This is a genomic window from Bordetella sp. BOR01, from assembly GCF_019218885.1.
GTDB lineage: Bacteria > Pseudomonadota > Gammaproteobacteria > Burkholderiales > Burkholderiaceae_B > Bordetella_A.
Map to the genome: position 1 here is coordinate 959,757 of NZ_JAHUWT010000001.1, position 55,907 is coordinate 1,015,663.

Annotated in this window: 54 protein-coding genes, 1 other RNA gene and 1 pseudogene (2 of these 56 cut by a window edge); 46 read left to right on the forward strand and 10 right to left on the reverse strand. The window is 63.8% G+C overall.

Features of this window, described 5'->3' with window-relative positions; genetic code table 11:
- The 7 genes from KW845_RS04570 to KW845_RS04600 form a co-directional block, all read left to right on the forward strand.
- Positions 1-102, forward strand: partial view of an MmgE/PrpD family protein gene (locus KW845_RS04570; RefSeq protein WP_218367970.1) — the end only. 1,272 nt of this gene lie to the left of the window's left edge; only the last 102 of its 1,374 coding nucleotides appear in the window; its start codon lies beyond the left edge, outside the window; it ends in the stop codon at positions 100-102.
- Positions 99-1,151, forward strand: coding sequence for a D-2-hydroxyacid dehydrogenase family protein (locus KW845_RS04575; protein ID WP_370628174.1), 1,053 nt, complete (start codon positions 99-101; stop codon positions 1,149-1,151). Before KW845_RS04570 ends, KW845_RS04575 begins: the two co-directional genes overlap by 4 nt.
- 62 nt (positions 1,152-1,213) lie before the next feature.
- Positions 1,214-2,200 (forward strand): tripartite tricarboxylate transporter substrate binding protein, encoded by a 987-nt coding sequence (locus tag KW845_RS04580; protein WP_218367971.1) that lies wholly within the window; start codon positions 1,214-1,216, stop codon positions 2,198-2,200.
- Positions 2,201-2,232: 32 nt separating this feature from the next.
- Positions 2,233-3,222 carry a tripartite tricarboxylate transporter substrate binding protein gene (locus tag KW845_RS04585; protein WP_218367972.1) on the forward strand — a complete coding sequence of 330 codons (990 nt, stop codon included), beginning with the start codon at positions 2,233-2,235 and terminating at the stop codon, positions 3,220-3,222.
- A gap of 197 nt (positions 3,223-3,419) precedes the next feature.
- Positions 3,420-5,135, forward strand: coding sequence for a gamma-glutamyltransferase family protein (locus KW845_RS04590; RefSeq protein WP_218367973.1), 1,716 nt, complete (start codon positions 3,420-3,422; stop codon positions 5,133-5,135).
- Between the two features lie 14 nt (positions 5,136-5,149).
- The gene (locus KW845_RS04595) at positions 5,150-5,479 is read left to right on the forward strand and encodes a chorismate mutase (RefSeq protein ID WP_218367974.1); all 330 of its coding nucleotides are present in this window, start codon (positions 5,150-5,152) and stop codon (positions 5,477-5,479) included.
- A 24-nt stretch (positions 5,480-5,503) separates the two neighbouring features.
- Positions 5,504-6,481: a tripartite tricarboxylate transporter substrate binding protein gene (locus KW845_RS04600; protein ID WP_255592377.1), complete on the forward strand. Its 978-nt coding sequence runs from the start codon at positions 5,504-5,506 to the stop codon at positions 6,479-6,481.
- Between the two features lie 47 nt (positions 6,482-6,528).
- Here KW845_RS04600 and KW845_RS04605 read toward each other — a convergent pair whose 3' ends face one another.
- Both KW845_RS04605 and KW845_RS04610 read right to left on the reverse strand, forming a co-directional pair.
- Complete coding sequence (locus KW845_RS04605; RefSeq protein WP_218367976.1) at positions 6,529-7,146, reverse strand: TetR/AcrR family transcriptional regulator; 618 nt, start codon at positions 7,144-7,146, stop codon at positions 6,529-6,531.
- Between the two features lie 10 nt (positions 7,147-7,156).
- The gene (locus tag KW845_RS04610; protein ID WP_218367977.1) at positions 7,157-8,206 is read right to left on the reverse strand and encodes a Glu/Leu/Phe/Val dehydrogenase; all 1,050 of its coding nucleotides are present in this window, start codon (positions 8,204-8,206) and stop codon (positions 7,157-7,159) included.
- Positions 8,207-8,411: 205 nt separating this feature from the next.
- On the opposite strand from KW845_RS04610, the gene KW845_RS04615 reads away from it, so the two are divergent.
- Genes KW845_RS04615 through purU form a run of 5 tightly spaced genes read left to right on the forward strand, consistent with a single transcriptional unit; the run spans position 8,412 to position 14,252 of the window.
- Positions 8,412-9,668, forward strand: a complete 1,257-nt coding sequence (locus tag KW845_RS04615; protein WP_218367978.1) for a sarcosine oxidase subunit beta family protein — start codon at positions 8,412-8,414, stop codon at positions 9,666-9,668.
- Between the two features lie 8 nt (positions 9,669-9,676).
- Positions 9,677-9,946, forward strand: a complete 270-nt coding sequence (locus tag KW845_RS04620; protein WP_255592470.1) for a sarcosine oxidase subunit delta — start codon at positions 9,677-9,679, stop codon at positions 9,944-9,946.
- Positions 9,939-12,866: a 2Fe-2S iron-sulfur cluster-binding protein gene (locus tag KW845_RS04625; RefSeq protein ID WP_218367980.1), complete on the forward strand. Its 2,928-nt coding sequence runs from the start codon at positions 9,939-9,941 to the stop codon at positions 12,864-12,866. The genes KW845_RS04620 and KW845_RS04625 overlap by 8 nt, the downstream gene beginning before the upstream one ends.
- Positions 12,856-13,395: a hypothetical protein gene (locus KW845_RS04630; RefSeq protein WP_218367981.1), complete on the forward strand. Its 540-nt coding sequence runs from the start codon at positions 12,856-12,858 to the stop codon at positions 13,393-13,395. The genes KW845_RS04625 and KW845_RS04630 overlap by 11 nt, the downstream gene beginning before the upstream one ends.
- A complete protein-coding gene (gene purU / locus KW845_RS04635; RefSeq protein WP_218367982.1) occupies positions 13,392-14,252 on the forward strand; it encodes a formyltetrahydrofolate deformylase in 861 nt (286 codons plus the stop codon). Before KW845_RS04630 ends, purU begins: the two co-directional genes overlap by 4 nt.
- 50 nt (positions 14,253-14,302) lie before the next feature.
- Here purU and KW845_RS04640 read toward each other — a convergent pair whose 3' ends face one another.
- Complete coding sequence (locus tag KW845_RS04640; protein WP_370628175.1) at positions 14,303-14,509, reverse strand: PQQ-binding-like beta-propeller repeat protein; 207 nt, start codon at positions 14,507-14,509, stop codon at positions 14,303-14,305.
- On the opposite strand from KW845_RS04640, the pseudogene KW845_RS04645 reads away from it, so the two are divergent.
- Positions 14,509-15,611, forward strand: a pseudogene (locus KW845_RS04645) (IS3 family transposase); the annotation flags it as partial. The gene KW845_RS04640 and the pseudogene KW845_RS04645 sit on opposite strands and share 1 nt — an antisense overlap.
- 429 nt (positions 15,612-16,040) lie before the next feature.
- The gene (locus tag KW845_RS04650) at positions 16,041-16,268 is read left to right on the forward strand and encodes a hypothetical protein (protein WP_218367983.1); all 228 of its coding nucleotides are present in this window, start codon (positions 16,041-16,043) and stop codon (positions 16,266-16,268) included.
- Positions 16,269-16,952: 684 nt separating this feature from the next.
- On the opposite strand, the gene ssrA is transcribed toward KW845_RS04650, so the two are convergent.
- From ssrA to ompA, 5 genes are all read right to left on the reverse strand, one after another.
- Positions 16,953-17,340: a transfer-messenger RNA gene (ssrA, locus tag KW845_RS04655) on the reverse strand.
- A 45-nt stretch (positions 17,341-17,385) separates the two neighbouring features.
- Positions 17,386-18,564 (reverse strand): MFS transporter, encoded by a 1,179-nt coding sequence (locus KW845_RS04660; protein ID WP_218367984.1) that lies wholly within the window; start codon positions 18,562-18,564, stop codon positions 17,386-17,388.
- A gap of 264 nt (positions 18,565-18,828) precedes the next feature.
- On the reverse strand, positions 18,829-19,503 hold the full coding sequence (locus tag KW845_RS04665; protein WP_218367985.1) for an HAD-IA family hydrolase: 675 nt from the start codon (positions 19,501-19,503) through the stop codon (positions 18,829-18,831).
- Positions 19,500-20,228, reverse strand: coding sequence for a bifunctional 2-polyprenyl-6-hydroxyphenol methylase/3-demethylubiquinol 3-O-methyltransferase UbiG (gene ubiG, locus KW845_RS04670; protein ID WP_218367986.1), 729 nt, complete (start codon positions 20,226-20,228; stop codon positions 19,500-19,502). Before ubiG ends, KW845_RS04665 begins: the two co-directional genes overlap by 4 nt.
- 83 nt (positions 20,229-20,311) lie before the next feature.
- A complete protein-coding gene (gene ompA, locus KW845_RS04675) occupies positions 20,312-20,893 on the reverse strand; it encodes an outer membrane protein OmpA (protein ID WP_218367987.1) in 582 nt (193 codons plus the stop codon).
- Between the two features lie 378 nt (positions 20,894-21,271).
- On the opposite strand from ompA, the gene gyrA reads away from it, so the two are divergent.
- The 15 genes from gyrA (at position 21,272) to cysM (ending at position 37,759) form a co-directional block, all read left to right on the forward strand.
- Positions 21,272-23,929, forward strand: a complete 2,658-nt coding sequence (gene gyrA, locus KW845_RS04680; RefSeq protein WP_218367988.1) for a DNA gyrase subunit A — start codon at positions 21,272-21,274, stop codon at positions 23,927-23,929.
- Positions 23,929-25,059 carry a 3-phosphoserine/phosphohydroxythreonine transaminase gene (serC, locus tag KW845_RS04685; RefSeq protein ID WP_218367989.1) on the forward strand — a complete coding sequence of 377 codons (1,131 nt, stop codon included), beginning with the start codon at positions 23,929-23,931 and terminating at the stop codon, positions 25,057-25,059. Before gyrA ends, serC begins: the two co-directional genes overlap by 1 nt.
- A complete protein-coding gene (pheA, locus tag KW845_RS04690; RefSeq protein ID WP_218367990.1) occupies positions 25,052-26,137 on the forward strand; it encodes a prephenate dehydratase in 1,086 nt (361 codons plus the stop codon). Before serC ends, pheA begins: the two co-directional genes overlap by 8 nt.
- 24 nt (positions 26,138-26,161) lie before the next feature.
- A complete protein-coding gene (gene hisC / locus KW845_RS04695; protein ID WP_218367991.1) occupies positions 26,162-27,283 on the forward strand; it encodes a histidinol-phosphate transaminase in 1,122 nt (373 codons plus the stop codon).
- Positions 27,283-28,185, forward strand: a complete 903-nt coding sequence (locus KW845_RS04700) for a prephenate dehydrogenase/arogenate dehydrogenase family protein (RefSeq protein WP_218368623.1) — start codon at positions 27,283-27,285, stop codon at positions 28,183-28,185. The genes hisC and KW845_RS04700 overlap by 1 nt, the downstream gene beginning before the upstream one ends.
- A gap of 8 nt (positions 28,186-28,193) precedes the next feature.
- Positions 28,194-29,546, forward strand: coding sequence for a 3-phosphoshikimate 1-carboxyvinyltransferase (gene aroA, locus KW845_RS04705; protein WP_218367992.1), 1,353 nt, complete (start codon positions 28,194-28,196; stop codon positions 29,544-29,546).
- On the forward strand, positions 29,536-30,237 hold the full coding sequence (gene cmk / locus KW845_RS04710; protein ID WP_218367993.1) for a (d)CMP kinase: 702 nt from the start codon (positions 29,536-29,538) through the stop codon (positions 30,235-30,237). The genes aroA and cmk overlap by 11 nt, the downstream gene beginning before the upstream one ends.
- A gap of 117 nt (positions 30,238-30,354) precedes the next feature.
- The gene (gene rpsA / locus KW845_RS04715) at positions 30,355-32,067 is read left to right on the forward strand and encodes a 30S ribosomal protein S1 (RefSeq protein WP_218367994.1); all 1,713 of its coding nucleotides are present in this window, start codon (positions 30,355-30,357) and stop codon (positions 32,065-32,067) included.
- A gap of 2 nt (positions 32,068-32,069) precedes the next feature.
- Entirely contained in the window at positions 32,070-32,426 is a 357-nt protein-coding gene (locus KW845_RS04720) for an integration host factor subunit beta (protein WP_218367995.1), read from the forward strand.
- A 214-nt stretch (positions 32,427-32,640) separates the two neighbouring features.
- Complete coding sequence (locus KW845_RS04725; RefSeq protein WP_218367996.1) at positions 32,641-32,955, forward strand: lipopolysaccharide assembly LapA domain-containing protein; 315 nt, start codon at positions 32,641-32,643, stop codon at positions 32,953-32,955.
- A 45-nt stretch (positions 32,956-33,000) separates the two neighbouring features.
- Positions 33,001-34,224, forward strand: a complete 1,224-nt coding sequence (gene lapB, locus KW845_RS04730; protein WP_218367997.1) for a lipopolysaccharide assembly protein LapB — start codon at positions 33,001-33,003, stop codon at positions 34,222-34,224.
- A complete protein-coding gene (gene rfaE1, locus KW845_RS04735; RefSeq protein ID WP_218367998.1) occupies positions 34,221-35,162 on the forward strand; it encodes a D-glycero-beta-D-manno-heptose-7-phosphate kinase in 942 nt (313 codons plus the stop codon). Before lapB ends, rfaE1 begins: the two co-directional genes overlap by 4 nt.
- Positions 35,159-36,151, forward strand: coding sequence for an ADP-glyceromanno-heptose 6-epimerase (gene rfaD / locus KW845_RS04740; protein ID WP_218367999.1), 993 nt, complete (start codon positions 35,159-35,161; stop codon positions 36,149-36,151). The genes rfaE1 and rfaD overlap by 4 nt, the downstream gene beginning before the upstream one ends.
- Before the next feature lie 131 nt (positions 36,152-36,282).
- Positions 36,283-36,762 (forward strand): DUF655 domain-containing protein, encoded by a 480-nt coding sequence (locus KW845_RS04745; RefSeq protein ID WP_218368000.1) that lies wholly within the window; start codon positions 36,283-36,285, stop codon positions 36,760-36,762.
- A gap of 76 nt (positions 36,763-36,838) precedes the next feature.
- Positions 36,839-37,759 (forward strand): cysteine synthase CysM, encoded by a 921-nt coding sequence (gene cysM, locus KW845_RS04750; RefSeq protein ID WP_218368001.1) that lies wholly within the window; start codon positions 36,839-36,841, stop codon positions 37,757-37,759.
- 18 nt (positions 37,760-37,777) lie between these two features.
- On the opposite strand, the gene mltB is transcribed toward cysM, so the two are convergent.
- Entirely contained in the window at positions 37,778-38,914 is a 1,137-nt protein-coding gene (mltB, locus tag KW845_RS04755) for a lytic murein transglycosylase B (RefSeq protein ID WP_218368002.1), read from the reverse strand.
- 10 nt (positions 38,915-38,924) lie between these two features.
- On the opposite strand from mltB, the gene KW845_RS04760 reads away from it, so the two are divergent.
- From KW845_RS04760 to KW845_RS04825, 15 genes are all read left to right on the forward strand, one after another.
- Positions 38,925-39,848: a histone deacetylase family protein gene (locus tag KW845_RS04760; RefSeq protein WP_218368624.1), complete on the forward strand. Its 924-nt coding sequence runs from the start codon at positions 38,925-38,927 to the stop codon at positions 39,846-39,848.
- Positions 39,849-39,916: 68 nt separating this feature from the next.
- The gene (locus KW845_RS04765; protein ID WP_218368003.1) at positions 39,917-40,666 is read left to right on the forward strand and encodes an electron transfer flavoprotein subunit beta/FixA family protein; all 750 of its coding nucleotides are present in this window, start codon (positions 39,917-39,919) and stop codon (positions 40,664-40,666) included.
- A 1-nt stretch (position 40,667) separates the two neighbouring features.
- On the forward strand, positions 40,668-41,597 hold the full coding sequence (locus KW845_RS04770; RefSeq protein WP_218368004.1) for an electron transfer flavoprotein subunit alpha/FixB family protein: 930 nt from the start codon (positions 40,668-40,670) through the stop codon (positions 41,595-41,597).
- Between the two features lie 152 nt (positions 41,598-41,749).
- Positions 41,750-41,881: a tripartite tricarboxylate transporter substrate-binding protein gene (locus KW845_RS29430; protein ID WP_255592378.1), complete on the forward strand. Its 132-nt coding sequence runs from the start codon at positions 41,750-41,752 to the stop codon at positions 41,879-41,881.
- A gap of 80 nt (positions 41,882-41,961) precedes the next feature.
- A complete protein-coding gene (locus tag KW845_RS04775) occupies positions 41,962-43,788 on the forward strand; it encodes an acyl-CoA dehydrogenase (protein ID WP_218368005.1) in 1,827 nt (608 codons plus the stop codon).
- 148 nt (positions 43,789-43,936) lie between these two features.
- Positions 43,937-44,578: a peroxiredoxin gene (locus KW845_RS04780; RefSeq protein ID WP_218368006.1), complete on the forward strand. Its 642-nt coding sequence runs from the start codon at positions 43,937-43,939 to the stop codon at positions 44,576-44,578.
- Between the two features lie 197 nt (positions 44,579-44,775).
- A complete protein-coding gene (locus tag KW845_RS04785) occupies positions 44,776-45,801 on the forward strand; it encodes a sulfate ABC transporter substrate-binding protein (RefSeq protein WP_218368007.1) in 1,026 nt (341 codons plus the stop codon).
- Positions 45,802-45,823: 22 nt separating this feature from the next.
- Positions 45,824-46,708 (forward strand): sulfate ABC transporter permease subunit CysT, encoded by an 885-nt coding sequence (gene cysT, locus KW845_RS04790; RefSeq protein WP_218368008.1) that lies wholly within the window; start codon positions 45,824-45,826, stop codon positions 46,706-46,708.
- The gene (gene cysW / locus KW845_RS04795) at positions 46,705-47,616 is read left to right on the forward strand and encodes a sulfate ABC transporter permease subunit CysW (RefSeq protein ID WP_218368009.1); all 912 of its coding nucleotides are present in this window, start codon (positions 46,705-46,707) and stop codon (positions 47,614-47,616) included. Before cysT ends, cysW begins: the two co-directional genes overlap by 4 nt.
- A 13-nt stretch (positions 47,617-47,629) precedes the next feature.
- A complete protein-coding gene (locus tag KW845_RS04800; protein ID WP_218368010.1) occupies positions 47,630-48,694 on the forward strand; it encodes a sulfate/molybdate ABC transporter ATP-binding protein in 1,065 nt (354 codons plus the stop codon).
- Entirely contained in the window at positions 48,691-49,443 is a 753-nt protein-coding gene (locus KW845_RS04805; protein WP_218368011.1) for a phosphoadenylyl-sulfate reductase, read from the forward strand. Before KW845_RS04800 ends, KW845_RS04805 begins: the two co-directional genes overlap by 4 nt.
- 9 nt (positions 49,444-49,452) lie before the next feature.
- Entirely contained in the window at positions 49,453-50,361 is a 909-nt protein-coding gene (gene cysD / locus KW845_RS04810) for a sulfate adenylyltransferase subunit CysD (RefSeq protein WP_218368012.1), read from the forward strand.
- A 23-nt stretch (positions 50,362-50,384) separates the two neighbouring features.
- Entirely contained in the window at positions 50,385-51,683 is a 1,299-nt protein-coding gene (locus KW845_RS04815; protein WP_218368013.1) for a sulfate adenylyltransferase subunit 1, read from the forward strand.
- A gap of 199 nt (positions 51,684-51,882) precedes the next feature.
- On the forward strand, positions 51,883-53,151 hold the full coding sequence (locus KW845_RS04820) for a PA0069 family radical SAM protein (RefSeq protein WP_218368014.1): 1,269 nt from the start codon (positions 51,883-51,885) through the stop codon (positions 53,149-53,151).
- A 13-nt stretch (positions 53,152-53,164) separates the two neighbouring features.
- Complete coding sequence (locus KW845_RS04825) at positions 53,165-53,563, forward strand: hypothetical protein (RefSeq protein WP_218368666.1); 399 nt, start codon at positions 53,165-53,167, stop codon at positions 53,561-53,563.
- Positions 53,564-53,610: 47 nt separating this feature from the next.
- Here KW845_RS04825 and KW845_RS04830 read toward each other — a convergent pair whose 3' ends face one another.
- Positions 53,611-54,483 (reverse strand): DMT family transporter, encoded by an 873-nt coding sequence (locus tag KW845_RS04830; protein WP_218368015.1) that lies wholly within the window; start codon positions 54,481-54,483, stop codon positions 53,611-53,613.
- 541 nt (positions 54,484-55,024) lie between these two features.
- Here KW845_RS04830 and rplS point away from each other — a divergent pair.
- Positions 55,025-55,405, forward strand: coding sequence for a 50S ribosomal protein L19 (gene rplS, locus KW845_RS04835; protein ID WP_218368016.1), 381 nt, complete (start codon positions 55,025-55,027; stop codon positions 55,403-55,405).
- Positions 55,406-55,510: 105 nt separating this feature from the next.
- Positions 55,511-55,907, forward strand: partial view of a CoA pyrophosphatase gene (locus KW845_RS04840; protein ID WP_218368017.1) — the 5' portion only. It continues 341 nt past the right edge of the window; the window shows 397 of its 738 coding nt (coding positions 1-397); it begins with the start codon at positions 55,511-55,513; its stop codon lies beyond the right edge, outside the window.

Consider the following 55,907-nt stretch of genomic DNA (forward strand, 5'->3'; position numbering starts at 1 on the left):
CGGGCCCAGGCACTGCATGCGCTGCTGTGGAACTGCGCCGACTTGGCCGACGCGGATGCACTGATGCGCGCCACGCGGCGGCGCTCTTCTGGAGAAGCATGATGACGAGTGATCCCGGCGCTGCCGCGCAGGCGGCCTGCAAGACAAGTGAGAGCGACATGCGCGTGGCGATCCTGGATGACTATCAGAACCTGGCCATGCAACTGGCCGATTGGAGCGCCGTGGCGGCGCGCTGCGAGGTGACGGTGTTCGAGCGCCATTTGGCGGAAGACGAGGCGGCGCGCGAGCTGGCCGACTACGACATCCTGTGCCTGACGCGCGAGCGCATGGCGATGCCCGGCTCGTTGCTCGGGCGCCTGCCGCGGCTCAAACTCATCGCCATCACCGGCCCGCACAATCGCACGCTGGATTTCGTGGCGGCCGACCGTCTGGGCATCACGGTGTCGTGCACGCCGCGTTCGGCCGCGGGCCAATACGCCACTCCCGAGCTCGCGTGGGGACTGATCCTGGCGCTGGCCCGCCATATCCCGGCCGAGGTGGCCGGCATGAAAGCGGGCGGCTGGCAGCGCACGGTCGGCGTCGCATTGGCCTCGCGCACGCTGGGCGTGGTCGGCCTGGGGCGCCTGGGCAGCCGCATGGCGCCCATCGCCCGCGCCTTCGGCATGGACGTCATCGCTTGGAGCCAGAACCTGACCGACGAGGCGGCGCGCGCCGCGGGGGCCGTGCGCGTCGACAAGGATGAGCTGTTTGCGCGCAGCGACGTCGTCAGCCTGCACCTGGTGCTGAGCGAGCGTACCCGCCACGTGGTCGGGCGGCGCGAGTTGGAGCTGATGAAGCCAACCGCGTACCTGGTCAATACCGCGCGCGGCCTGCTGGTCGAGCGAGAGGCGCTGATCGAGGCTTTGCGCAGCCGCCGCATCGCCGGCGCCGCGCTGGACACCTTCGATTGCGAACCGCTGCCGGACGACGATCCGCTGCGTGGCCTGGACAACGCCATTCTTACGCCGCATCTCGGCTATACGGTGCGCGAACTGCTTGGCCCCTTCTATGCCTGGACGGTCGAGAACGTACTGGCCTTCCTGGATGATTCGCCCATGCGCGTGCTGACAGCGCAGGCTTCGCGGTTGGACGGTGGCCACGCGACGGTCTAGCCGGCGTCTGCTCATTTGCCGGGTCGTGCCGGTAACCCATTCCAATAATTTCGGAGACATCGATGGACAGACGATCCTTTCTTTTCACTGCCTGCGGCGGCGCGCTTGCGGGGACGGCCCTGCCGTCCGCCACCTGGGCACAGGGCGGCGCGGGCTTTCCCGATCATGCGTTGCGTCTGATCGTGCCGCTGGCACCGGGCGGGGGCACCGATGCCGTGTCGCGCCTGATCGCGTCTGAAATGGGCAAGTCGCTCGGCCAGTCTGTGGTGGTGGAAAACCTGAGTGGTGGCAGCGGTACCATCGGCATGATGGCCGTAGTGCGTGCGGCGCCCGATGGTTACACGCTGCTGACCGGCACGCCGTCCCTGTCGATCGATCCCTCGCTGCGCGACGACATGCGCTTCGACCCGTTGAAGGATCTGCAGCCGGTCTGCCTGTTCAGCCGAGTGCCGTATGTGCTGGTCTCGTCGACCACGTTCAGGCCCAAGACCATGGCCGAGCTGCTGGCCGCGGCCAAGGCCTCGCCCGGCGCCATCACCTTCGGCTCGCCTGGCATCGGCAGCGGTGGCCACTTGGCTGGCGAGCTCTTCCAGTTGTTGACCGGCATCAAGCTGACCCACATTCCCTACAAGGGATCGGGCCCGGCCATGAACGATCTGCGCGGCGGCCGCATCGACCTGCTGTTCGGCACTACGCCGGCCGTGGTGCAGTTCGTCAAGGCTGGCACGCTGCATCCGCTGGGGGTGTCCAGCACCACGCGCGTCGCCAGCCTGCCCGACGTGCCCACCATTGCCGAAAGCACTGCGACCGGCTACGAAAGTTATTCCTGGTACGGCCTGTGGGCTCCCGGCGCGACACCCGCGCCGGTGGTGCAGAAGCTGAACGCGGCGGTGCGCACTGCCTTGGCCCAGGCCAACGTGAAGCGCGGCATCGAGACCGACGGCGGCAAGCCCGAGCCCACCACGCCAGAACAGACCGGTGCGTTCCTCGCCAAGGAAATCGCCAAATGGCGCGACGTGATCACCAAGGCCGGCCTCAAACCCGAATAAGCGTGTTTTTGAAGGAGGTGCACACAATGGACATGCAACGACGACGTTTCGGCCAGGCCGCGATGGCGCTGGCCTCGATGGCGGCGGCCCCACGTCTGCTGGCCGCCGAGGATCCCGCCACCGGCTTTCCCGATCGGCCCATCCGCCTGATGATTCCCTTCGAGCCTGGTGGCGGCACCGACATCGTGGGCCGCGCCATCGCGCAGAAAACCGCCGAGGCGCTGGAGCACCCCATCGTGGTCGAGAATCGCAGCGGGGCCAACGGCACTATCGGCGCCGCAGCCGTGGCGCGTGCGGCGCCCGACGGCTACAACTGGTGCATGTTCACTGCCAGTCATTCGGTCAACGTGACCCTGCAGGGCAAAAAGCAGTCGTATGACCTGTTGCGTGATTTCGATCCCCTGATCCAATTGGCAGTTCAGCCCTATATCCTGGTGGTGCGGCCCGGCCTGCCCGTGCATACGGTGGGCGAGCTGATCGCGATGGCCAAGGCCAAGCCAGACGCCTTGACATTCGGCTCGTCGGGGGTAGGCGGGCTGCTGCATCTGTCGGCCGAACTGCTGTCCGCGATGGCCGGCATCAAGATGATCCATGTACCGTATAAGGGCGGCGCGCAGGCGATGATGGACGTCATGGCGGGCAATGTGGACATGATGTTCACCAGCCTGAACCAGTCCAAGAGCTATATTGCATCCGGCCAGCTCAGGCTGCTGGCTGTCACGTCGCCAGCGCGCTCGCCTGCCTTGCCCAATACGCCTTCCCTGGACGAAGCCGGCGTGCGAGGCTACGAAGTGCAGTCCTGGTACGGTTTCGCCGTGCCGGCCGGCACACCAGCGCCGATCGTCGCAAAGGCCAACCACGTGGTCAACCGCGTGCTCGAACTGCCGGATATCCAGCGCAGCATGGCGGCGGACGGTTCCACGCCGGTGGGCGGTACACCCGCGGCATTCGGCCGGTTTTTGTCCAACGAGGTCGTCAAGTGGCGCGATCTGATCGACAAGGTGGGAATTCCCGTCGGCTGAGTGGCGGGGAACGCCGGGGCTTGTGCCTGTGAAGTGGCAAAACCAAAAGATACACTATTGTACTTGTATCAATAAACGCAAGCGCTGATGCGCGCCTCGATATAAACCCCTAATAACCACCTATTGTAATTTCTGGCCGTGGCGAGAATAATTAAGCACGGAAATACAATAGTGTATCTTTTGAGGGGTGTCGCATAATGGCTGCCGATAGTGTTGGCAACGCGCTTACTCAGCGAGTTGTCTCGAGTTCTGGTGGCGGGCTGACCCGTCCATTGATCAGCGGTACTCGCCATGCGGTGTCCGCGGGCCATCCGCTTGCCTCGCAAGCCGCCTTTCGAATTCTGGAAGCCGGAGGCAATGCGGTTGATGCGGGGGCCGCCGCCGGCATGGTGCTGGCCGTGGTGCAAAGCGACGTCGTCAACTTCGCTGGAGTTGCGCCAATGCTCGTTTACAGCGCAAAGACTGGGTCTGTGCACGAGATCGCCGGACTGGGCTATTGGCCACGCGCTATTCCCCCGGATTACTTCACGAAACATCACAATGGCGAAGTCCCGCACGGCCTATTGCGCACTGTGATTCCAGCAGCACCCGATGCCTGGATCACCGCGCTGTCCGAGTTCGGCACCATGACGTTTTCCGAAGTTTCGGAAGAAGCTATCCGCATCGCTCGCGAGGGCTTTGTAATGTACCCCATGATGTCGAACATCATTTCGGCGTTTGCAGCGGAATACGCACGCTGGCCCTCCAACACAGAGATTTACCTTCCCAACGGCCATCCCCCCAAGCCAGGGGATTTATTTGTACAGAGGGATTTGGCAAAGACCATTCAATACATGGTCGACGAGGAAAAGGCAGCAGGCGGCACCCGTATCCAAGGGCTGCAAGCCGCGCGCGACGCCTTCTATAAAGGCGACATTGCGAAGGCAATCCTCAAGTACCACCGCGAAAACGGCGGATTGCTCACTGCGGCGGATCTGGAAGGCTATCGCACGCCGATTGGCGATCCAGTCTGCGCTGCGTTTGAGGGGCACAAACTTTACACCCCGCAGCCCTGGTGCCAGGGGCCAGCCCTGATCGAGATATTGAGAATTGCCCAGGAGCTGCAGTTAAGCGCTCATCCTCACAATTCCGTTGCATATGTCCATTGTCTGATCGAGGCCATAAAGGCGGCATTCGATGACCGCCATCGGTACTTTGGCGACCCTTCTCATGTGCAAGTGCCGCTGTCCGAACTGCTGTCGACCACCCATGCGCGCAAACGCGCCGATGCGATCGACACGACGCGTGCGACTGCGCCGAAATACGCCGCGGGAGCAGATTCTGTGGCACTGGATACGTCCTACGTATGCGTGGTCGACCGCCACGGAAACTCGATTTCCGCCACTCCCAGCGATGTCTCCATGGATACTCCCGTGATTCCGGGTACCGGTATTTGTCCCTCTTCTCGGGGCTCTCAATCCTGGGCCGATCCGACCCATGTCTCTGGTGTTGCACCCGGGAAGCGGCCACGATTGACGCCCAGTCCAGCCTTGGCCATTTTCGACGATGGCCGTGTCATGCCTTTCGGTACGCCAGGCGGGGATGTGCAGCTTCAGGCGATGGCCCAGGTTTTCCTGAACATCACGGCTTTTGGCATGAATCCGCAAGAAGCAGTGGATGCGCCGCGATTTGCAACGTACGACTTTCCCGATTCGTTCGAGCCGCATGCGAGCCTGCCAGGCCGGCTGACCGCAGAGTCGGATATCGGTGAAGAAACCACCAGTGCCCTCAAATCGATGGGGCACGACGCAGTGCCTTGGCCCGTACACACATGGCGGGCAGGCGCCGTCTGCCTGATTCAGCACGATCCTCGGCGCGGGGTTTGCCTTGCGGCCGCCGACCCCAGGCGTCCCAGCTATGCAATGGCCAGATAAGGGGTAGGGTTGCCATGTCGAAAACCGACCGTTCGTCAAACGGACGCACGCTAGAGGATGTGCGTCGCGACGTTGCCAGGATAGATCGAAAAATCGTGGCGGCGCTGGCGGCGCGTGAGCAATTGGCGGTCGAGGCCGTCCAGTTCAAATGCTCGGTAGCCGATATCAGTGATCCCGCTCTGCAAAAGAACCTGCTGGCTCGGATAGATGGCTGGGCGATCAGGGCGGGGCTTTCAACAGCGCTTGCGCGCGGCGTTTACACCGCTATCCTCGCTTTTGGCATTCCCAGGCAGTTGGAAGTTTTCGCCGCACGCCACGTGAGGCCGGGCCGCACGTGCGATTAGCCATATAACCCTCGTGGAGCGTCCATGATATCAAGAAGAACCGCCTTAAGAGCGTTAGTCGCTACTTCGGTTACGCCTGCCGGGTTTGCCGTTCTCGGAGCGGAGAAGTTTCCGTCGCGTCCAGTGCGCATAGTCGTACCGTACGCAGTCGGAACCGCGACAGACAGCACGGCGAGGCTACTTGCGGACGGTCTCGCGAAAGTTTGGGGTGTGCCAGTAGCTGTTGAAAATATTGCGGCGGCAAGCGGTATCGTCGGGTCTTCCGCGGTTGCTAAGCTTCCGGGCGATGGCTATACGATCATCATGGTGGCGGCCAACCATGTGATCAATCCGCACCTTTATCGGGACCTGCCTTTCGACCCTATACGGGATTTCACGCCGATTTGTATGGTTGCCCAGACCCAGGTTGTCGTGGTTGTCAACGCTAGTTCGGACCTACGTGATTTAAAAGGGCTGATTGCAGAATCCAGCCGAAATCCGGGGCGCCTGAACTACGGCTCGGCCGGCAATGGAAGTGTGGGTCATTTGGTGATGGAGCAAATCAAGCAAGCTAGCAAGGTGTCCATTACACACATTCCCTATCGTGGACAAAATCAGGCGCTGACCGATTTGGCGGGCGGCCAGGTAGATGTCGCGCTTCCCGCGCTCGCAGCCGCCGAGCCCTTTCTGCGCAGCGGTCGGCTGCGTGCGATAGCGGTGACCGGTTCGCAACGCTCCCCGCTCTTTCCCGATATCCCGACGATCGAAGAGCAGATCGGCAGGCCGGTAGAGGGGCTCGCCTGGTGGGGATTATTGGGCCCCAGGGGGATGCCGGCAGATATCGTCGAAATCATTGGATCTGCGGTGCGCGAGCAATTGCGTGCTCCCGCGATGTTGGATCAGATGCGGACGCTTAGCGCCGAAGTAGTCGCAAGTTCGGCACAGGAGATGGAACAAATGATGCGTACAGACCTGGCCAGGGTGGGGCAGGTAGTTGCGGCTGCCCACCTGAAGATTGATTAGCCCGACGCTGCGCACGCCCTGCACGCTGGAGCGTCGCTGATGGTGCTTCAGCTTTTCTTCTGTTTGCTGTTGACGGGATGATTCGCCATTGCTGCTTGCATGTGCTCCGATCCAAGGAAAATTCGCATGTACTCCGGCATGAGCTTTTTCCTTTCTGATACAGACTGCTTTACTCCCATCGAGTAATAGCCAATTTGATGGTAGTAATACACCTTGGCACGCACGGTGGCCTCATCTCGCGTAAATCCGATCGCGACGAACAGCCGCTCGAGCAAATCGAGCCGCTTGCTGTCGACCCGCTCGACCGCCCAGGCGGCGCGCTTGTCGTGGCGCGCCCAGTCACGAACAGCCAAGTCGAACCTGGGATCGAATCCGTCCTCTGTGATCAGGCGGTCGCTCAGGCGTTCCAGCATCCGTGCCGCCTCGACCGCCGACTTGGGCATTGGCCATTCCAGCACAAAAAGGTTCTCGTTTTCCCATTTCACCAAGAGCTGATCGAGCAGTTCGCTGCGGTCCAGGAAATGCTTGTAAAAGCCGCCGCGCGTGACACCCAGGCGTTGTGCAAGTCGATCGACCTTGACGCCATGGATACCTTCTTCGATTAATGCCTTCTGGGCGGTTTCCACCCAAGTGGCCGGCGGGGTTTTGGGTACAAGATTAGCCATACCCCTGATCTTAGCATTGGCGTAAGAGGTCCTCGGCCCAGCGCTGCGCGACGCGAAAAGGCGCCTCGTCATTGGAGCGGTCCAGCAGTTCGGCGACGCGTTGGCGGATGCGGCTGATCTCAAGCTCAACCCGCTCGTCGTCGCTCCTGCCTAGGTATTCGTGAGCGGCGCTGATGATCCCGCCCGCATTGATGAGGAAGTCCGGCAGATACAGAATGCCCCTTGCCTGCAGCGCGTCTCCAACGGCGGCTGCGAACAATTGATTGTTGGATGCGCCGGCCACGATGGCAGCCTTGATCTCTGGCACCGTGGAGGAGTTCAGGACGCCGCCTAATGCGCAAGGTGCAAGCACGTCGCAAGGGGCCGCGAGAATATGGTCCACGCCTACAGGCTCCGCCGAATACGTTGACCTGGCATATTGCACGCGGGCTTGATCGAGGTCGGACACCACGAGCCGCGCACCCGCCGCATATAGATGCTTGCACAATGACATGCCGACGGCCCCCAACCCTTGCACCGCCACTGTTACTTTGTCTAGAGGCCGCTTCAGGACCCTGTATACCGCTTCGTCAATGGCAAGAAAGACGCCAAAAGCAGTCCTTGGCGAGGGATCGCCACCAAAAGCGTTATCACGCGGGATACCGCTGACGAATCTGGTTTGCTGCTGGACCGCCCGCATGTCCGCGATGGTGCTGCCGACGTCTTCGGCGGTGATGTAGTGCCCCGCCAACGTATCGACGCGAGTGCCGAACGCCTGAAAAAGACGCTGTCGGTCAAATGGCCCGGATGGTTTCAGGATAACCGCCTTGCCTCCGCCGAACGGAAGGCCTGCCAGGGCGTTCTTCAAACTCATGCCATGCGAAAGTCGCAGGGCGTCGCGCAGCGCCTCGCTCTCATTGCTGTAGCTCCATACACGGCATCCTCCAAACGCCGGCCCTCGCAGGGTGTTATGAATCGCGATTATTGCGGTGAGGCCAGAGCGTTCGTCGCAGAACATTGAAACCTGCTCGTGCGGCCGTTCACCAGGAAGGGATAGCAAGGTGCTGTCATTGGGGTGCATGAGAGTAGCCTTTTTGCGGGCTGGTTGGAGGCCGGCAGATCGATGCAGGTTCAACCCGAAAAGAAACATTATTGTCTCTTTTGATATTATTCTCCACGGCTGGGCTGGATGCAAGAGTTTATAAGCAGTAATCTAAATAAAATGGCTTGTTGAGAGCGCCAAAATTTCTTTGACAGTACTGTATCTTTTAGGTAGAGTTTCTGGCATGCAATCGAGAACTCGCTATTCCGCATGGAGCCTGCTGGCCGCTGGAGCCGATCAGCGGGACTGGGCGCCCGCCTGGACAGATGCGAGGCCCAAGAAGCGCTATGACGTCGTCATCATCGGGGGGGGCGGGCAGGGGCTGGCGACTGCCTATTACTTGGCCAAAAACCATGGCATCACGAACGTGGCGGTCATCGAAAAGGGATGGATCGGAGGAGGAAACACCGGCCGCAATACCACGATCATCCGATCCAACTACCTCTATCCCGAAAGCGCACGCCTTTATGATTTTTCGGTGCGCCTGTACGAGGGGCTGTCGCGTGAACTGAATTTCAACATCATGTTCAGCCAGCGAGGCATGATCACGCTCGCGCATTCGCGCCATGATCTCGATCTGCAAGCCCGCTGGGCGAACGCGATGCAATCTAATGGTGTCGATGCCGAACCGCTTGGCGCCGAACAGGTTCGTGAACTCGAGCCCCGTCTGAATTTCACCGCAAACGCGAGGTTCCCCATTCTAGGAGGGCTGATCCAGAGGCGCGCCGGACCGGCAAGGCATGATGCGGTGGCTTGGGGCTATGCGCGAGGAGCAAGCGCGTTGGGCGTGGACATCATTCAGAACTGTGCGGTCACTGGGTTTGATATACATGACGGAGCCGTGAAGGCAGTCCATACGCAGCAAGGCAAGATACTTGCAGGCAAGGTTGCGCTATGCGTAGCAGGACATAGCAGTCAATTCGCCGCTTGGGCAGGTTTCCGCTTGCCGGTCATCAGCTACGCATTGCAGGCCATGGTGACCGAGCCAGTCAAGCCAGTACTCGAGCGTGTCACGCTTTCGCCGGCGCTCGGAGCATATTGGAGCCAGAGCGACAAAGGCGAAGTCGTAATGGGGGGTGGCCTTGATCACTTCCCGTCCTACGCGCAACGGGGTAGTTTCGCCGTCACTCAGCAAGTCGTCGCAGCCACTGCGGAGATGTTTCCTTCACTTGGGCGCTTGCGGCTGCTGCGTCAGTGGGCCGGAATCGTAGACATCGTCCAGGACTCAAGTCCGATCATCGGGCCGTCACCCGTACGCGGGCTCTACCTGAATTGCGGTTGGGGTACTGGCGGCTTCAAAGGCATTCCCGTCGGCGGCTGGACATTGGCACACGAAATCGCGACTGGTCGCACGCACGAGCTTGCGGAACCTTTTCAACTCGGTCGATTCACCAGCGGTCGTCTCATAGACGAAGCTGCAGCAGCCGGCATTGCCCACTGACCAAGATGATGCTTTTGACCTGCCCCTGGTGCGGACCACGTTCGGAGAACGAATTCCATTTCGGCGGGCCAGCGCACCTGGAACGCCCCTCTATGGACTGTTCCGACGCTGAATGGGCCAGTTACCTTTTTATGCGTGACAACCCTCTGGGCGAGCATAGAGAGCGCTGGCGGCACACTTACGGTTGCGGGCAGTGGTTTAACGTGCTGCGCAATACCGTCACACATGAGGTGACTGAGGTCTATCGCATGGGTGAGACAGGAGGCCGGAATGCCTAGCAAGCGCTTGGTACAACCGTGGGGCAGTCGAATAGAGCGTGCACAGGCGCTGCAGTTTTCGTTTAATGGCCGTCCCATCGATGCGTACGCAGGCGACACAGTGGCGTCCGCGTTGCTGGCCAACGGTGTGAAGCTCGTTGGCCGCAGCTACAAACTGCATCGGCCGCGCGGTATTTTCTCCTGCGGTCCGGAAGAGCCAACCGGCATTGCGGATGTGGGCTCTGGCAGCGTACGCACGCCCAACACGCGCCTGACAGAAGTGCAGGCCCGGAACGGACTTGAAGTGAGCAGCGGAAATTGCTGGCCGAGCCTCAGGCACGACATATTGGCAGGCCTTGGGCTTTTTTCGTCCTACATGCCTGCAGGCTTCTACTACAAGACTTTTACGTGGCCTCGCTGGGAATGGTTCGAGCCGGCCATCAGGAGGTTGGCCGCAGCGAGCCGTGCAAGCGATTTGGCGGACCCCGATTCATATGGCGAAGTATCGACAACCGCCGACGTGCTCGTTATTGGAGGCGGACTTGCGGGCGTGCGCGCGGCGCTATCGGCGGCACAGTCCGGCAAGGACGTGTTGATGATCGATGGGGATGTCGAACCAGGCGGAAGCCTGACCTCGCATGGACAAGGATTGGCCTCGATGACAAGTATCCAGTCCATGCTCGCCGCTTTCAAGCAGGCGGGCGGGCGCTTGTCTGTCCGCACCACGGCGCTAGGGGCCTACGATCAGCGCTTGATTACCGCAGTGCAGACAGGCGGCCCCGGTTCCACCACGCGAGAGCGCCTGATCAAGATACGCGCGGATCAAGTAATTATTGCGACAGGTGCGTTCGACCGCCCCATGCTGTTTCCGGACAACGACCGACCGGGCGTGATGCTGGCCGGAGCGGTCGAACGTTATGCCTCGCTATATGGCGTTGCCTGCGGCGAAAGAGTCGTGATTGCGGCGGCCTGCGACGCCGCTTATGGTGTCGCGTCCACGCTCGCCCTGACGGGCATAGAAGTTGTGGCGATTGTCGACTGTCGAGAAGAACAGCTTATCGGTGCTGAAAACATGCCGGAGCACGCCGCATGGTATCCAAATAGCACTATTGTCGCCGTGCACGGCAGCGCCGATGGTGTCACTGGAGTCACCATTGCCGATATGCCGCGCGGCCAGTTGAAAAAAATACCGTGCGACAACATTGCAAGCGCCGGTGGCGCCACTCCAAACGTAAGTTTGTATACCCAGTTCGGGGGAACGTTGAGGTGGCTGGAAGAGAGTTCGATGTTTGTGCCTGACAGGCGCCTGGCCTGCGTCGCGACAGTGGGCGCTTGCGCAGGAATCTTCGATGTCGACCAAATCTTGACACATGCCGATGCGATGGGCCGATTCGGAGTGTCCGGCGCTCCTGAGCCCATCGCTGGCGGTACCGGATTCGTACCGGCTGACAACCGACCCTCGAAGGCGGCACTTGCAATGTATGGTCGTCGTCCCGGCAAGCAGTTTGTCGACTTGCAGAACGACGTGGACGCCCGCGATATTCAGATCGCTGCGCTGGAAAATTACCGTTCTGTCGAGCATCTCAAGCGCTACACGACAACCGGCATGGCTACCGATCAGGGCAAAACAAGCAATGTCAACGCTATCGTTTTGATGGGGCAGGCCACTGGAAGGCTGCCTCAGCAAGTAGGCACCACCAGGTTTCGTGCGCCTTACCGGCCGGTGACTTTGAATACTATTTCTGCTGGCCGAAGCGGGATGCGCCTGCGGCCCTTGCGGCTCTTGCAAGCACGCGACTTCCATGCCGAGCGGGGCGCATTGTTCGAGGAATTCAGCGCGTGGGAACGTCCTGCTGCTTATCTTCAGGCAGGAGAAGACTTGCACGCTGCCGCGCTGCGGGAAGCGGCCCATGTGCGCCGCGGTGTCGCACTATTCGACGGATCGCCCCTGGGCAAGATCGAAATTTACGGCCCGGACGCGGCGGATTTCCTGGATCTGATGTTCGTCGGTCAGATGTCTACGATGCCTTTAGGGGTTGCCAGGTACGGAGTGCGGTTGAATGAAAACGGCGTAATCGTTGACGATGGCATCGTTTCCAGGTTGGGGCGTGACCACTTTTGGGTCAATACCACCTCAGGTGGCGCGGAACAGGCCGCCCTGGTATTCGAAGAATGGCTGCAATGCGAGTATCCCCATTTACAGGTCCTTATTTGTCCTGTTACCGCGCAGTGGGGCAACGTGACGGTCTCGGGGCCAATGGCATGGAAACTATTGAATAGCATTGGCTTCGACGATGCCTTCGCGCCCGAGCATATGCAGCACATGACCATGATGGAAGGATCGTTGCGAGGTACACGCGTGCGGGTGTTGCGTGCGAGCTTCAGCGGCGAGCTAGGTTACGAAATCAATCTTCCCGCTTCTGAGACAAGCAATTTGTTTAGCGAGCTGTGGCAATCCGGACGGGCGTTGCAGGTTGGCATGTACGGTGTCGAGGCGCTCATGATTCTTCGAACCGAAAAAGGCTTTATCCATGTGGGCGCCGATACTGACGGCACTTCGCTGCCGCAGGATGTGGGATTGTGGCGCGGTATGACCAAGAAAAAGGCAAATTTCGTTGGCCGCCGTTCATTGCTCAGGCCCGCTGGACTGGATACGTCACGACTGAGGTTGGTGGGGATCAAGCCTGGCGACCGCGCAACTGCGGTAGCCGTCGGTTCCATCCTCAAGACTCTCGGGCGTGGTGATTTGCCTCAAGGGCACGTCACCAGCAGCTACTTCAGTCCGGCCTTGGGCGAACCGATCGCGCTTGCCTTGCTGGCTGGCGGTGCCGATAGGCTCGGTGAACGGTTGCAAGCATGGTCGTTCGGGAGATGTGTCGAAGTGGAGGTGGTTGAAACGCCTTTTTATGATGCAAAGGGGGAGCGGATTCATGGCCGGTAAGAATATCGCTGAACCCTGTGTTCAGTGGCAAGTTCTGCAAGGAATGTCTATTGCGTCCGTGCGTCGTATGGCTGGCGATCGAGACGTGCTTGAAATCTTGAAAAATCTCGGTATGCGGTGGCCCGAAAGCACGGGAAATGCGCGGGGAGACGATCCGGTCGTGTTATGGAAACGTCCCTCTGAAGCGCTTGTCGTCAGCAAACAAGCCGGACGAACTGGCGAGTTGGTGGCGCTGCTCGAGGCTGGGCGAAGCCCGAGCGGCATTGCGCTCGATGTATCGGAGCAAATCACCGTGCTGGAAGTTCGGGGGCCGGCGTTAAATGAATGGCTGGCCCAGGTTGTCGATACATATTCCTTGCCGCAGCGGGGCGGCGTAACCAATGCTCGTCTAGCTGAAATTCATGTGCTCATCTTCAGGCCCGAAGACGAACGAGTCTGGATTCTCGTAGAGAGAACACTCGTTTCTTATCTCGATGCGTGGTTGTGCCACACGCGAGACGTTGCATTCAGCGTAGGTGTCGTGCAATGAAGTCGTTCGTTCTGACAATCTGCTGCCGGGACACGACCGGAATCGTGGCGGCAGTTGCTTCGACTTTAGCGGCTGCAGAGGCGTTTATTATCGAATCGTCCCATTACGGAGATGCAACGAGCGAGATGTTTTTCATGCGTACCGTTTTCCGGCCGACGGGCACCCGTGTGACATCGCGATCGGAGTTTCTGGATGTGCTATTGCCCGTCTCCCACCGATTTGGAATGGCGCTCCAATTACACGAGTCTGACCGCAAAATGAAGGTCGTGCTTGCCGTGTCACGCTTGGGCCATTGTCTGAATCACTTGCTGCACAGATGGCATGCTGGAGAGCTTGGCGTGGATTTGGTGGGCGTGGTGTCCAATCACGACGATATGCGTCGCCTGGTGGACTGGTTTGGGATCCCTTTTCACCATCTTCCGATGAACGAGAGCAAGCAAGAGCAGGAAGACCGTTTTTGGGATGTAGTGCAAGAAGCCGATGCGGAACTAACTGTGCTGGCGCGCTATATGCAAGTCCTGTCCGATCGGATGTGCCAGCGGCTGGAAGGCAGATGCATCAATATCCACCATTCCTTTCTGCCGAGTTTTAAAGGGGCCCGGCCATACCATCAGGCGCACGAGCGTGGCGTGAAGGTGGTCGGTGCCACTGCGCACTACGTTACGCCGGAGCTGGATGAAGGTCCGATCATCGAGCAGGATGTTGTACGGGTGGGCCATGGATTATCCACGGAGGCGCTTGTCCGTATCGGCAAGGATGTCGAGAACGTGGTGCTTGCTCGCGCCGTGCAGTGGCACGCCGAACACCGCGTCTTGCTCAATGGTCATCGTACGATTGTTTTCCAGCAGGGCGCGTAGAAGGTGGCCGGCAAACTCGTTGATCGCTATAGCCGCCGCCGCGCTAACCTTCAATCCGGCAGCGCATAGGCCACCAGATAGTCTCCCATCTTGGTGCCAAACAAGCCATGGCCGCCGGCGGGCAGGCGCCCTTCCCACAACAGCCTGCCGTTGCTCGCGTCGAACGCGCGCAGGTAGTTGTCCTGCGTGGTCGCTACGAACATCAGGTTGCCGGCGGTCGAGATGGGGCCGCCCAGGCCCGGCACGCCGATCTTCAATGGCGGTAGCTGGAAGTACGGAAGAACAGATCATCGGAGTGCTCAAGTAGGCCGAGGCAGGAGCCAAGCCAGCCGAGTTGTGCCGCAAGCACGGGATCTCCGAGGCGACGTACTACAACGGGAAGGCGAAGTACGGTGGCATGACGGTGTCCGAAACCCAGCGCCTGAAGGAACTGGAGCAGGAGAACAACCGGCTCAAGAAACTACTGGCCGAGTCAGTGCTGGATAGCGCCGCGCTGAAGGACCTGCTGGGCCGAAAGTGGTGAGCCCACAGGCCAGGCGTGAAGCGGTCAGGATTTTGATGGCCGAGCGCAAACTGGGTGTGACCAGAGCCTGTGGGCTGGTAGGAATCTCGCGGTCGCTGTTTGCCTACGAAAGCAAACGAGTGAGCGATATCGCGCTGACCGAACGCATGAAGGAAGTGGCGGTGGCCAAGCGGCGCTATGGCTACCGCCGCATCCATGTGCTGCTGCGCCGGGAAGGTTGGCGGGCAAACCATAAGCGGGTCTGGCGACTGTACAGCCAGGCCGGACTGAGTGTGCGCAAACGCAAGCGTAAGCGCATTGCCGCTGTCGAGCGGGTGGTGCGTCCTCAACCGACAGGACCGAATCAGAGCTGGTCGATGCACTTCGTCGCCGACGGCCTGGCCTATGGTCGCCGCTTCCGGTGCCTGAATGTCGTGGACCATTACACGCGGGAATGCCTGGTCATCGAGGTTGATACGTCATTGCCTGGACTGCGCGTGGCCCATGGCTTGGAAAGGATCGCCATGATGCGTGGGCTTCCCCGATCCAGCACCGTGGACAACGGGCCGGAGTTCGCAGGCAAGGCATTGGATGCCTGGGCTTACCAGGCGGGCGTGACGCTGTCGTTCATCCGGCCGGGCAAGCCCGTGGAGAATGCCTATATCGAAAGCTTTAACGGCAAGTTCCGGGATGAATGCCTAAACGAACACTGGTTCCTGTCATTGCGGCCGGCTAAATCGTTGATGGAAGCATGGCGCGTCGAGTACAACACCGAACGGCCCCACAGCTCTCTCACATCGTCCGCTCGGTCGAGAAGGTCAGCAGCTCGACATCCAGCAGATCCGGGATGGGCGGGGGTAAGGCCGCTCCCTCGTTCCGGCGCACGACCTGGAAGTACCGGACGTAGCGGCGCATATTCTCTCGGTAGAGGGAATACATCGATATCGGTCCTGGGATCGAGACCCGGTCGCAATCTTCAAGCTGGCGCCCGTATCGGTGAGTGCGTTGTATGGTGCAGTCTGGCATGGCGGCAACGTGAAAGCGGCATGCACTTATTGGTCACCGTGGCCAGGGCGCCGCCTCTGGAATCGGCGGTGCAGACGCGCCGGCACACCGGGTCGGGCTTCAGTGTCTGGGGACATAACCTGGTCTTCGCCGAAGCGTACGCGGTCGCCAACCTGAAAGCGGCTGGCCGTGACAAGCTGCTCGACAATGATCCCTTCGTAGTAGCCGCCGGCCTGGGCTGGCGCTGAGACGATACGCGCGGGAATCCATCGCTCGGTGGAATGCGCAACCAGACGCACGACTTGGCCAGCGGCCAGCGTGACCGCACCGGGCATGCGATGGGTATCGTGGTGTCCGACGGTGACGCGGAACTCGTTCGGCCCGTGCATCACAAAGGCACCGCGAATATCGACCTCCGCGGCCAGGATGTCTGCCATGGCTTGGGTAAGTTCAGCGGCGGCGCAGCCTTGCAGCTGGGCTGCTGCCGCTGTCTCGGCACCATCGATTAGGACTGCGCGCGCTGCTGCGCGGGCAGGCGAGGGGATGTCCAACAGGCGGGCGAGAAGGTCGAACTGGTAGTCGGTCATGCTGGTGGAGTGGTTGCAAAATACTGTATGGACATACAGTATATACGTGCTTAGAATTGCCTCTAGACGCGGCCAGAACGGTTACATAGTGCGGCTGGCTGCAGTGTCGAATGGGTGGCAAAGATGAGCGATTCCGGGGCGGATTGGCGGTGGGGTGACGATTACTACTGGGCTGGCGCGCCCGGCTGGACGATCTGCCGGGTGTGGGTTGACGGCGCCTACCGCCACGAGCTTTGGCACACTCGGAATGGTGTGGGTCGCCTAGTCGGGTATCGGGCTTCTTTTCAGGGCGCTGTGGCGCTATTTGAACAGCAGAGGAAGGGGGATGCATATTTGGGCTCCGGCTCGGCCGGATAGGGCACCAGGAGATCCCCTGCACACTTCGGCCACATGTCCCACTTAGGCAGCAGGGGCACGTCGCGGGCCTGGAAGTACTTCTCCAGTTGCTCGCGCTTTTTGATGCCACTGGTAGTGGCTGCACATCGGTCGCCTCTCGGTGTGGATCCGGTGTGAATTCTGTGTGAAACAGTGGACAGCCTAAGACAGGAAAGGGCGGAAAGGTCTCCCTTGCCGCCCCTGTCTGCTACTGTCTAATGCTTGCTAATTTGGTGGAGCCGGGGGGAATTGAACCCCCGTCCGCAAGCCCTCTACAACCAGTTCTACATGCGTAGTCGGCCTATTTGGATTTAACCCTGGACTTAGCCAACCGACAGGCCGGACCAAGGCGATTCACGTAATTTAAGCCTGAACCGTGTGACCCCAGTGCAGACCGATTCCTTGTGAATGTCGCTGCTGCGGTTCGGGGTTGCCCCCTAGGAAGTTGCCTTCCTCCGCCTGACCCAAGGACAGATCAGTGCAGCGGCTCACCGCTTAAGCGGCGAGAGCGAAACGCTCGTCGTTGGCGTTTGTAGTGTTTCCAGTGGTTTAACGAGCGAACTGGTGCTCGGCATGCCCTGAGTTGCTTCGCGACCCACGTCGAATCCGGATCGGCCCCAAGTGTTTGTATTGTACTCTGAATGGCTCCTGGCCGTTGGCGCAGTCAGGCGTTGGCGCAAGGTTGTTGCGGCACCGCCCGCGCCGATGGCCGGGCTGCGGCCAGCAGGGCGCCCAAGCCGATTGCGGCCAGCACAATACCGGCCGCCGCCAAGCCCAGCGTCGCCAGGCCATGGTGGTCGATGACATAGCCGCCCACGATCGCGCCGATGCCGATACCTGTGTTGGCGCCGGATATATTCAGCGAGGCTGCGAAGGCAGGTGCTTCGGGGGCGGATTTCATCACGCGCACGTGGCATACGATGAAGAGCGCCGCCTGGGCGATGCCCCAGATGCCCAGCGCCACGGCCAATAGTCCGGGGCTGCGCATTACCGGCCCCAATACCGCCAGGCCTGCGGCCATCAGCGCCGAGAACAGCAGCGTCGCGCCCAGCGCGCTACGGTCGGCGAGCCGGCCGCCGGCCCAGTTGCCAAGCAGGCCGATGGCACCAAATGCCATCATCGACCAGCCAACCAATTGGCCATTGAACCCGGCAAGCCGTTCCAGCATGTCTGCCAGGTAGGTGTAGGCGGTGAACATGCCGGTGAAGACCAATAGCGACAACAGCACATGGCCAACTACCCGGGGATTGCGCAGAATGCGCAGTTGGGTAGTCAGCTTGACGTTCTGTGCGTGGCGCGGCGGGCGCGGGAAAAAGGCCCACAGCAGCAGCGCCTTGGCAAAGGCCACGCCCGCCAGGATGCCGAAGGCGGTGCGCCAGCCAAAGGCATCCGAGATCAGCACGCCGATGGGGATACCGAACACGGTGGCCGCCACGATGCCGAAGGCCACCATCGAAATGGCCCGGCCGGCGCGTGCCGGCCCGGCGAGCTCGACGGCCGTGGCACTGGCCAATGACCAGAACACCGGCAGGGCCAGGGCGGGCACGAAGCGTGCCAGCGCCATGATGCCGATGTTGGGTGCCAGTGCCGCTGCCGCGTTCGAGACGCCAAACAGCACCAGTACGCTGATGAACAGCCGCTTGCGGTCCACATTGGTCATCAGGGCGGTCAGAAGCGGCCCCGTAACGGCTACCGTAAATGCGAACAGTGTGACCAGCAAGCCTGCCTGGGACACCGACACGTGCAGGTCGCGCGCCAGTGGGGGCAGCAGGCCGACGATCAGGAACTCTGTCGTCAGAATGGTGAAGCCGGCCGTGGAAAGCAGCAAAATGGGTAATAACATGGGATTCCTGGTGCGCGGCGCAATGGCGCCGCGCGCAATGAGCGGGCAGGGAACAGGTTGGGATGCGGCCGGGCACGGCGGGCGAGGCGCCGGGGGCCGGACCACGCCAAGAGAGGGCGGCGGGCCGGACGGCAAGAGCAGTACATCAGGGCGCTACTGTACTGAAGCCTATCCGCGGGATAAAGAGGGGATATTCGGCATGACTGTTTGTGCCGGCAGAATAATGGCCCCGGCCGGCGATACGCCCGCCCTAGGCCTGGCCGATCAGCGGCTGTCGCGCGGCAGCAAGGGCGCGATCGCGTCCCAGAGCTCGTCGGGCGTACGGGCGCACGCCTCGGCTGCCCAGGTGGTGATGTTCTCGTCTTGCCCCAGGTAGCCATAGGCCGCGGCCACCGCGGGCATGCCGGCAGCGTGGGCCGCCTGGATATCGCGCAGGTCGTCGCCCACATACACGCAGCGGCTGGTGTCGTAGCCGGCTTCGCGGGCGGCATGCAATAGCGGCGCGGGGTGTGGCTTGGCATGCTCGGTAGTGTCGCCGCACACCAATACCGCGCTGTGGCGGGTCAGGTCCAGGAATTCCACGATGGGCAGGGTCAGGTGAGTGACCTTGTTGGTGACGATGCCCCAGGCCAGCCCGCGGGCGCGTATACCGTCAAGCAGGGCGGCGATGCCGGGAAACAATCGGCTATGCACCGTGGAGCCCGCCGCATAGTCTTCCAGGAATTGCAGCCGGGCGGGCTCGTAGTCGGGGTTGTCGGGCAGCAGGCCCAGCGCGATGCGCAGCAGGCCGCGCGCACCTTGCGACGCCACCGGGCGCAGGGTTTCATAAGGCAGGGGTTCCATGCCGCGCCGCGTGCGCTGGCGGTTTGCCGCCGCCGCCAGGTCAGGGGCGGTATCGGCCAGGGTGCCGTCGAAGTCGAACAGGATCAGCGCGCTCATTTGCGGGTGGCCATCAGGTAGTTCACCGAGGTATCGTCAGACAGGCTGTAGGCCTGGGTAATCGGGTTGTATTCCATGCCGCGCATGCCACTGGGCTGCAGGCCGGCCTGGCGGGCAGCCGCGGCCAGTTCGCTGGGCTTGATGAACTGGTCGTGGCTGTGGGTGCCGCGTGGCAGCAGCCGCAGTACGTATTCGGCACCGATGATGGCGTACAGGAATGACTTGGCGTTCCGGTTCAGGGTCGAGAAAAAGACCCAGCCGCCCGGTTTGGCCAGGGCCGCGCAGGCCCGCACGATCGAGCCCGGGTCGGGCACGTGCTCGAGCATTTCCATGCAGGTCACGATGTCGTAGCGTTCGGGCTGCTCGACGGCCAGTTCTTCCACGGGCACGGCACGGTATTCCACTTGCACGCCCGATTCCAGGCCATGCAGGCGGGCTATTTTCAGCGATCGTTCGGCCAGGTCGATGCCAGTGACGCGGGCGCCGGCCACGGCCATGCTTTCGGACAGGATGCCGCCGCCGCAGCCGACATCCAGTACTGCCTTGCCCGCCAGGCTGCCGGCATATTCCTGGATCCAGCCCAGGCGCAGCGGGTTGATGGCATGCAGCGGCTTGAATTCGCTTTCGGGATCCCACCAGCGAGCGGCCAGGGCGGCGAACTTGTCCAGTTCGGCCTGGTCGGCGTTGACGCCGGGGCGGGCGGATGTGGATGTCTGGGTTGTCATGGGCAGCAGGGCGCGGCTGCGCCGGGATGAAAAAAAGGGCCTCGCAATGCGAGGCCCTTCATTGTAGCGGCTAGCGCGTCGAATTAACGGCGGCTACCCACGACTTCGATTTCAACGCGGCGGTTCTGGGCACGGCCTTCACGCGTCTTGTTGGAAGCGACGGGCTGCAGTTCGCCCTTGCCTTCCGTGTAGATGCGGTTGGGGTCGACACCCTTGCTGACCAAGTAGGCTTTGACCGAAGCAGCACGGCGCTCGGACAGGCCTTGGTTGTACTCTTCGGTACCGATCGAGTCGGTGTGGCCGACGGCGATGATGGTTTCGAGGTCGATGCCCTGGGCTTGCTGGGCAACTTGATCCAGCAATTGACGGCCTTCCGGCTTCAGGGTCGACTTGTCGAAGTCGAAGAACGTGTCGGCGTTGAAGACAACCTTGGTTGCCATCGGCGTCGGCTTGGCAGGTGCCTGCGCAACCGGCACACCGTCGCAGCCGGGGATACCGGTCGCCGGGGTCCAGAAGGCATCGCGCCAGCACAGTTCATTCGTGCCGTTCATCCACACGTCGCCGAACGGATTACGCCAGTTGTCCACGGTTTGCGCGGAAGCTGCACCGGAAGCCGTAACGGCGGCGAAGGCGAGCGCCAGAGCGAATTTGGAGGGTTTGTTCATGTTTCTCCTCGTTGAGCTTGAAGCTGGATAAGTGACTCGCAGCGAACCCCCGCCGCATATCAGGAAAACGGGGCCAGTATAGCAACGCCCAGAAAAGGTTCAAAGGATCGCTACTGGGTCTCCTGCGTGCTGGAAACAATCTTAAGGCATTTGATGACCTTTGGCTTCCCTCGAAAGGCGCATTGATGCTGGATATGATCTTTTCTTCTCTGTGCGCGGCAGGGATGTTGGTTTTTGGCAACAGGGCGGCAATCGCGCCATCTGGTCGGCCCCCGCGAGCCCCGAGGATCCTGCGCAGGGAACCATCTGACAATCGGGTGATAGAATTTCCTGTTTACCCAGCCCGGGTTTCTCTTACTCGAGTCAGTCGCTATATATATGGATTCCTTCGCTAAGGAGACGCTTCCGGTATCGCTGGAAGAAGAGATGCGCCGCAGTTACCTGGATTACGCGATGAGCGTGATCGTGGGCCGGGCGCTGCCAGATGTGCGCGACGGCCTCAAGCCGGTGCACCGACGCGTGCTCTACGCGATGCACGAGCTCAACAACGACTGGAACCGCGCTTACAAGAAGTCGGCGCGTATCGTTGGTGACGTCATCGGTAAGTACCATCCGCACGGCGACCAGTCGGTGTACGACACTATCGTGCGCATGGCGCAAGATTTCTCCATGCGCTACATGCTGGTCGACGGCCAGGGCAACTTCGGCTCCGTCGACGGCGACAGCGCCGCCGCCATGCGTTATACCGAAGTGCGCCTGGCCAAAATCGCCCACGAACTGCTGGCCGACATCGACCAGGAAACCGTCGATTTCGGGCCCAACTACGACGGCAGCGAACAAGAACCGCTGCTGTTGCCCTCGCGCCTGCCCAACCTGCTGGTCAACGGCAGCTCGGGTATTGCGGTGGGCATGGCCACCAATATTCCGCCGCACAACCTGCAGGAAGTGATCGACGGCTGCCTGTACTGCCTGCGCAATCCCGGATGTTCCATCGATGAACTGATCGAGATCATTCCGGCGCCTGATTTCCCCACCGGCGGCATCATCTATGGCATGTCCGGCGTGCGCGAAGGCTACCGCACGGGCCGTGGCCGCGTCGTCATGCGTGCCAAGACGCACTTCGAAGACATGGAAAAGGGCAACCGGCAGGCCATCGTGGTCGATGCCATTCCCTACCAGGTCAACAAGAAGACCCTGCAAGAGCGCATCGCCGAGCTGGTCAACGAGAAGAAGATCGAAGGCATCTCCGATATTCGCGACGAGTCCGACAAAGACGGCATGCGGCTGGTCATCGAGCTCAAGCGCGGCGAAGTGCCCGAGGTCATTCTCAACAATCTGTACAAGAATACCCAGCTGCAAGACACCTTCGGGATGAACCTGGTGGCGCTGGTCGATGGGCAGCCGCGCCTGCTGAACCTGAAGCAGTTGATCAGCTACTTCCTGCAGCATCGCCGCGAAGTGGTGACGCGCCGTACCGTGTTCCAGTTGCGCAAGGCGCGCGAGCGCGGCCATGTGCTCGAAGGCCTGGCGGTGGCGCTGGCGAACATCGACGATTTCATCACCATCATCAAGGCCGCGCCTACCCCGCCGGTGGCGCGCCAGGAACTGATGTCGCGCGCGTGGGATTCTTCGCTGGTGCGCGAGATGCTGTCGCGCGCCGATGGCGACACGCCGGGCGGGCGCGCGGCGTTCCGCCCCGACGACCTGCACGAAAGCTTCGGCCTGCAAGGCGACGGTATGTATCGCCTGAGCGATACGCAGGCGCAAGAAATCCTGAATATGCGCCTGCAGCGCCTGACCGGGCTCGAGCAGGACAAGATCGTTGGCGAATACAAAGACGTGATGGCCACGATTGCCGACCTGCTCGATATCCTGGCCAAGCCCGAGCGCATCACCACCATCATCAGCGACGAGCTGCAGGCCATCAAGGCCGAGTTCTCGACCGGCGCCAAGGACATGCGCCGTTCGGATATCGAGCTCAATGCCACCGAGCTCGACACCGAAGACCTGATCACGCCGACCGACATGGTGGTCACGCTGTCGCATACCGGATACATCAAGAGCCAGCCGCTGTCCGAGTACCGTTCGCAGAAACGCGGCGGGCGCGGCAAGCAGGCCACGGCCATGAAGGAAAACGACTGGATCGACCAGCTCTTCATCGCCAATACGCACAACTATCTGTTGTGCTTTTCCGATCGCGGCCGGGTGTACTGGCTGAAGGTCTGGGAAGTGCCGCAAGGTACGCGCGGGTCGCGCGGCAGGCCTATCGTCAATATGTTCCCGCTGGCCGACGGCGAGAAAATCACGGTGGTGTTGCCGGTCAAGGAATTCAGCGAAGACACTTTCGTCTTCATGGCCACGTCGCGCGGTACGGTCAAGAAAACCCCGTTGTCGGATTTCTCGAATCCGCGCAAGGCCGGCATCATTGCCGTGGGGCTCGACGACGGCGACTATCTCATCGGTGCCGATCTTACCGACGGCAAGCACGACGTCATGCTGTTCTCCGACGCCGGCAAGGCGGTGCGCTTCGACGAGAACGATGTGCGTCCCATGGGCCGCAACGCCCGCGGCGTGCGTGGCATGACGCTCGAAGACACCCAGAGCGTCATCGCGCTGCTGGTGGCCGGCGACGAATCGCAGAGTGTGCTGACCGCCACCGAAAATGGCTATGGCAAGCGTACGTCCATCGCCGAATACACTCGCCATGGCCGCGGCACCAAGGGCATGATCGCCATCCAGACCTCGTCGCGCAACGGCAAGGTGGTGGGGGCCGTGCTGGTGATGCCGTCCGATGAAATCATGCTCATCACCACCGGCGGCGTGCTGGTGCGCACCCGTGTCAGCGAAATCCGCGAAATGGGCCGTGCCACGCAGGGCGTCACGCTGATCAGCGTCGATGACGGCAGCAGCCTGTCGGGCGTGCGCCGCGTGGTGGAAAGCGATGCCGATGTCGATGACGAAGAATCCGAAGCCACGGATGCCGAAGGCGGCGAGTCCGGCGCTTCGTCTGAACCGACCGAACCTACGGAGCAATAATGGCCCGTCCCTGGAACTTCTCGGCAGGCCCGTCGGCCTTGCCTGAAGCGGTGTTGCAGCAGGCTGCCGACGAAATGCTGGACTGGAACGGCAGCGGCATGTCCGTGATGGAAATGAGCCATCGCGGCAAGCATTTCGTGCAGATCTGCGACCAGGCCGAAGCCGACCTGCGCGACCTGCTGGGCGTGCCGGCCGACTACGCGGTGATGTTCATGCAGGGGGGCGGGCTGGGCGAAAACGCCATTGTGCCCATGAACCTGATCGGCCGGCGCGGCAATCCGGCGGCCGATTTCGTGCTGACCGGCCACTGGTCCACGCGCTCGCACAAAGAAGCCGGCCGCTACGGCCATGCGCATGTCGCCGCCAGCAGCGGCGCGTCCGCGGACATCGATGGCTGCGAGCAGGCCCCCTGGACGTGGGTACCGCCGGCCGATACGTGGCAAGTCCGCCCCGAGGCGGCCTACCTGCATTTCTGCAGCAACGAAACCATCCATGGCGTCGAGTTCACCGACTGGCCCGATCTGGCTGCGCTGGGCGCGCCCGATGTGCCGCTGGTGGTCGATGCCTCGTCGCATTTTCTGTCGCGTCCCATGGATGTCACGCGCACCGGCCTGCTGTTTGCCGGCGCCCAGAAAAATGCCGGCCCCGCCGGTGTCACCATGGTGGTGGCCCGGCGCGATCTCATCGGCAAGGCCTTGCCGATCTGCCCATCGGCTTTCGACTATACCAACGTGGCAGCCGAGCATTCGCGCTACAACACGCCGCCGGCGTTTGCCATCTACGTCGCCGGGCTGGTGTTCAAGTGGGTCAAGGCACAGGGTGGCGTCGCCGGCATGGAGGCCGCCAACCGTGCCAAGGCTGACCTGCTGTACGGCTACCTGGATGGCACCGGTTTCTATCGCAACCCGGTGCATGCGCCGGTGCGCTCGCGCATGAACGTCCCGTTCGTGTTGCGCGACGAGTCGCTCAATGACGCGTTTCTGCAGGGCGCCGAGGCGGCCGGGCTGATGCAGCTCAAGGGTCATAAAAGCGTAGGAGGCATGCGTGCCTCGATCTACAACGCCATGCCGCTCGATGGCGTGCGGGCGCTGGTCGACTATCTGCAAGACTTCGAGCGTCGCTATGGCTGATTCCCTGCAAGACAAGCTCAAGCCCCTGCGCGAGCGCATCGACGCTCTCGACGCGCAGATTCTTGACCTGCTGTCGCAGCGTGCCCGTGCCGCGCTCGAGGTGGGCGAGGTCAAGCACGCCGCCGCCGCCGACGGTCCGGTGCTGCGGCCCGAACGCGAGGCCGAAGTAATCCGGCGCCTGCAGCAAATGAACCCCGGGCCTTTTCCCCGCGATGCGGTGGCATCGGTCTGGACTGAAATCATCTCGGCGTGCCGCGGCCTCGAGCGTGGCATGACCGTGGCCTACCTGGGGCCGCGCGGCTCGTTTTCCGAGCAGGCGGCGCTCGAGCATTTTGGCCATGCCGTGCAGCCGTTGCCTTGTTCGTCTTTCGATGAAGTGTTCCGTGCGGTCGAGGGCGGGCAGGCTGAAGTCGGCATGGTGCCGGTGGAAAATTCCACCGAAGGCGCGGTCAACCGCAACCTCGACCTGCTGCTCAATACGCCGCTGAAGATACTGGGCGAACGTTCGCTCGATATCCGCCATTGCCTGATGACGCAGTCGGGCTCGATGGATGGCGTCACCACTGTCGCTGCGCATCCGCAGGCGCTGGCCCAATGCCAAGCCTGGCTGAACCGTCATTATCCCGGCCTGGACCGGGTGGCCGAAGCCAGCAATTCCGAGGCTGCCCGCGTGGCCGCCGGCAATCCGGCCATTGCCGCCATTGCCGGCGAAAGTGCGGCGCCCGCCTGGAACCTGCAAATCGTGGCCGCGGGTATTCAAGACGACCCCAACAACCGGACGCGCTTCCTGGCGGTAGGCGACATCCAGCCGCTGTCCAGCGGCAAGGACAAGACCAGCCTGATCCTGGCCGTGCCCAACCGCGCCGGCGCGGTCTACGACATGCTGGCGCCCCTGGCGGCCAACGGTGTGTCCATGACCCGCTTCGAATCGCGGCCCGCCCGCACCGGCCAGTGGGAATACTATTTTTACGTCGATGTGCTGGGGCACCGCGACGATCCCCAGGTGGCTCGCGCGTTGGCCGACCTGCAGGCGCAAGTTGCTTTCATCAAGGTGCTGGGTTCGTACCCGGCGCAGTAACCTTCCTCGCGTACCCGCACCGCCATGACTACCGCTATCAAGCCGTTGACTGCCCCCGCCCACGTCAGTGCCATTGCGCCTTACCAGGCCGGCAAGCCCATCGATGAACTGGCCCGCGAATTCGGCCTGGACCCGGCCGGCATCGTCAAGCTGGCTTCCAACGAAAACCCGCTGGGCATGCCCGAGTCGGCGGCTCGCGCGCTGGCGGCCGCCGCCGGTACGCTGGCCCGCTACCCGGATCCCAACGGCTTCGACCTGAAGGCCGCGCTGGCCGAACGCTATGGCGTGCCCATGGGTTGGATCACGCTGGGCAACGGTTCGAACGACATTCTTGAAATCGCCGCGCTGGCGCTGCTCGAGCCGGGCGCTTCGGCCGTCTATGCGCAGCATTCGTTCGCGGTCTACCGCCTGGCCACCCAGGCGCGCGGTGCGCGCCACATCCAGGTGCCGGCGCGCGACCATGGCCATGACCTGGACGCCATGTTCGAGGCCATCGAGGACGATACCCGGCTGCTGTTCATTGCCAACCCCAACAATCCCACGGGCACCTTCGTGCCGGGCGCCGAAGTGGCGGCTTTCCTTGAGCGCGTGCACGCCGCGCACGGCGACCGCGTCACGGTAGTGCTGGACGAGGCCTACAACGAATACCTGGATCCGGAGCTGCGCTTCGACAGCGTGGCGCTGGTGCGGCAGTACCCCAATCTGATCGTGTCGCGCACGTTCTCAAAAGCCTACGGGCTGGCTGGTCTGCGCGTGGGCTATGCCGTCGCGCAACCGGCCCTGACCGATCTGCTCAACCGCGTGCGCCAGCCGTTCAACGTGAACACGCTGGCCCAGGCCGCCGCCATTGCGGCACTGGGCGATGCCGACTACCTGGCGCGCTCGTACGAACTGAACAAGGCGGGCAAGCGGCAATTGTGCGAGGCATTCGACAGCCTGTCGCGGCGCTATGTGCCCAGCTACGGCAATTTCGTGCTGGTGCATGTGGGCGATGCGCCGCGCGTCAATGTCGAATTGCTCAAGCGCGGGGTCATCGTCCGGCCGGTGGCCGGCGACGGCCTGCCCGAATGGCTGCGCGTCACCATCGGCCTGCCTGAAGAAAACCAGCGGTTCATCGCCGCGCTCACTGAAGTCCTGGCCGTATGATGCCGGCGTCCACCGACAGTGCGACGCAGGGGGCCGATGGCCCCCTGATTCCTGTCCTGGCGGTGGTCGGGGTTGGCTTGATCGGCGGTTCGGCTGCGCTGGCGCTGCGCCAGGCCGGCCAGGTAGGACGCGTGCTGGGGGTGGGCCGCAACCCGCAATCGCTGGCGCGGGCCCAGGAACTGCACCTGATCGATGCCGCGGCCACGCCCCAAGAGGCCGCGGCCCAGGCCGACGTCATCTTGCTGGCCACGCCGGTGGGCGGCCTGGGGGCGGTGCTGGCACAACTGCGCCCGCATCTGCGCGCCGACACGCTGCTGACCGATGCCGGCAGCACCAAGGCCGAAGTCGTGGCGGCAGCGCGGTCCGCCCTGGGTGAGCGCGTCGGCCAATTCGTGCCCGGCCATCCGATCGCCGGCGGCGAGCGCAGCGGCCCCGAGGCAGCCGACGCCACGTTATACCGCCACCGCACCGTGATTCTTACTCCGCTGCCCGAGAATACGCCCGCCGGGGTCGCCCGCGTGCGCAGTCTGTGGCAGGCTTGCGGTGCCCGCGTCATCGATATGGACGCCGGCGCGCACGACCGCATGCTGGCCTCGGTCAGCCATATGCCGCACTTGCTTGCTGCGGCGTACATGGCCCAGGTGGCCGCCGCCGACGATGCGACAGGGCGGCTGGCCCTGGCAGGCTCGGGGTTCCGGGATTTCACCCGCATCGCGGCCGGATCGCCCGAAATGTGGCGCGATATTTTCCTGTCCAATCGCGCGGCGCTGGGTGCAGAATTGGTGGCCGTGCGGGCCGTACTGGACCAGATCGAACGCGCCATGGCCGACGGCGATGGCGATGCGCTCGAGCTGTTGCTGGCCCGCGCCGCCCAGGCGCGCCGCAACTGGCGCAAGGAGTAGTTTTTGCCATGACGGGACAGCCTTTTCTTGATCTGCCTCGCGCCCGGCTGGCGCGCGGCCAGGTCGCCCTGCCGGGCTCGAAGAGCATTTCCAACCGTGTGCTGTTGCTGGCTGCGCTGGCGGCGGGGCGCACCGAGATATCGGGCCTGCTCGATTCGGACGATACCCGCGTGATGCTGGCTGCGCTGCGCCAGTTGGGCGTCGAGCTGGCCGAGGCCGGCGCGGGCCGCGTAGCCGTTACCGGCGCCGGCCGCTTCCCCGTGAAGCAGGCCGATTTGTTCCTGGGCAACGCTGGCACGGCGTTCCGGCCGCTGACCGCGGCACTGGCCCTGATGGGCGGGCAATACCGGCTGGCGGGCGTGCCGCGCATGCATGAGCGGCCTATCGGCGATCTGGTCGACGCGCTGCGGCAGTGGGGCGCCCGGATCGACTACCAGGGCCAGGATGGCTATCCGCCGCTGGCCATCGGCGCGGGCCGCATCCAGGCCGGCTCGCCGGTGCGCGTGCAGGGCGCCGTGTCCAGCCAGTTCCTGACTGCGCTGTTGCTGGCCGCGCCGGTGCTGGCCCAGGCCAGCGACCGGCCCGTGGTCATCGAGGTAGCGGGCGAGCTGATTTCCAAACCGTATATCGAGATCACCCTCAACCTGATGGCGCGCTATGGCGTGCAGGTGCGGCGCGACGGCTGGCGCAGTTTCACGATCGAGGGCGGGGCCGCCTATCGCAGCCCCGGCGCCATTGCGGTTGAAGGCGATGCCTCGTCGGCCTCGTATTTCCTGGCACTGGGTGCCATAGGCGGCGGCCCCGTGCGGGTCAGCGGCGTAAACGCCAGCAGCATCCAGGGCGACGTGGCGTTTGCCCATACCCTGGCCGACATGGGCGTGCAGATCGACTACGGTCCCGACTGGATCGAGGCACGCGGCGTGAGGGTCGACCAAGGCGGTCGCCTGAAGGCATTCGATACCGATTTCAACCTGATTCCCGACGCCGCCATGACGGCGGCCGCGCTGGCGCTGTACGCCGATGGGCCTTGCCGCCTGCGCAACATCGGTAGCTGGCGCGTCAAGGAAACCGACCGCATCCACGCCATGCACACCGAATTGGCCAAGCTGGGCGCAGGTATCGAGTCCGGCCCAGACTGGCTGCGCATCACGCCGCCGGCGCAAGATGGCTGGCGCGACGCCCATATCGGCACCTGGGACGACCACCGCATGGCCATGTGTTTCTCGCTGGCCGCCTTCGGGCCGGCCGCCGTGCGTATCCTGGATCCGGGCTGTGTAAGCAAGACGTTCCCCGATTATTTCGACGTCTACGCCGGGCTGGTGTCTGGCCAGACCCTTGCCACCGATCTCCATGACGACTGATTCCGCCCCGTCGCCCGCTTCTCCTGTACCGGTCATTGCCATCGACGGGCCCACGGCCTCGGGCAAGGGTACGGTGGCTCATCGGGTGGCCAAGTCGCTGGGCTGGGCCGTGCTCGATAGCGGGGCGCTGTACCGGCTGACCGCGCTGGCGGCGCTCAACCGCAGCCTGGCCGCCGAAGACGAGGCCGGCGTGGCCCGCGTGGCCTGCCACCTGGATGTCCGTTTCGAGGGCCGCCATATCTATCTGGAAGGTGCCGAGGTGGGCGAGGCCATCCGCCAGGAGCGGGTCGGCAATTTCGCCTCGCGCATTGCCGCCTATCCCGCCCTGCGGCAGGCGCTGCTCGAGCGCCAGCGGGCGTTTCGGGTACCACCGGGGCTGGTGGCCGACGGCCGCGACATGGGCACGGTGGTGTTTCCGGACGCCGCCGTGAAGGTCTTCCTGGTGGCCGATGTCGAAGCCCGTGCCGAAAGGCGCTGTAAGCAGTTGATCGAAAAGGGAATTTCTGCTAATCTATCCGACCTTTTGCGCGATATGCGCGAACGCGATGCGCGCGATACCCAGCGCAGCGCGGCGCCTCTCGTGCCAGCGGCCGATGCGCACGTGCTCGATTCGTCTTACCTGACCATCGAGCAAACGGTGCAGGCAGTACTCGACTTCTGGAAAGTTTCCGTCCCTGGCGGCGGTTCGTAGTTTCCGGGCAAGTGCCCGGGGCTGGCGAGCCCTGGCAGGTTCACCCACTCCACTGTCGCGGGCAATCCGCTTCGGTGTGTTTTTAACGGCCATTGCGGCCCAATGGATTTCAACCCCATGTCTTCCGTTTCCACTCCCGCCACCGGCGGCGAAAGCTTCGCCGACCTCTTCGCAGAAAGCCTCAAAAGCCAGGACATGAAGTCCGGCGAAGTCATCAGCGCCGAAGTCGTGCGCGTCGACCACAATTTCGTCGTCGTCAACGCCGGCCTGAAGTCCGAGGCTCTGATTCCCCTGGAAGAATTCCTGAACGACCAGGGCGAACTCGAAGTGCAACCTGGCGATTTCGTCTCGGTGGCCATCGATTCCCTGGAAAACGGCTACGGCGACACCATCCTGTCGCGCGACCGCGCCAAGCGCCTGTCGGCCTGGCTGCAGCTCGAAAAAGCCCTTGAAAACGGCGAACTGGTTACCGGCACCATCACTGGCAAGGTCAAGGGCGGCCTGACCGTCATGACCAACGGCATTCGCGCGTTCCTGCCGGGCTCGCTGGTCGACCTGCGTCCTGTCAAGGACACCACCCCGTACGAAGGCAAGACGCTCGAATTCAAGGTCATCAAGCTTGACCGCAAGCGCAACAACGTCGTGCTGTCGCGCCGCCAGGTGCTGGAAGCCAGCATGGGCGAAGAGCGCCAGAAGCTGCTCGAAACCCTGCACGAAGGTGCCGTGGTCAAGGGCGTGGTCAAGAACATCACCGACTACGGCGCGTTCGTCGACCTGGGCGGTATCGACGGCCTGTTGCACATCACCGACATGGCCTGGCGCCGCGTCCGTCATCCTTCCGAAGTCCTGCAAGTGGGCCAGGAAGTCGAAGCCAAGGTCCTCAAGTTCGACCAGGAAAAGAGCCGCGTCTCGCTGGGCGTCAAGCAGTTGGGCGAAGATCCGTGGGTGGGCCTGGCCCGTCGCTATCCGCAAGGCACCCGCCTGTTCGGCAAGGTTACCAACCTGACCGACTACGGCGCGTTCGTCGAAGTGGAAGCCGGCATCGAAGGCCTGGTGCACGTCTCTGAAATGGACTGGACCAACAAGAACGTCGATCCGCGCAAGGTCGTGACCCTGGGCGAAGAAGTCGAAGTCATGGTCCTGGAAATCGACGAAGACCGTCGCCGCATCTCGCTGGGCATGAAGCAGTGCCGCCAGAACCCCTGGGAAGAGTTCGCCACCAACTTCAAGCGTGGCGACAAGGTCCGCGGCGCCATCAAGTCGATCACCGACTTCGGCGTGTTCGTCGGCCTGCCCGGCGGCATCGATGGCCTGGTTCACCTGTCCGACCTGTCCTGGACGGAAACCGGCGAAGAAGCCGTGCGCAACTTCAAGAAGGGCGACGAGATCGAAGCCGTGGTACTGGGCATCGATACCGACAAGGAACGCATCTCGCTGGGTATCAAGCAGCTGGAAGGCGACCCCTTCAACAACTTCGTTGCCACCTACGACAAGGGTGCCGTGGTTCCTGGCGTGATCAAGTCGGTCGAGCCCAAGGGCGCGGTCATCACGCTGTCGGTCGACGTCGAAGGCTACCTGCGTGCCTCCGAGATCTCGTCGGGCCGCGTCGAAGACGCCACGACCGTGTTGAAGGCGGGCGAGAACATCGAAGCCATGATCGTCAACGTCGACCGCAAGACGCGTTCGATCCAGTTGTCGATCAAGGCACGCGATAACGCCGAAACCGCCGATACCATCCAGCGCATGTCCGAAGCCAGCGCCTCCTCGGGTACCACCAACCTGGGCGCGCTGCTCAAGGCCAAGCTGGATCAACAGCGCAACGACGGCTGATAGTGACCAAGTCGGAGCTGATCGCCGCACTGGCGGCCCGCTATCCCCAGCTGGCCGCCCGCGACACCGATTACGCGGTCAAGACCATGCTCGATGCAATGACCCAGGCCCTGGCCTCGGGCCAGCGCATCGAGATCCGCGGTTTTGGCAGCTTTTCGTTGTCGCAGCGCTCACCCCGTGTCGGACGCAATCCCAAGTCGGGCGAACAAGTGCTGGTACCTGGCAAACAGGTGCCGCACTTCAAGGCCGGCAAGGAATTGCGCGAGCGAGTCGACCTGGCCGGTGGCCTGGCCGACGCGCAGGCCGACGGCACGCAGGACGAAGCCCAGCCCACGCTGCTCGGCTTGCACGCCATGTAGCGCGCTGGCGGGGCCTCGCGGCCCCGTATCAGGCTGCACCGATAGGCGAAGCCCCTTGAGTGTTCAAGGGGCTTTGTTTTTGCTCAAAGGCCGTCCCAAGGCAAAGGCGCCCCTTTGGGGACCTTGTTCGTCGCAGGGCCGTCCCATATTTGCCGCCGTACCGGGCCGGCTTCCGCTTACAATTGATCATCTCGAACACTCTGGAGCATGCGTCATGCGCTACCTCGTCTGGGCCCTGCGATTGCTCGTTTTCATTGCGGTGCTGATGTTCGCCCTGAAGAACACCGACCCCGTGGCGGTCAAGTTCTACGCCGACTACGTCGTACAGGACGTTCCGCTTATCGTGGTCATGCTGGCGACGTTCGTGGTGGGCACGCTGTTCGGGTTGTTGCTGACCGTACCGGCCGCCATGCGCCGCCGCCGCGAGGCTGTGCGCCTGCGCCGCGAGGTCGAGCGCCTGCAGGCTGCCGCCAATGGCACGCAGCCGGTCGTGGCACCCGAAGCCATCGCTCCCATGTCGCCGCTGTAAGCGGCGCCATTCCGATTTTCCTTCGACCGCTACAGAGCTCGCAGCGTGGATTTTGAACCTTGGTGGCTTATTTTCGTGCCCGTGCTGTTTGCACTGGGCTGGCTGGCGGCGCGATTCGATTTCAGGCAGATGCTGCGCGAGACGCGCACCTTGCCCGATTCGTACTTCCGGGGCCTGAATTTCCTGCTCAATGAGCAGCCCGACCGTGCCATCGATGCGTTTGTCGAGGTCGCGAAACTCGATCCCGAGACCACCGAATTGCACTTCGCGCTGGGCAGCCTGTTCCGGCGGCGCGGCGAAATGGAGCGCGCCATCCGCGTGCACCAAAGCCTGCTGAACCGCTCAGACCTGCCCGAGGCCGAGCGCCAGCACGCCCAGCACGAGCTGGCGCACGATTTTCTCAAGGCAGGCATGCTCGATCGTGCCGAGAGCGCCTTCGAGCAAATGAAAGATACGCGCTACGCGCTGCCGGCGCTGCGTTCGTTGATCCGCATCTACGAGTCCGAGCACGACTGGCCGCGCGCCATCGAGGCCGTCAAGACGCTGCACGGCCTGGTAGAAGAGCCCGTGCCGCAGATCGTGCACTACTACTGCGAACAGGCCCAGTCGGCGCTGGCGGCCAAGCCTTTCAACGCCGATGCCGCGCACGCCGCGCTCGACGCTGCCGACCATGCCGCCAAGCAGGCCGGCCATGGCGAGTCGGCCGGCAAGGCCGCCAAGGTGCGTACCGCGATGCTGCGCGCCCGGTTGGCGCTGCTTGAACAAGACCCCAAGCGCGAGCGCATGTACCTGGAATCCATCTTGTCCGACGCGCCCGAGTTCGCCGGACTGATTGCCGAACAGTTGCTGGCCAACTACCGCACGGCCGACCAGGCTGTCGATGGCCTGGAAGTGCTGCAAAAGCAATACGCGCACCATCCGTCGCTGGACTTGTTCAATGTCGTGTTCCGCGAACTGCGGGTGCAGCAGGGCGCCGCACCCGCCTGGGCATTCGCGCGCGGTGCGCTGCGCCATCATCCGTCGCTGCTGGGGCTCGACCGCCTGCTCGAAGCCGAGCTGGGCAGCGCCAACGGCGGCCAGCAAGAACAAGGGCCGGTGCGCGGCGCCGACCTGAGCCTGCTGCGCAGCCTGATCCACAAGCATACGCAGCGCCTGGACCGCTACACCTGCCGCAATTGCGGCTTCCAGGCGCGCCGGTACTATTGGCAGTGCCCAGGCTGCAATGCCTGGGAAACCTACTCGCCGCGCCGTCTGGAAGAACTCGAATGAAGCCATTTCCCGCCGAGGCCATTGCGCGTGCCCGCGTGCTTGTCGTGGGCGATATCATGCTGGACCGCTATTGGTTCGGCGAGGTCGAACGCATCTCTCCCGAGGCGCCGGTGCCTGTCGTGCGCGTGGCACGCCGTGAAGATCGCCTGGGCGGCGCGGCCAACGTGGCCCGCAACATCGCCGCCCTGGGGGGGCAGGCCACCCTGGTGGGCATCGTAGGCGCCGACGAGGCCGGCGACAGTATCGGCCGCCTGGCCGGGCAGGCGGGTGTGCGGGCAGACCTGGTGGCCGACGCCGAACATCCCACCACCCTGAAAATGCGCGTGCTGGGCAGGCAACAGCAGTTGCTGCGCGTCGATTTCGAGCAGCACCCTGCGCCTGCCACCCTGGATGACCTGGACTCCCGACTGGCGCGCCACCTGGCGAACCACGACGTCGTGGTGTTGTCCGACTATGCCAAGGGCACGCTCGAGCGCGTCGAGGCCCTGATCAGCCAGGCGCGCGCCGCGGGCGTGCCCGTGCTGGTCGATCCCAAGGGCGATGACTACGTCCGCTATCGCGGCGCTACCCTGGTTACCCCCAACCGGTTGGAAATGCAGCAGGCCGTGGGCCGCTGGAATTCCGAATCACAATTGACCGAGCGCGCCCAGCGGCTGCGCACCGATCTCGATCTTGAAGCTCTGCTGGTGACGCGGTCCGAGCAGGGCATGACACTTTTCACCGCAGCGGGACGCGAGCACGTCGATGCCCAGGCGCACGAAGTCTTCGACGTGTCTGGCGCCGGCGACACGGTGCTGGCCACGCTGGCCGCCATGCGAGCCATTGGCCAGCCCTGGGTCGATGCCATGAGCTGGGCCAACCGGGCCGGCGGCATTGTCGTTGGCAAGCTGGGCACCTCGGTCGTCACCGCCGCAGAACTCGCAGGAGAATCTTCATGATAGTCGTCACAGGCGCTGCCGGTTTCATCGGCAGCAACCTGGTGCGCGGCCTGAACCGGCGCGGCATCCAGGACATCATCGCGGTCGACGACCTGACCGAGGGCGACAAGTTCCTCAACCTGGTCGATTGCCAGATCGCCGATTACCTCGACAAAGACGAATTCCGCCGCCGGGTGCTGGCGGGTTCGCTGCCGCAGGTGCGTGCCGTGCTGCACCAGGGCGCCTGCTCGGACACCACCGAGCGCAACGGGCGCTATATGCTCGACAACAATTACCGGGTCACGCTGGAACTGTTCGAGTATTGCCAGGCACAGCGCATCCCGTTCCTGTATGCCTCGTCGGCGGCGGTGTACGGCGGCTCGTCGGTGTATGTCGAAGATCCGGCCAACGAGCGGCCGTTGAATGTCTACGGCTATTCCAAGCTGCTGTTCGACCAGGTGCTGCGCACCCGCTTCAGCAGCCTGGTGGCCCAGGTGGTGGGACTGCGCTATTTCAACGTATATGGCCCGCACGAGCAGCACAAGGGCCGCATGGCGTCGGTGGCCTTCCACAACATGAACCAGTTCCTGGCCGAAGGCCACGTGCGCTTGTTCGCGGGTTGGGATGGCTATGACGATGGCGGGCAAAGCCGTGATTTCATTTCGGTCGAAGACGTGGTGGCCGTGAATCTGCACTTTCTCGACAACCCCGGAACGTCGGGTATTTTCAATTGCGGCACGGGCCGCGCACAGCCGTTCAACGATGTGGCGGCCGCCGTGGTCAATGCCCTGCGCGAAGAGCGCGGCGAAGCCGCGCTGCCGCTGGACAAGCTGGTCGAACAAGGGCTGGTGCGCTATATCCCGTTCCCCGACGACCTGAAGGGCCGCTACCAGAGCTATACGCAAGCCGATGTCACGCAATTGCGCGCGGCGGGTTTTGCCGCTTCCATGCGCGACGTACAGACCGGCGTGGCCGAATACGTGCGCTACTGGCGCGCACGCAAGGCCTAGCCGAGGGCTTGGACGTTCGTAGTTTCCGCGGCTGACTTTTCCATTCACGCGCCTGCACGGCAGGCGCGGCGAACCGCATCATGGCTGGGCAGGCGGATCGACCGATCCGCCGTCTTGTACGGAGCCTAGCCATGAATCCTTTCCTGCATGACCCGGTGGCCGCGCCTTTGCCGGCACTGCCGCGTACTGCCTATCGCCATGCCCCGCGCTGGCCCCTGATCAGCCCGCGCCAGCCAGGTCCCGCCAGCCCGGCGCGTGCGCGCCGCCCCTTCGCGCGTGCCGCGGGGTGCCTGGCGGTGGCCGGCGGCCTGGGCCTGGCAGCCATGCCGGCCCAGGCCCTGGATGTCAACGCGGCGTCGGTCGAACAACTCCAGACGCTGCGTGGGGTGGGGCCGCGTACGGCCCAGATCATCGTGCAGGAACGCGAACGCGCCGGCCCGTACGAGTCGCTGCAAGACCTGTCCGAGCGCGTGCGGGGCATCGGCCGCAAGCGCCTGGAGGGCCTGCAGGCTGCCGGGCTGGCTGTGGGCGCGGGCGTGCCTGTGCTGACCCCGGGTAGCGTCGCCACGCCGCAATTCGCGCCCGCGCTGCCCGGGCTTTCAGCACCCTGAAAGCTGGCCGGCGGTACCCCTGGCGCAAGCGCGGCTTTGGCGCCGCGCCGTCCCGCCTACGGTTATGATCGGCGGCATGGCTACCTCTACTTATCCCACTATCGAACAAACCGTCGGCAACACGCCGCTGGTCCGTCTGCAGCGTATCCCGGGCGCGGCGAGCCAGGCGCGGGGCAATGTCATCCTGGCCAAACTGGAAGGCAATAATCCCGCGGGTTCGGTCAAAGACCGGCCGGCACTGTCCATGATCCTGCACGCCGAAGAGCGTGGCGAGATCAAACCGGGCGATACGCTGATCGAGGCCACCAGCGGCAACACCGGCATTGCGCTGGCCATGACAGCCGCCATGCGCGGCTACCGCATGGTGCTGATCATGCCCGACAACCTGTCAGTAGAGCGCCGCGCCGCCATGGCCGCCTATGGCGCCGAGCTGATCCTGACGCCGGCCAGCAAGGGCGGCATGGAATATGCCCGCGACCTGGCCACGTCGATGCAGGCCGACGGCAAGGGCAAGGTGCTGGATCAATTCGGCAATCCCGATAACCCGCGCGCCCACATCGAAGGCACCGGCCCCGAAATCTGGACGCAGACCGATGGCCGCGTCAGCCATTTCGTCAGCGCCATGGGAACCACGGGCACCATCATGGGCGTGTCCACCTACCTGAAATCGCGTAATGCCAAGGTGCAGGTCGTGGGGGCGCAACCGGCCGAAGGCTCGCAGATCCCGGGCATACGCAAATGGCCCGAGGCGTATATGCCCAAGATTTTCGATGGCAGCCTGGTCGACGCGTACGAGTCCATCGGCCAGGCCGAGGCCGAGACCATGGCCCGCCGGCTGGCCGCCGAAGAAGGCATTTTCGGCGGCATTTCGTCGGCAGGGGCGCTGGTGGCGGCGCTGCGGGTTGCCGAGCGCGTCGAGAACGCCACTATCGTGTTCATTGTCTGCGACCGTGGCGACCGCTATCTGTCGACCGGCGTGTTCAACGAAAGCCGCTAGCCGAGGCCACGGCCGCGTTCAGCGCCCGGTGCGGGTTTCTATCGCGGCCGCCAGGTCGGCCACTGCGGTGGCGTAGAAATAGCTGCGGTTATATTGCGTCAGTGCAAAAAAGTTGGGCGTGGCAGTTCGGTATTGCACGGTGCCGCGCGCCTCTTCTTGCAGGTCTACCACGCCCAGTGGGCGGTCCAGCCAGCCATCGCCGTTCGCGCCGGGCGCCAGCCGCGCGCCCGCTGCCTGCAGGCTGACCCAGGTTTGCGTAGGTTGCAGGCCACCCGTGGCCAGGGCCGATGGGTCGGGCGGCAAAATGACCGGCGCAAACACTGGCAGCCCGCGCAGCCAGCCGTGTTCGACCAGGAAATTGCCCACTGACATCACCGAGTCGGACACGCTGTTGGCCAGGTCGATGTGGCCGTCGCCATCGCCGTCCACCGCGTAGCGCTTGATGCTGCCGGGCATGAACTGCGGCATGCCGATGGCCCCCGCGTATGAGCCCCTGGCATCGAGCTCCAGCTTGTCTTGCAAGGCCAGGGTGATGAAATCGCCCAACTGCCCGCGGAACATCTCGGCGCGCTCCGGTTTGTTGGGGTCCGGGTAATCGAACGCCAGCGTGGCCAGGGCATCCAGCACCCGGAAGCTGCCCATGTTGCGGCCGTACAGGGTTTCGACGCCGATGATCGACACGATGATCGAGGCCGGTACGCCGTAGCGCTGTGCGGCCTGGCTTAGCAAAGTCTGATTTTCTTGCCAGAATTGCACGCCCCACTTGATGCGCTTGGGTTCGACGAAGCGGGCCCGGTAGGTGACCCAGCTGCGCCACACCTTGCGCCCGGGGGGGGACGGGGCGATCAGCCGCGCCACCGTGGCGTTGTAGCGGGAGTCGGCCAGCGCGGCCACGATCGGGTCCAGCGGCAGGCCGCGTTCAGCGGCCAGTTGCTCGGCATAGGCGCGCGCCTCGGGGCGCAGCGTGCCCGTGGGGGTCAGCGCTGCCGGGGGTTCGCCCGGAGGCTGGGCCGGACCGATGCGGATCGGCGCTGCGCCGCTAGTGTTTTCAGAGGGAGTCTGGGCCCGTGGCGAGCCGGATGGGGGGGTAGCTGCGCAACCGGCCAGGACCAGGGAAACCGTGCCGATTTGCAGGAATCGCCGACAGATGAACATAATCTTCCTTATGGAGACCATGTATCTTACCCACCCGTCGTGCAGGCTGCATGAAATGGGCAGTTGGCACCCCGAAAGCCCGCAGAGGCTGGATGCCATCGCCGATCAATTGTTGATCAGCGGCCTGATGCCTTTCCTGGCCGAGCGCGAAGCACCCGCCGCCACCCGCGAGGCTATCTTGCGCGTGCATGGCGCCAGCTATCTCGACCGCCTGCAGGCCCAGTCGCCGGCCGGGGGCTATTTCAGCATCGACCCCGACACGGTGATGAATCCGCACACCTACGAGGCTGCGCTGCATGCGGCCGGTGCGGGTATCGCGGCCGTCGATGCGGTGATGGGCGGGCAGGCCGCCAACGCGTTCTGCGCGGTGCGTCCGCCTGGCCATCACGCGCGTCCCGACCAGGCCATGGGATTCTGCTTCCTGAGCAATATTGCCATTGCGGCGCAGCATGCGATGCATGCGCATGGCGTGCGGCGCCTGGCCATTGTCGATTTCGACGTGCACCATGGCAACGGCACCGAAGAGGCGTTCGCGGGAGACGAGCGCGTGCTGATGTGCAGCTTCTTCCAGCATCCGTTTTTTCCCAATAGCGGCGCTAGCCATCCGGCCGCCAACATGGAGAATGTGCCGGTACCGGCCTATACCGATGGCGCCGCGGTACGCGCGCTGGTGCGCGATCTCTGGCTGCCGCGCCTGGAAGCGCATGCGCCCGAGCTGATCCTGATTTCCGCCGGTTTCGACGCCCACCGCGAAGACGACATGGGCCAGATGGGGCTGGTCGAGGCCGACTACGCCTGGATCACCGAGTGCGTGGCCGAGGTGGCCGGACGCCACGCCGGGGGGCGTATCGTCAGCATGCTGGAAGGCGGTTACAACTTATCAGCCCTTGGACGCAGCGTGGTCGCCCACGTACGGGCGCTGGCAAAGTTGTAGAATCAATGAATTGTGCAATGCGGGGCCGGCGCCAGCCGGCCAATTATTCATAGCTAGGAGGCTGCTGGATGAAGGTGCTGGTACCTGTCAAGCGCGTGGTTGACTACAACGTCAAGGTACGCGTCAAGTCGGATCAAACGGGCGTGGATATCGCGAACGTGAAGATGTCCATGAACCCCTTTGATGAGATCGCCGTCGAGGAAGCCACGCGCCTGAAGGAAAAGGGCGGCGCCACCGAGGTGGTGGCGGTGTCTTGCGGCGTGGCGCAGTGCCAGGAAACCCTGCGCACGGCCATGGCCATCGGCGCCGATCGCGGCATCCTGGTGCAAACCGATGCCGAACTGCAGCCGCTGGCCGTGGCCAAGCTGCTCAAGGGCCTGGTCGACAAAGAGCAACCGCAACTGGTCATCCTGGGCAAGCAGGCCATCGATGACGACGCCAATCAAACCGGCCAGATGCTGGCCGCGCTGCTGGACTGGCCCCAGGCCACGTTCGCCAGCAAGGTGGAAGTTGCCGACGGCAACGTCACGGTCACGCGCGAAGTCGACGGCGGCCTGGAGACGGTCAAGCTGAAGTTGCCGGCCATCGTCACCACCGACTTGCGCCTGAACGAGCCGCGCTACGTCACGCTGCCCAACATCATGAAGGCCAAGAAGAAGCAACTGGACACCGTCACGCCGCAAGACCTGGGCGTCGATCCGGCGCCGCGCCTGAAGACGCTGAAGGTCAGCGAACCGCCCGCCCGCAAGGCCGGCATCAAGGTGGAAGACGTGGCCACGCTGGTCGACAAACTCAAGAACGAAGCGAAGGTGCTCTAAGATGACGACGCTGGTTATTGCCGAACACGACAACGCCCAACTGAAGGGCGCCACCCTGAACACCATCGCGGCTGCCGCCAAGCTGGGCGGCGATGTGCACGTGCTGGTGGCCGGCAGCAATGCCAAGGCTGTGGCCGAGCAGGCCGCGGCGGCCGCCGGCGTGGCCAAGGTGCTGCTGGCCGATGCGCCGCAACTGGCCGACGGCCTGGCCGAGAACCTGGCCGCCCAGGTGCTGGCCGTGGCGTCCAACTACAGCCACATCCTGTTCCCGGCGACCGCCTCGGGCAAGAACGTGGCCCCGCGCGTGGCCGCCAAGCTCGACGTGGCGCAGATCTCGGACATCATCGGGGTCGAATCCGCCGACACCTTCCAGCGCCCCATCTACGCGGGCAACGCCATCGCCACGGTGCAGTCGGGCGATGCGGTCAAGGTGATCACGGTGCGCACCACCGGGTTTGACGCGGTGGCCGCCACCGGCGGCTCGGCCGCGGTCGAGGCGCTCGAGGCCGTGGCCGATTCCGGGCTGTCCTCGTTCGTGGGCCGCGAAGTGGCCAAGAGCGATCGTCCCGAATTGGCGGGCGCGCGCGTGGTGGTCTCGGGCGGGCGTGGCCTGGGCAGCGCCGAGAACTTCAAGATCCTGGATCCGCTGGCCGACAAGCTGGGTGCCGCCCTGGGCGCCTCGCGCGCCGCGGTCGATGCGGGCTACGCGCCCAACGACTGGCAGGTTGGCCAAACCGGCAAGATCGTCGCGCCGCAGCTGTACGTGGCGGTGGGCATCTCGGGGGCCATCCAGCACTTGGCCGGCATGAAAGACTCGAAGGTCATCGTGGCCATCAACAAAGACGCCGAAGCGCCGATCTTCGGTGTGGCCGACTACGGCCTGGTCGGCGACCTGTTCCAGGTCGTGCCCGAACTGGCCAACGCGCTCTAGACAAGGGCGCCGCGCCGGGCGTGCCGCGCCGGGGAAACCCGGTACGGCACGCCCGGCGTTTTCATTTTCGGCGTGTGCCGCGGAGTAGGGCAGGATGGTGGCCGCCATTCCATGGCGCACCGCCGGGGGTAGCGACGGCGCTTTACAACAGCGTGAAAGACCTGCTGGAGCGCGCTCGCGGCAAGCCCGACGAACTGAACGTGGCCTCGTCCGGCAACGGGGGCATCACGCACCTGGCGGCGGTGGAGTTCATGCAGGTGGCGGGCGTCAGCCGCGTTCGCTGAATTCGCCCGCAAGGAAGGCGCCAAAGGTTTAAGATTGGCCCGGGAGAGCACCGCCACCGCCAACTGATCCTGGAGCCACAATGCCCTACGTCACCCCGTTGCAGGACTTTCGTTTCACGCTCAAAGCACTGGCTGGCCTGGACGATATCCTGAAGCTGCCCGGTTTTGAAGAAGTCACGCCGGACTTGGTCGACGCCATCCTGGACGAGAACGCCCGTTTTGTCGAGCAGGCCATCGCGCCGCTGAACGTACCCGGCGATACCCAGCCGCCGCGCTGGGACGACGGGCAGGTGACGACCACGCCGGGATTCAAGCAGGGGTTTGCCGAATATGCCGCCAGCGGCTGGCAGGGCCTGCAGCACCCGGCGCAATGGGGCGGGCAGGGGCTGCCCAAGCTGGTGGCTGCCGCGCCCAGCGAGAACATCCAGGCGGCCAGCCTGGCTTTTTCGCTGTGTCCCATGCTGACCGACGGCGTGATCGAGGCGCTGCTGACCGTCGGGTCCGACGCGCAGCGCCAAGCCTACGTGCCCAACCTGATCGCCGGAAAATGGACAGGCACCATGAACCTGACCGAGTCGCAGGCGGGCTCGGACCTGGCCCAGGTGGCGACCCGTGCGGTGCCGCAGGGCGACGGCAGCTACCGCCTGAGCGGGCAGAAGATCTTCATCACCTACGGTGAACACGATCTGGCCGAAAACATCATTCACCTGGTGCTGGCCCGCACGCCCGATGCACCGGCGGGGGTCAAGGGCATTTCGCTGTTCATCGTGCCCAAATTCCTGGTCAACGACGACGGCAGCCTGGGTGCGCGCAACGATGTGTGGTGCGCTTCGCTCGAGCACAAGCTGGGCATCCATGGCAGCCCCACGGCCGTGTTGTTGTACGGTTCGGGCAAGGGCGATGCCGGCGAGGGTGCGGTGGGCTACCTGGTGGGCGAAGAGAACCGCGGCCTTGAATACATGTTCATCATGATGAACGCAGCCCGCTTTGGTGTGGGCCAGCAGGGTATCGGGGTGTCCGAGCGCGCCTACCAGCATGCATTGGCCTATGCGCAGGAACGTGTGCAGGGCCGGGCAGTCGAGGGCTCGGCCGGGCCGGTAGCCATCGCTCGCCACCCCGACGTGCAGCGCATGCTGCTGACGATGCGCGGCCTGACCGAGGCCGCCCGGGCGGTATCTTTCGTGGCGGCAGCCGCGCACGACAAGGGGGTGCATCACCCGGATGCCGAAGTGCGCGCCCGCAATCGCGCGTTCTATGAATACCTGGTCCCCATAGTCAAGGGGTTTTCCACCGAATCGGCGGTGGAAGTGGCTTCGCTGGGCATCCAGGTGCACGGCGGCATGGGTTTCATCGAAGAAACCGGCGCGGCCCAGTACTATCGCGATGCCCGCATTCTGCCCATTTACGAAGGCACGACGGCCATCCAGGCCAATGACCTGGTGGGCCGCAAGACCCTGCGCGATGGCGGCGCCACCGCCTACGCCTGCATTGCCGCCATGCGCGATACGCTCAAGGCGCTCGATGGCGCGGCGGCGCGCGCCACGCCGGCCGATCGCGAAGGCCTGAGCCTGCTGCGCGGCAATCTGGACCATGCCATCCAGGCCTACGAGGGCGCGGTGGCGTTCATCCTGGAACACGCGCAGTCGAACATACGGGCGGTCTACGCCGCCAGCGTGCCCTACCTGATGCTGGCGGGCATCGTGCACGGCGGCTGGCAAATGGCACGCGCTGCGTTGGCCTGCCAGCGGCAATTGGCCGAGGGCGTTACCGACCCTTTTTATCGCACCAAGCTGTCCACTGCTTTGTTCTACGGTGCCCAGATCCTGCCGCGAGCGCTGGCGTTGTCGGCGGCGGTGCGGGCCGGCGATGTCGCTGACGCGTGCGGCGTGCAGGGCCATATTGCGTAGTGTTATTAAACATATACAACTTACGTATTTCCGGTGATACCAGTTTGATGTAAGAATCATCTGACACCGATCCGGCTACCAGCCGGGATCGCCTTTTACAGACTGCCGGCCGTTGCGGCCGGCGGCACTTACCGCCACGGAGACTTCCATGAGCCAACTTCGCCTGGGCGATACCGCCCCGGATTTCGACCAGAAATCGTCCATCGGCCCGATCCGCTTTCATGAGTACCTGGGCGACAACTGGGGCGTGTTGTTCTCGCACCCGGCCGACTTCACTCCCGTGTGCACTACGGAACTGGGCTATACCGCCAAGCTGGCCGACCAGTTCGCCAAGCGCAATGTCAAAGTGCTGGCGCTGTCGGTGGATGGCGTCGAGTCGCACACCAAATGGATCGACGACATCAACGACACGCAGTCCACCAAGGTCAACTTTCCGATCATTGCCGATGACGATCGCAAAGTGGCCGAGTTGTACGACATGATCCACCCGAACGCCAGCGCCACCGCTACCGTGCGTTCGGTGTTCATCGTCGACCCGGCCAAGAAGGTGCGCCTGATCATCACCTATCCGGCCAGCACGGGACGCAATTTCAATGAGATCCTGCGTGTCATCGACTCGCTGCAACTGACCGACAGCCACAGCGTGGCCACGCCGGTGAACTGGGAAGACGGCGATGACGTCATCATCGTGCCGTCGCTGAAAGACGAGGCCGTTCTGAAGGAAAAATTCCCGAAGGGCTACAAGGCCGTGCGTCCATACCTGCGCATTACGCCTCAGCCGAATAAGTAAATTACCAACGGTGCGGGTAGGGCGCTTGCGTCCTGCCTGTGCCGGTGCCGCCTCCGCGCCCTGCATGGGCGCGGTTTTTTTTGCCCGCCGCTCGCGGCTTATGCCTAATAGCGATGAGCAATCAAATAATGATTCGTTCCGTTTAGTTCGAGCCGCCTGCAAACTTGCATCCATCGTTGATACACATGGACGCCAACATGCTGCAAAAGAAAAAATTCTGGACCGCTGTGGCCGCCGTGGCCGCCACTTTCGTGCTGGGGCTGCCGGCGCAGGCGCAAGACAAGCAGTCGCTGTTGAATGTGTCGTATGACCCGACGCGCGAGCTGTACCGCGAAGTCGATGCCGCCTTCGTCAAGGAATACCAGGCCAAGGCCGGCGTCGACCTGACTATCCGCCAATCGCATGGTGGGTCCGGCAAGCAGGCCCGCTCGGTCATCGACGGACTGGATGCCGACGTGGTGACCTTGGCGCTGGCCTATGACATCGATGCCGTGGCCGCTCGCGGCTTGCTGCCCGAAAACTGGCAGACCCGACTGCCGCGCAACAGCTCGCCCTATACCTCGACCATCGTGTTCCTGGTGCGCAAGGGCAACCCCAAGCAGATCCATGACTGGAACGACCTGGTCAAGGACGGCATCGAAATCATCACTCCCAATCCCAAGACCTCGGGCGGCGCCCGCTGGAATTACCTGGCCGCCTGGGCTTATGCGCTGGAGCAGAACGGCGGCAGCACCGACAAGGCCAAGGCCTTCGTCGGCGAGTTGTTCCGCCATGTGCCAGTACTGGATACCGGTGCGCGCGGCTCGACCACCACCTTTGTCGAGCGCGGCGTGGGCGACGTACTGCTGGCCTGGGAAAACGAGGCTTTCCTGGCGCTGAAGGAACTGGGCCCGGACAAGTTCGATATCGTGGTGCCCTCGCTGTCCATCCTGGCTGAACCGCCGGTGGCGGTGGTGGACAAGAACGTCGACCGCAAGGGGACGCGTGCGGCGGCGCAGGCCTACCTGGAATTCCTGTACACCCCGCAGGCGCAGGAAATCATCGGCCGCAACTACTACCGGCCCACCGATGAAAAGGTGGCGGCCAAGTTCGCCGACCAGTTCCCCAAAGTGAAGCTGGTCACCATCGACGATCCGATCTTCGGGGGCTGGCAGAAGGCGCAGCAGACACATTTCAATGATGGCGGCACCTTCGACCAGATCTACCAGCCCAACGGCAAATAGTGGATCGCGACAGGATGCAATCATGAGCACAGGCACGATCGCGGCCACGGGGGCGGCAGCCCCCGCCGGCCGGCGGCGCAACCGACCCGGCGTTTTGCCGGGTTTCGGCATTTCCATGGGCTACGCAGTGCTGTACCTGAGCCTGCTGGTGTTGATCCCGCTGGCCTCGCTGCCGCTCAAGAGCGCCGATCTGGGGTGGCAGGGATTCTGGGATACGGTGACGGCGCCGCGCGTGGTGGCGTCGTACCGGCTGACCTTTGGCGCGGCCTTGCTGGCGGCGCTGGTGAACCTGGTGTTCGGCATGCTGGTGGCGTGGGTGCTGGTGCGCTACCGTTTTCCGGGCAAGAAGATCCTGGATGCGCTGGTGGACCTGCCGTTCGCGCTGCCTACCGCCGTGGCGGGTATCGCGTTGACCGCACTGTATGCCAAGAACGGCTGGCTGGGCGGGCCGCTGGAGCAATGGCTGGGCCTGAAGGTGGCGTTCACGCCGCTGGGCATTGTGGTGGCGCTGATCTTCATCGGCATCCCGTTCGTGGTGCGCACGGTGCAGCCTGTGCTGGAGGACATCGAACGCGAAATCGAAGAGGCGGCCGCCAGCCTGGGCGCCAGCCGCTGGCAGACCATCCGCCGCGTCTTGCTGCCCACCGTGATGCCGGCCTTGCTGACCGGCTTTGCGCTGGCCTTCGCGCGTGCCGTGGGGGAATACGGATCGGTGATCTTCATTGCCGGCAACCGGCCCATGGTGTCGGAAATTACGCCGCTGTTGATCATTTCGAAGCTGGAGCAGTTCGATTATGCCGGCGCCGCCGCCATCGCCACCGTGATGCTGGTGCTGTCGTTCGGGCTGCTGCTGGTGATCAACCTGCTGCAGGGCTGGCAGGCCCGCCGTGGCGGGAGGCTGGCATGAGCCACGCATCCGCCGGCGTCAGCCGGCCCGATCACTTGACCGAGCCGCGCTGGGTGCGCGGTGTGTTGCTGGCGCTGGCCCTGGGCTTTCTGGCGCTGTTCCTGCTGGCGCCGCTGGTGGCGGTGTTTGCCGAGGCCTTCAAGAAAGGCTGGGAACTGTACCTGGCGGCCATCGTCGAACCCGACGCCTTAAGCGCGATCAAGCTGACGCTTTGGGTGGCGGCCATTTCGCTGCCGCTGAACCTGGTGTTCGGCGTGGCGGCGGCCTGGGCCATTGCCAAGTTCCAGTTCCGCGGCAAGCAATTCCTGATCACGCTGATCGACCTGCCATTTTCGGTGTCGCCCGTGGTGGCGGGCCTGGTGTTCGTGCTGTTGTTCGGCTCGCAAGGCTGGCTGGGGCCCTGGTTGCAAGACCACGATATGAAGGTCGTCTATGCGGTGCCGGGCGTGGTGCTGGCCACGCTGTTTGTCACTTTTCCGTTCATTGCGCGCGAGTTGATCCCGCTGATGCAGGCACAGGGCAGCGAGGAAGAGCAGGCCGCGCTGACACTGGGCGCTGGCGGCTGGCAGATTTTCTGGCGTGTGACGCTGCCCAATATCAAGTGGGGCCTGTTGTACGGGGCGATCTTGTGCAATGCGCGCGCCATGGGCGAGTTCGGCGCGGTGTCGGTGGTGTCCGGGCACGTGCGCGGGCTGACCAACACCATGACCCTGCACGTCGAGATCCTTTACAACGAATACCAGTTCTCGGCCGCGTTCGCTGTAGCTTCGTTGCTGGCCCTGCTGGCGTTGGTAACGCTGGTGGTCAAGAACCTGGTCGAATGGCGCACCGCCCGGCCGGATGAGGCGGGGGCGCCGATGGAGCGAACCCCTGCGCCCGCCGCCGCCGCCCGGCCGGTGACTGCATGATGGAGTGCCTTGCATGAGTATCGAAGTCAGGAACCTGTCGCGCCGCTTCGGCGATTTCCGCGCGCTGGACGATGTGTCGCTGCATATCGAGACCGGCGAGCTGGTGGCTTTGCTGGGCCCTTCGGGGTGTGGCAAGACCACGCTGCTGCGCATCATCGCGGGGCTGGAAACCGCCGACAACGGCAGCGTGCTATTCGCCGGGGAAGATGCCACCAGTGTCGATGTGCGCCATCGGCAAGTGGGATTCGTGTTCCAGCACTACGCCTTGTTCAAGCACATGACGGTGTTCGAGAACGTGGCGTTCGGGTTGCGGGTCAAGCCCCGCGCCACTCGCCCGTCCGAAGCGGAGATCCGCGAGAAAGTGCACGAGTTGCTGAACCTGGTGCAACTGGATTGGTTGGCCGATCGCTATCCGGCGCAACTGTCGGGCGGCCAGCGCCAGCGCATTGCGCTGGCCCGTGCCCTGGCGGTCGAGCCGCGCGTGCTGTTGCTGGACGAGCCGTTCGGCGCGCTGGACGCCAAGGTGCGTAAAGAATTGCGCCGCTGGCTGCGCCGGCTGCACGACGAACTGCATGTGGCCAGCGTGTTCGTCACGCATGACCAGGAAGAAGCGCTGGAAGTGGCCGACCGGGTGGTCTTGATGAACGCCGGCCGCATCGAGCAGGTGGGCACCCCGCGCGAGGTCTGGGAACGTCCGGCCACGCCGTTCGTGTACGGATTCCTGGGCGACGTGAACCAACTGAGCGGCCATGCCAGCCACGGTGTCTGGCACGCGCATGGCGTCGAGCTGCCGGCGCCGGAACTGACCCAGGCCGAGCGCCGGCAGGCGGTGGCCTACGTGCGGCCGCACGAGATCGACCTGGCGCGCGACAACGGGCTGGGGCAGGGCATCCCGGTGCGCCTGAACCATGCCTACCTGGCCGGGCCCAGCGCCTACCTGGAGCTGGAACGCCAGGACATGCAGGCCACGATCGAAGCCCAGGTGCCCGAGCACCTGTATCGCGAACTTGACTTGAAGGAGGGTGAAAACCTGCTGGCGCGGCCGCGCCGTGCCCGTGTTTTCGCCACGCAACCATGACGACTATCGAAACCGCCCTGGATCCCGCCGTTGCCGCGCGCTGGCGCACGCTGCAAGCGCGCCTGGCCGAGATCGCGCGGCTGTATCCCGATGCCGCGCTGGCCTCGTCGCTGGCCGCCGAAGATATGGTGCTGACCCATGCCATCTACGACGGCGGGATAGGCCTGGAAGTGTTCACGCTGGATACCGGCCGCCTGCATGCCGAGACGCTGGGCATGCTGGATGCGGTGCAGGCGCGCTATGGCCGCGGCATTACCGTCTACCGTCCCGAGGCCGCCGCCGTGCAAGCCTACGTGCAGGCGCATGGCGCCCATGCCTTCTATGAAAGCGTGGAACTGCGCAAGGCCTGTTGCCAGATCCGCAAGGTCGAGCCCCTGAAGCGCGCGCTGGCCGGACGCGGCGCCTGGATCACCGGGCAGCGCCGCGGCCAGGCCGCCACGCGCGGCGAATTGCCCGAAGCCGAGCAAGATCCCGTGTTCGGCCTTTACAAATACAACCCGCTGGCCGCCTGGAGCGAGGAAGACGTCTGGCATGTCATCCGCGCGCTGGACGTTCCCTACAACCCCCTGCATGACCAGGGCTACCCGTCGATCGGCTGCGAACCCTGTACGCGTGCCATCCGTCCCGGTGAAGACGTCCGGGCAGGGCGCTGGTGGTGGGAATCGTCCGATTCCAAGGAATGCGGCCTGCATGCTGGCAATCGCGTCATCGCCGTGGCCGTGGCGCCGGTGAAATCGACTTCTGTGTAAAGGGAAATCATGTCTGTCGTCGTCAACCGCAGCCACCTGGATTGGCTGGAATCCGAAGCGATCTATATCTTGCGCGAAGTGGCCGCCGAATGCGCCAAGCCCGTATTGCTGTTCTCGGGCGGCAAGGATTCGGTGGTGTTGCTGCGCCTGGCCGAAAAGGCTTTCCGTCCCGGCCGCTTCCCGTTTCCGCTGATGCATATCGATACGGGCCACAATTTCGACGAGGTGATCGCTTTCCGCGACCGGCGTGTCGCCGAGCTGGGCGAGACCTTGCTGGTGCGCGGCGTGGAGGATTCGATCCGGCGCGGCAGCGTGGTGCTGCGGCGCGAGAACGATTCGCGCAATGCCGCCCAGGCCGTGACGCTGCTGGAAGCCATCGAGGAATTCGGCTTCGATGCCTGCATCGGCGGGGCGCGCCGCGATGAAGAAAAGGCACGCGCCAAAGAACGCATTTTCTCGTTCCGCGACGAGTTCGGCCAGTGGGATCCGAAAGCGCAGCGTCCCGAACTGTGGAACCTGTTCAACACCCGGGTGCACAAGGGCGAGAACATGCGCGTGTTTCCCATTTCGAACTGGACCGAACTGGACGTATGGCAGTACATCCAGCGCGAGCAGCTGCCGCTGCCTTCCATCTATTACAGCCACCGCCGCGACGTGGTGCGCCGCCGGGGCCTGCTGGTGCCGGTCACGCCGCTGACCCCGCCCCAGGATGGCGAACAGGTCGAGAACCTGGCGGTGCGCTTTCGCACGGTGGGCGATATTTCGTGCACCTGCCCGGTGGCCTCGGATGCGGCCGACCCGGTCGCCATCATTGCCGAAACCGCCGTTACCGACATTACCGAGCGCGGCGCCACGCGCATGGACGACCAGACTTCCGAGGCCTCGATGGAGCGCCGCAAGAAGGAAGGTTATTTCTGAATTGATACACCGGACCTTTTCCCATGAACGCTGTGAACGATTCTTTTCTTTCGGGCGCCGACAACGGCGTGCTGCGCCTGATCACGGCCGGCTCGGTCGACGACGGCAAGTCCACCCTGATCGGACGCCTGCTATATGACAGCAAGGGCGTGTTCGCCGACCAGCTGGACGCGATCTCGCGCGCCAAGTACAAGCGGGTGGCCGGCGATGGTATCGATTTCGCGCTGCTGACCGATGGCCTGGAGGCCGAGCGCGAGCAGGGCATCACCATCGACGTGGCCTACCGGTATTTCTCGACGCCGCTGCGCAAGTTCATCGTGGCCGATGCGCCCGGACATGAGCAGTACACGCGCAATATGGTCACCGGCGCCTCGACCGCCGATGCCGCCATCATCCTGGTTGACGCCACGCGCGCCGCCGACGGCAAGTTGCTGCCGCAGACCAAGCGGCACAGCACCATTGCACGCCTGCTCGGCATTCGCCATATCGTCGTGGCCATCAACAAGATGGACCTGGTCGATTGGGACCGCGCCGTGTACGAACGGATCCGTGACGCCTATGCGGACCTGGCGCGGCGCCTGGATATCGCGCAGTTCCATGTGCTGCCGCTGTCGGCGCTGGAAGGCGACAACGTGGTCAATGCGTCGACCAGGACACCCTGGTACGACGGCCCGCCGCTGCTCAGCCTGCTGGAACAACTGGGCCAGGCCAATGACGCGGCGGCCCAGCCCTTGCGCTTTCCGGTGCAGTGGGTGGCCCGGCATGGCGGCGACAGTGCCGACGACTTTCGTGGTTATGCGGGCCGGGTGGCCAGCGGAGTGCTGCGGCCGGGTGACGAAGTCTTGGTGCAGCCTTCGGGCGTGGCCGCGCGTGTGCAAGAGTTGCTGGCCTTCGACCAAGCGGTGGACACGGCGACGGCGGGCGATTCGGTGACGGTGGTGCTGGACCGCGACGTGGATGTATCGCGCGGCGATGTGCTGTCGCATGTCGCGGCACCTGCGCGCGTGGGCCGTGAGTTCGAGGCCGAGTTGTGCTGGCTGGATACGCAGGCATTGAATCCGGCACGCAAGTATTTGCTCAAGCATGGCACGCGACTGACATCGGCAAAAATTCGCGATGTGCTCTCGCAACGCGACATCCACGAACTGCAAGAAGTCGCCAACGAAAACGGTACGCTCGCGATGAACGAAATCGGCCGCGTCACGTTGGTGACGCGCGAGGCCTTGGCCGTCGATCGCTATGCCGATGCACCCGCGACGGGGGCCTTCATCCTGATCGACGAGGCCACCCACCAGACCGCCGCCGCCGGCATGCTGCGCTAGGCGGAAAAGCCGCCGTCCGGCTTGGCCGGCGGCTTGTTGTTTTTCAGCTAAATTTAATATCCATGCGGGTTTGCGGCCGATTTCCAGGTCGTGAAATGAATTCTCCAGACGGCCGGCGCGTCTTGCGGTAAAGTGAGACGTCGCCTGTTCAGGGCACAAGGGGCTTGCTGAAAGTACTGGTTTTTTGTACAGTACTTTCATGGAACGCACCGATCTCGTTTTTCCCGCCGGTTCTGGGTCCCCGGCTGCCGCCCCCGCCGCCTTGCGCGGCCGGGGAGCGGTTACTAATGTTCGGCACCGCTTCCAGCAAACCGACCGCGTTCCCGCCGACGATGGCTGGGTTTCCACGCATGCGCCGGCCGAGGCCCTGGGCGATCCCGCATGGTCTGATCCCGCCTGGCCGGCCAGCATGCCGCCCGCCGGTTACATTCCCATCGTGGCCGAGCCGGCCCTGAAAACCACGGTCAAGCCCGAGCAGGCCCGCAAGCTGCTCTCGCGCAACGATTCGCCCGACATCCCCTTCGACGTGGCCGTCAACCCATACCGGGGTTGCGAGCACGGCTGCGTCTACTGCTACGCCCGGCCCACCCACGCCTACCTGGGGTATTCCCCAGGGCTCGATTTCGAAACGCGCCTGGTCGCCAAGGCCAATGCGGTCGATGTCTTGCGGGCCGAACTGGCCCGGCCGGGATACCGGGTGTCGCCCATCAATATCGGGTCGGCCACCGATGTCTACCAACCCATCGAGCGCCAATGGCAACTGACGCGCGGCGTACTCGAGCTGCTGCTGCAGACTGGCCATCCGGCCACGCTGGTAACCAAGAACGCACTGGTCGAACGCGACCTCGACCTGCTCCAACCCCTGGCCGAGCGGCGCCTGATCACGGTGTATGTCAGCATCACCACGCTGGACACCGACATGGCCCGCACGCTCGAGCCACGCGCCTCGGCGCCCTGGCGGCGCATTCAGGCGGTGCGTACGCTGGCCAATGCCGGCGTGCCGGTGGGCGTGCTGGTGGCTCCCATCATTCCGTTCATCAACGACGAATCCCTGGAACACATCCTGCAGGAATCCCGCCAGGCGGGTGCCTGCTATGCCAGCTACACCGTGCTGCGCCTGCCCTGGGAAGTGAAGGCCATCTTCGAAGAATGGCTGCAAACCCATTATCCCGACCGGGCCCAGCGGGTCTTGCACCGCATCGAAGACCTGCGCAATGGCCGGCGCAACGATTCCAGTTTCGGCACTCGCATGCGTGGCAGCGGCCTGTGGGCCGACCTGCTGCGCCAGCGTTTCAACCTGGCAGTACGCAAGCAGGGCCTGAACATCACCCGGCCGCAACTGGCCACCCATTTGTTCCAGGCACCCTTGCCCTCTACACCCCCTGCACCGCCTGTCGCCGCAAGGCAAGGCGGGCAATCCGGTTCGCCGCAGTCGCGGCAAGCCTCGCCGCAGTTATCGCTATTCTGAACGGAGCCTTTCCATGACTACCGCCGCTCTTGCCACCGATTCCGTCGCGTCCCTGTCGCCTTCCAGGCTGCCCGCGTGGTTGCCGCGCCTGCTGGCGCAGGCTGCCGGCGGCGTGTTGCGCCAACCCGCCAAGTGGCCGTTCTCGTCGGGCCTGTCGCGCGGCCATGTCCCGGCTGCTGTGCCGCAGGCCCAGCAGCCCGCCCAGCCCGCGCCAGCCATGCCGCCGGCCCCGGCCCTGGATATGCTGGGCACCGATAGCCAGGCCGCGCACAGCCAGTCCCTGGGTACGGCGGCCCAGGTCGTTCGCGAAGGCGTCACGGTGCGGCAGATGGTGGTCGATGTCTTGCTGGTGGCCATGTGGGGCGCCCTGATTCCCGGCCTGATGTGGCTGGGGGCGGCCGCGGGGTTCTAAAGGGGCGAAAGCAATCCGGGAACGGGGCCAGGGCGATATGCCGGGCGCTAGCTCGATCCCAGCAGCACCACTCCCACCAGAATCGCCGCGCAGCCGGCCAGGCGGCCTACACCCACTTTTTCGCGCAGCAGGAACATCCCTGCCAGCGTGCCCAGCATCATCGACATCTCGCGCGCCGGGGCTACCAGGCTCAAGGGTGCGCCGTTGCGCAAGGCGTACAGCACCAGGATGTACCCCAACGGCGACAACACCCCCACGGCCAGCGCCAAGTGCCAGTGGCCACGCATGGCCTGCCAATTTTCAGCGCGCCGCCGCATCACGTGCGGTGTCATCATGGCCGTGCGCGTCACGCAGGTAAACCAGTCGAACAGTACGGGCATGATCAACAACACCTTGACTCCATAGGCGTCCACCACGGTGTACGCGGCAATGAACAGCCCGATCACCACACCCCAGCGCACGCCCAGCCAGGCCTGGGGCTGGCGAAACAACGATAGCCGGCCTTGCGTGGCAATCAGCAACACTCCAGCCACCACGCACAGCATCCCGCCTATGCCTGTGGCCGTTGCCGGTTCGCCCAACAGCAAGAAAGCCCCGGTCGTCGAGAGCAGCGGCCCGGTGCCGCGTGCAATCGGGTACACGACGGATAAGTCGGCCACCTGGTAGCCCCGTTGAAGGCACAGGCTGTAGCCCAGGTGCAAGGCACTGGAGGCCAGGATGCACAGCGCTACCGGCCAGGTCCAGGTCATGCCTTCGTGCAGCAGGATCCAGACCACCCATGGTGCGTACACCAGCACGGCGCACAGTCCATAGGCAAACACGAACACCGGCCCCACCATCGCGGCCCGCTTGGCCAGCAGATTCCAACTGGCGTGCGCCATCGCCGCCAGGATGACTAATATCAGGGACGCATAAGACATGATGGGGGACAGCGACGGCGGGGGGCAGGGGTGACGGGTTTGTGACGGGTACGGCAGCCCTAAAGGGTACTCTTAATTGGGGTCGGTGTTGTTTTTCAGTGGTTGTTTTGTCCTTGCCCGTCCCGCGCGGCGCGGGGCTGCGTCGGTGTCAATTGGAACCGTCGAACACAACCATGGCGTCGCCCAAAGTGCCTTCTGCATTGCGAACCTATGCAGCCTTGGCGTCCTGGGGGTGGGGTCGGGCGAGTTGACCGGCGGGGCAGCCTGCGCAGCAGGCCGAGGGCGCCCGTATGCGCCCGAGCCCGACGGGCTTCGCCCGACCCCACCCCCAGGACGACAAGGCGGCTAAAGCACACAACCCAGAGCCAGCAAACAACAAGAGCCCTGAACCCCCCTTGTTTTTGATGTAGAATACCGGGTTTACCAAACCATCCTCTGCTTGCGTACAGCAAAAGGCGGCAGGCCCGTATCTACCCCACGGCTACACGGCCCGCAGCCCAGCGTAAAAACCAACGCAACGCACGATGATCTCGGAGTTCATATGAACCTCATCGCTATCCTGGAACAGGAAGAAATCAAGCGCCTGACCGGCGACAAGGCTGTACCCGAATTCGCCCCCGGCGATACCGTGGTGGTCAGCGTCAATGTCGTGGAAGGTACCCGCAAGCGCGTGCAGGCCTACGAAGGCGTTGTCATTGCCAAGCGTAACCGCGGCCTGAACTCGTCGTTCATCGTTCGCAAGATCTCGTCGGGCGAAGCGGTCGAGCGTACGTTCCAACTGTACTCGCCGCAAATTGCCAGCATCGAAGTCAAGCGCCGCGGCGACGTGCGCCGTGCCAAGCTGTACTACCTGCGCTACCGCTCGGGCAAGTCGGCTCGCATCAAGGAAAAGCTGGTCATCAAGCAACCCAAATCGGCTTGATCGTCCCGGGCGCGGTGCCGGCCATGGCTGGACATTACCGCGCTTGCCGGCATTCCGGGTTAAAAAGGCACCTGCAAAGGTGCCTTTTTCATGTCTGCAGCAGGTATGCCTGACCCTACGTCTCGTCCTCGCCGGCCCCCCGCCGCGCCATCGTTCGACCCCGCCGCCCAGGCTTGGCAGCCTGCCGATGCCGCCCTGGCCCCCGTGCCGCCCGACCGGCTGTTGCCCGAGTTGTTGCGCGGCGCGCTTAGCCAGCCCGGCCCCTGGCCGCAAGATCCACTGGGTTCCACCGAATATCGCCATCCTGGCCGCGAGGGCGCGCCGGTGCTGGCTGCCGTGCTGATCCCGTTGGTGGCGCATGCCAGCGGCGTGCGTGTCATGCTGACCCAGCGCGCCGCGCATCTGCATGACCATGCCGGGCAGATCAGCTTTCCGGGCGGACGCCTGGAAACCACCGACGCCACGCCGGTGGATGCCGCGCTGCGCGAAGCCGAAGAAGAAA

What these genes read in the sequence shown, in the direction of transcription:
- KW845_RS04575 (WP_370628174.1), top strand. Translation starts at nt 99, where the DNA reads ATGATGACGAGTGATCCCGGCGCTGCCGCGCAGGCGGCCTGCAAGACA.
- KW845_RS04580 (WP_218367971.1), top strand. Translation starts at nt 1,214, where the DNA reads ATGGACAGACGATCCTTTCTTTTCACTGCCTGCGGCGGCGCGCTTGCG.
- KW845_RS04585 (WP_218367972.1), top strand. Translation starts at nt 2,233, where the DNA reads ATGCAACGACGACGTTTCGGCCAGGCCGCGATGGCGCTGGCCTCGATG.
- KW845_RS04590 (WP_218367973.1), top strand. Translation starts at nt 3,420, where the DNA reads ATGGCTGCCGATAGTGTTGGCAACGCGCTTACTCAGCGAGTTGTCTCG.
- KW845_RS04595 (WP_218367974.1), top strand. Translation starts at nt 5,150, where the DNA reads ATGTCGAAAACCGACCGTTCGTCAAACGGACGCACGCTAGAGGATGTG.
- KW845_RS04600 (WP_255592377.1), top strand. Translation starts at nt 5,504, where the DNA reads ATGATATCAAGAAGAACCGCCTTAAGAGCGTTAGTCGCTACTTCGGTT.
- KW845_RS04605 (WP_218367976.1), bottom strand. Translation starts at nt 7,146, where the DNA reads ATGGCTAATCTTGTACCCAAAACCCCGCCGGCCACTTGGGTGGAAACC.
- KW845_RS04610 (WP_218367977.1), bottom strand. Translation starts at nt 8,206, where the DNA reads ATGCACCCCAATGACAGCACCTTGCTATCCCTTCCTGGTGAACGGCCG.
- KW845_RS04615 (WP_218367978.1), top strand. Translation starts at nt 8,412, where the DNA reads ATGCAATCGAGAACTCGCTATTCCGCATGGAGCCTGCTGGCCGCTGGA.
- KW845_RS04620 (WP_255592470.1), top strand. Translation starts at nt 9,677, where the DNA reads ATGCTTTTGACCTGCCCCTGGTGCGGACCACGTTCGGAGAACGAATTC.
- KW845_RS04625 (WP_218367980.1), top strand. Translation starts at nt 9,939, where the DNA reads ATGCCTAGCAAGCGCTTGGTACAACCGTGGGGCAGTCGAATAGAGCGT.
- KW845_RS04630 (WP_218367981.1), top strand. Translation starts at nt 12,856, where the DNA reads ATGGCCGGTAAGAATATCGCTGAACCCTGTGTTCAGTGGCAAGTTCTG.
- purU (WP_218367982.1), top strand. Translation starts at nt 13,392, where the DNA reads ATGAAGTCGTTCGTTCTGACAATCTGCTGCCGGGACACGACCGGAATC.
- KW845_RS04650 (WP_218367983.1), top strand. Translation starts at nt 16,041, where the DNA reads ATGCGCAACCAGACGCACGACTTGGCCAGCGGCCAGCGTGACCGCACC.
- KW845_RS04660 (WP_218367984.1), bottom strand. Translation starts at nt 18,564, where the DNA reads ATGTTATTACCCATTTTGCTGCTTTCCACGGCCGGCTTCACCATTCTG.
- KW845_RS04665 (WP_218367985.1), bottom strand. Translation starts at nt 19,503, where the DNA reads ATGAGCGCGCTGATCCTGTTCGACTTCGACGGCACCCTGGCCGATACC.
- ubiG (WP_218367986.1), bottom strand. Translation starts at nt 20,228, where the DNA reads ATGACAACCCAGACATCCACATCCGCCCGCCCCGGCGTCAACGCCGAC.
- ompA (WP_218367987.1), bottom strand. Translation starts at nt 20,893, where the DNA reads ATGAACAAACCCTCCAAATTCGCTCTGGCGCTCGCCTTCGCCGCCGTT.
- gyrA (WP_218367988.1), top strand. Translation starts at nt 21,272, where the DNA reads ATGGATTCCTTCGCTAAGGAGACGCTTCCGGTATCGCTGGAAGAAGAG.
- serC (WP_218367989.1), top strand. Translation starts at nt 23,929, where the DNA reads ATGGCCCGTCCCTGGAACTTCTCGGCAGGCCCGTCGGCCTTGCCTGAA.
- pheA (WP_218367990.1), top strand. Translation starts at nt 25,052, where the DNA reads ATGGCTGATTCCCTGCAAGACAAGCTCAAGCCCCTGCGCGAGCGCATC.
- hisC (WP_218367991.1), top strand. Translation starts at nt 26,162, where the DNA reads ATGACTACCGCTATCAAGCCGTTGACTGCCCCCGCCCACGTCAGTGCC.
- KW845_RS04700 (WP_218368623.1), top strand. Translation starts at nt 27,283, where the DNA reads ATGCCGGCGTCCACCGACAGTGCGACGCAGGGGGCCGATGGCCCCCTG.
- aroA (WP_218367992.1), top strand. Translation starts at nt 28,194, where the DNA reads ATGACGGGACAGCCTTTTCTTGATCTGCCTCGCGCCCGGCTGGCGCGC.
- cmk (WP_218367993.1), top strand. Translation starts at nt 29,536, where the DNA reads ATGACGACTGATTCCGCCCCGTCGCCCGCTTCTCCTGTACCGGTCATT.
- rpsA (WP_218367994.1), top strand. Translation starts at nt 30,355, where the DNA reads ATGTCTTCCGTTTCCACTCCCGCCACCGGCGGCGAAAGCTTCGCCGAC.
- KW845_RS04725 (WP_218367996.1), top strand. Translation starts at nt 32,641, where the DNA reads ATGCGCTACCTCGTCTGGGCCCTGCGATTGCTCGTTTTCATTGCGGTG.
- rfaE1 (WP_218367998.1), top strand. Translation starts at nt 34,221, where the DNA reads ATGAAGCCATTTCCCGCCGAGGCCATTGCGCGTGCCCGCGTGCTTGTC.
- rfaD (WP_218367999.1), top strand. Translation starts at nt 35,159, where the DNA reads ATGATAGTCGTCACAGGCGCTGCCGGTTTCATCGGCAGCAACCTGGTG.
- KW845_RS04745 (WP_218368000.1), top strand. Translation starts at nt 36,283, where the DNA reads ATGAATCCTTTCCTGCATGACCCGGTGGCCGCGCCTTTGCCGGCACTG.
- cysM (WP_218368001.1), top strand. Translation starts at nt 36,839, where the DNA reads ATGGCTACCTCTACTTATCCCACTATCGAACAAACCGTCGGCAACACG.
- mltB (WP_218368002.1), bottom strand. Translation starts at nt 38,914, where the DNA reads ATGTTCATCTGTCGGCGATTCCTGCAAATCGGCACGGTTTCCCTGGTC.
- KW845_RS04760 (WP_218368624.1), top strand. Translation starts at nt 38,925, where the DNA reads ATGGAGACCATGTATCTTACCCACCCGTCGTGCAGGCTGCATGAAATG.
- KW845_RS04765 (WP_218368003.1), top strand. Translation starts at nt 39,917, where the DNA reads ATGAAGGTGCTGGTACCTGTCAAGCGCGTGGTTGACTACAACGTCAAG.
- KW845_RS04770 (WP_218368004.1), top strand. Translation starts at nt 40,668, where the DNA reads ATGACGACGCTGGTTATTGCCGAACACGACAACGCCCAACTGAAGGGC.
- KW845_RS04775 (WP_218368005.1), top strand. Translation starts at nt 41,962, where the DNA reads ATGCCCTACGTCACCCCGTTGCAGGACTTTCGTTTCACGCTCAAAGCA.
- KW845_RS04780 (WP_218368006.1), top strand. Translation starts at nt 43,937, where the DNA reads ATGAGCCAACTTCGCCTGGGCGATACCGCCCCGGATTTCGACCAGAAA.
- KW845_RS04785 (WP_218368007.1), top strand. Translation starts at nt 44,776, where the DNA reads ATGCTGCAAAAGAAAAAATTCTGGACCGCTGTGGCCGCCGTGGCCGCC.
- cysT (WP_218368008.1), top strand. Translation starts at nt 45,824, where the DNA reads ATGAGCACAGGCACGATCGCGGCCACGGGGGCGGCAGCCCCCGCCGGC.
- cysW (WP_218368009.1), top strand. Translation starts at nt 46,705, where the DNA reads ATGAGCCACGCATCCGCCGGCGTCAGCCGGCCCGATCACTTGACCGAG.
- KW845_RS04800 (WP_218368010.1), top strand. Translation starts at nt 47,630, where the DNA reads ATGAGTATCGAAGTCAGGAACCTGTCGCGCCGCTTCGGCGATTTCCGC.
- KW845_RS04805 (WP_218368011.1), top strand. Translation starts at nt 48,691, where the DNA reads ATGACGACTATCGAAACCGCCCTGGATCCCGCCGTTGCCGCGCGCTGG.
- cysD (WP_218368012.1), top strand. Translation starts at nt 49,453, where the DNA reads ATGTCTGTCGTCGTCAACCGCAGCCACCTGGATTGGCTGGAATCCGAA.
- KW845_RS04815 (WP_218368013.1), top strand. Translation starts at nt 50,385, where the DNA reads ATGAACGCTGTGAACGATTCTTTTCTTTCGGGCGCCGACAACGGCGTG.
- KW845_RS04820 (WP_218368014.1), top strand. Translation starts at nt 51,883, where the DNA reads ATGGAACGCACCGATCTCGTTTTTCCCGCCGGTTCTGGGTCCCCGGCT.
- KW845_RS04825 (WP_218368666.1), top strand. Translation starts at nt 53,165, where the DNA reads ATGACTACCGCCGCTCTTGCCACCGATTCCGTCGCGTCCCTGTCGCCT.
- KW845_RS04830 (WP_218368015.1), bottom strand. Translation starts at nt 54,483, where the DNA reads ATGTCTTATGCGTCCCTGATATTAGTCATCCTGGCGGCGATGGCGCAC.
- rplS (WP_218368016.1), top strand. Translation starts at nt 55,025, where the DNA reads ATGAACCTCATCGCTATCCTGGAACAGGAAGAAATCAAGCGCCTGACC.